Origin of the sequence: Bradyrhizobium sp. CCGUVB14 (genome assembly GCF_024199935.1) — a bacterium.
GTDB lineage: Bacteria > Pseudomonadota > Alphaproteobacteria > Rhizobiales > Xanthobacteraceae > Bradyrhizobium.
Window position 1 is genome coordinate 504054 of the sequence record NZ_JANADS010000001.1, and the last position, 56321, is coordinate 560374.

The 56321-nt window shown below is 64.8% G+C and carries 52 protein-coding genes (2 of these 52 cut by a window edge); 28 read left to right on the forward strand and 24 right to left on the reverse strand.

Going from position 1 to position 56321, the window contains the following annotated elements; translation table 11 throughout:
- A protein-coding gene (locus tag NLM32_RS02465) for an ABC transporter ATP-binding protein (RefSeq protein ID WP_254135188.1) crosses the window boundary here: on the forward strand, nucleotides 1–69 show its 3' portion. It extends 750 nt beyond the left edge of the window; 69 of the gene's 819 nt are visible here — the last part of the coding sequence; its start codon lies beyond the left edge, outside the window; its stop codon occupies nucleotides 67–69.
- Complete coding sequence (locus NLM32_RS02470; RefSeq protein WP_254127702.1) at nucleotides 66–941, forward strand: ABC transporter permease; 876 nt, start codon at nucleotides 66–68, stop codon at nucleotides 939–941. The genes NLM32_RS02465 and NLM32_RS02470 overlap by 4 nt, the downstream gene beginning before the upstream one ends.
- Nucleotides 942–944: 3 nt before the next feature.
- On the opposite strand, the gene NLM32_RS02475 is transcribed toward NLM32_RS02470, so the two are convergent.
- Nucleotides 945–1844 (reverse strand): LysR family transcriptional regulator, encoded by a 900-nt coding sequence (locus NLM32_RS02475; protein ID WP_254127703.1) that lies wholly within the window; start codon nucleotides 1842–1844, stop codon nucleotides 945–947.
- Between the two features lie 112 nt (nucleotides 1845–1956).
- On the opposite strand from NLM32_RS02475, the gene NLM32_RS02480 reads away from it, so the two are divergent.
- From NLM32_RS02480 to NLM32_RS02500, 5 genes are all read left to right on the forward strand, one after another.
- The gene (locus NLM32_RS02480) at nucleotides 1957–3597 is read left to right on the forward strand and encodes an FAD-dependent oxidoreductase (RefSeq protein ID WP_254127704.1); all 1641 of its coding nucleotides are present in this window, start codon (nucleotides 1957–1959) and stop codon (nucleotides 3595–3597) included.
- 31 nt (nucleotides 3598–3628) lie between these two features.
- Entirely contained in the window at nucleotides 3629–4609 is a 981-nt protein-coding gene (locus tag NLM32_RS02485; RefSeq protein WP_254127705.1) for a tripartite tricarboxylate transporter substrate binding protein, read from the forward strand.
- A 159-nt stretch (nucleotides 4610–4768) separates the two neighbouring features.
- Complete coding sequence (locus NLM32_RS02490) at nucleotides 4769–6040, forward strand: DUF2157 domain-containing protein (protein ID WP_254127706.1); 1272 nt, start codon at nucleotides 4769–4771, stop codon at nucleotides 6038–6040.
- A complete protein-coding gene (locus tag NLM32_RS02495) occupies nucleotides 6037–6630 on the forward strand; it encodes a GDYXXLXY domain-containing protein (protein ID WP_254127707.1) in 594 nt (197 codons plus the stop codon). Before NLM32_RS02490 ends, NLM32_RS02495 begins: the two co-directional genes overlap by 4 nt.
- Nucleotides 6631–7054: 424 nt before the next feature.
- The gene (locus NLM32_RS02500; RefSeq protein WP_254127708.1) at nucleotides 7055–7363 is read left to right on the forward strand and encodes a hypothetical protein; all 309 of its coding nucleotides are present in this window, start codon (nucleotides 7055–7057) and stop codon (nucleotides 7361–7363) included.
- Nucleotides 7364–7381: 18 nt separating this feature from the next.
- Here the strand turns inward: NLM32_RS02500 and NLM32_RS02505 are convergent, their stop codons facing one another.
- On the reverse strand, nucleotides 7382–8800 hold the full coding sequence (locus tag NLM32_RS02505; RefSeq protein ID WP_254135189.1) for a PLP-dependent aminotransferase family protein: 1419 nt from the start codon (nucleotides 8798–8800) through the stop codon (nucleotides 7382–7384).
- Between the two features lie 126 nt (nucleotides 8801–8926).
- Here NLM32_RS02505 and NLM32_RS02510 point away from each other — a divergent pair, with 126 nt between their 5' ends.
- Entirely contained in the window at nucleotides 8927–9787 is an 861-nt protein-coding gene (locus NLM32_RS02510; protein ID WP_254127709.1) for a DMT family transporter, read from the forward strand.
- A 12-nt stretch (nucleotides 9788–9799) separates the two neighbouring features.
- Here NLM32_RS02510 and NLM32_RS02515 read toward each other — a convergent pair whose 3' ends face one another.
- From NLM32_RS02515 to NLM32_RS02525, 3 genes are all read right to left on the reverse strand, one after another.
- Nucleotides 9800–11014, reverse strand: coding sequence for an EAL domain-containing protein (locus NLM32_RS02515; RefSeq protein WP_254127710.1), 1215 nt, complete (start codon nucleotides 11012–11014; stop codon nucleotides 9800–9802).
- A 282-nt stretch (nucleotides 11015–11296) separates the two neighbouring features.
- Entirely contained in the window at nucleotides 11297–11722 is a 426-nt protein-coding gene (locus NLM32_RS02520) for a hypothetical protein (RefSeq protein WP_254127711.1), read from the reverse strand.
- A 347-nt stretch (nucleotides 11723–12069) separates the two neighbouring features.
- Nucleotides 12070–13233, reverse strand: coding sequence for a hypothetical protein (locus NLM32_RS02525; RefSeq protein ID WP_254127712.1), 1164 nt, complete (start codon nucleotides 13231–13233; stop codon nucleotides 12070–12072).
- Nucleotides 13234–13573: 340 nt separating this feature from the next.
- Between NLM32_RS02525 and NLM32_RS02530 the strand changes: the two genes are divergently transcribed.
- Nucleotides 13574–14194, forward strand: coding sequence for a helix-turn-helix transcriptional regulator (locus NLM32_RS02530; protein ID WP_254127713.1), 621 nt, complete (start codon nucleotides 13574–13576; stop codon nucleotides 14192–14194).
- A 42-nt stretch (nucleotides 14195–14236) separates the two neighbouring features.
- On the opposite strand, the gene NLM32_RS02535 is transcribed toward NLM32_RS02530, so the two are convergent.
- From NLM32_RS02535 to NLM32_RS02550, 4 genes are all read right to left on the reverse strand, one after another.
- Nucleotides 14237–14485: a hypothetical protein gene (locus NLM32_RS02535; RefSeq protein ID WP_200471243.1), complete on the reverse strand. Its 249-nt coding sequence runs from the start codon at nucleotides 14483–14485 to the stop codon at nucleotides 14237–14239.
- Between the two features lie 93 nt (nucleotides 14486–14578).
- Nucleotides 14579–15028: an Hpt domain-containing protein gene (locus NLM32_RS02540; RefSeq protein ID WP_254127714.1), complete on the reverse strand. Its 450-nt coding sequence runs from the start codon at nucleotides 15026–15028 to the stop codon at nucleotides 14579–14581.
- A 137-nt stretch (nucleotides 15029–15165) separates the two neighbouring features.
- Nucleotides 15166–15861: a Crp/Fnr family transcriptional regulator gene (locus NLM32_RS02545; protein WP_254127715.1), complete on the reverse strand. Its 696-nt coding sequence runs from the start codon at nucleotides 15859–15861 to the stop codon at nucleotides 15166–15168.
- A gap of 198 nt (nucleotides 15862–16059) precedes the next feature.
- Nucleotides 16060–16770 (reverse strand): Crp/Fnr family transcriptional regulator, encoded by a 711-nt coding sequence (locus NLM32_RS02550; RefSeq protein WP_254127716.1) that lies wholly within the window; start codon nucleotides 16768–16770, stop codon nucleotides 16060–16062.
- Between the two features lie 928 nt (nucleotides 16771–17698).
- On the opposite strand from NLM32_RS02550, the gene NLM32_RS02555 reads away from it, so the two are divergent.
- From NLM32_RS02555 to NLM32_RS02580, 6 genes are all read left to right on the forward strand, one after another.
- Nucleotides 17699–20482 carry a hybrid sensor histidine kinase/response regulator gene (locus tag NLM32_RS02555; protein ID WP_254127717.1) on the forward strand — a complete coding sequence of 928 codons (2784 nt, stop codon included), beginning with the start codon at nucleotides 17699–17701 and terminating at the stop codon, nucleotides 20480–20482.
- Nucleotides 20483–20506: 24 nt separating this feature from the next.
- Nucleotides 20507–20980: a chemotaxis protein CheW gene (locus tag NLM32_RS02560; protein WP_254127718.1), complete on the forward strand. Its 474-nt coding sequence runs from the start codon at nucleotides 20507–20509 to the stop codon at nucleotides 20978–20980.
- 36 nt (nucleotides 20981–21016) lie between these two features.
- On the forward strand, nucleotides 21017–21406 hold the full coding sequence (locus NLM32_RS02565) for a PleD family two-component system response regulator (RefSeq protein WP_188106496.1): 390 nt from the start codon (nucleotides 21017–21019) through the stop codon (nucleotides 21404–21406).
- 34 nt (nucleotides 21407–21440) lie between these two features.
- Nucleotides 21441–22313, forward strand: a complete 873-nt coding sequence (locus NLM32_RS02570) for a protein-glutamate O-methyltransferase CheR (protein ID WP_254127719.1) — start codon at nucleotides 21441–21443, stop codon at nucleotides 22311–22313.
- A 2-nt stretch (nucleotides 22314–22315) separates the two neighbouring features.
- A complete protein-coding gene (locus tag NLM32_RS02575) occupies nucleotides 22316–22630 on the forward strand; it encodes a PilZ domain-containing protein (RefSeq protein ID WP_254127720.1) in 315 nt (104 codons plus the stop codon).
- 142 nt (nucleotides 22631–22772) lie between these two features.
- On the forward strand, nucleotides 22773–23276 hold the full coding sequence (locus NLM32_RS02580; RefSeq protein WP_254127721.1) for a response regulator: 504 nt from the start codon (nucleotides 22773–22775) through the stop codon (nucleotides 23274–23276).
- Nucleotides 23277–23330: 54 nt separating this feature from the next.
- On the opposite strand, the gene NLM32_RS02585 is transcribed toward NLM32_RS02580, so the two are convergent.
- Nucleotides 23331–23621, reverse strand: coding sequence for a hypothetical protein (locus NLM32_RS02585; protein ID WP_254127722.1), 291 nt, complete (start codon nucleotides 23619–23621; stop codon nucleotides 23331–23333).
- A 163-nt stretch (nucleotides 23622–23784) separates the two neighbouring features.
- Between NLM32_RS02585 and NLM32_RS02590 the strand changes: the two genes are divergently transcribed.
- A complete protein-coding gene (locus NLM32_RS02590; protein ID WP_254127723.1) occupies nucleotides 23785–24420 on the forward strand; it encodes a response regulator transcription factor in 636 nt (211 codons plus the stop codon).
- Nucleotides 24421–24577: 157 nt separating this feature from the next.
- Here the strand turns inward: NLM32_RS02590 and NLM32_RS02595 are convergent, their stop codons facing one another.
- The 3 genes from NLM32_RS02595 to NLM32_RS02605 all read right to left on the reverse strand — a co-directional run bounded on the left by NLM32_RS02595 (nucleotide 24578) and on the right by NLM32_RS02605 (nucleotide 29458).
- Complete coding sequence (locus tag NLM32_RS02595; RefSeq protein WP_254127724.1) at nucleotides 24578–28078, reverse strand: PAS domain S-box protein; 3501 nt, start codon at nucleotides 28076–28078, stop codon at nucleotides 24578–24580.
- Nucleotides 28079–28139: 61 nt separating this feature from the next.
- Nucleotides 28140–28565: a response regulator gene (locus tag NLM32_RS02600; RefSeq protein ID WP_254127725.1), complete on the reverse strand. Its 426-nt coding sequence runs from the start codon at nucleotides 28563–28565 to the stop codon at nucleotides 28140–28142.
- Nucleotides 28566–28753: 188 nt separating this feature from the next.
- Complete coding sequence (locus NLM32_RS02605; protein WP_254127726.1) at nucleotides 28754–29458, reverse strand: GntR family transcriptional regulator; 705 nt, start codon at nucleotides 29456–29458, stop codon at nucleotides 28754–28756.
- Between the two features lie 95 nt (nucleotides 29459–29553).
- On the opposite strand from NLM32_RS02605, the gene NLM32_RS02610 reads away from it, so the two are divergent.
- The 6 genes from NLM32_RS02610 to NLM32_RS02635 all read left to right on the forward strand — a co-directional run bounded on the left by NLM32_RS02610 (nucleotide 29554) and on the right by NLM32_RS02635 (nucleotide 35843).
- Nucleotides 29554–30573 carry an ABC transporter substrate-binding protein gene (locus NLM32_RS02610; RefSeq protein ID WP_254127727.1) on the forward strand — a complete coding sequence of 340 codons (1020 nt, stop codon included), beginning with the start codon at nucleotides 29554–29556 and terminating at the stop codon, nucleotides 30571–30573.
- Nucleotides 30573–31334 carry an ABC transporter ATP-binding protein gene (locus NLM32_RS02615; RefSeq protein ID WP_254127728.1) on the forward strand — a complete coding sequence of 254 codons (762 nt, stop codon included), beginning with the start codon at nucleotides 30573–30575 and terminating at the stop codon, nucleotides 31332–31334. The genes NLM32_RS02610 and NLM32_RS02615 overlap by 1 nt, the downstream gene beginning before the upstream one ends.
- A 12-nt stretch (nucleotides 31335–31346) precedes the next feature.
- Complete coding sequence (locus NLM32_RS02620; protein WP_254127729.1) at nucleotides 31347–32210, forward strand: ABC transporter permease; 864 nt, start codon at nucleotides 31347–31349, stop codon at nucleotides 32208–32210.
- A complete protein-coding gene (araD, locus tag NLM32_RS02625) occupies nucleotides 32207–33943 on the forward strand; it encodes an L-arabinonate dehydratase (RefSeq protein ID WP_254127730.1) in 1737 nt (578 codons plus the stop codon). Before NLM32_RS02620 ends, araD begins: the two co-directional genes overlap by 4 nt.
- Nucleotides 33944–33953: 10 nt before the next feature.
- Nucleotides 33954–34673: a ribonuclease activity regulator RraA gene (locus NLM32_RS02630; protein WP_254127731.1), complete on the forward strand. Its 720-nt coding sequence runs from the start codon at nucleotides 33954–33956 to the stop codon at nucleotides 34671–34673.
- A 78-nt stretch (nucleotides 34674–34751) separates the two neighbouring features.
- Entirely contained in the window at nucleotides 34752–35843 is a 1092-nt protein-coding gene (locus NLM32_RS02635) for an SMP-30/gluconolactonase/LRE family protein (protein ID WP_254127732.1), read from the forward strand.
- 194 nt (nucleotides 35844–36037) lie between these two features.
- On the opposite strand, the gene NLM32_RS02640 is transcribed toward NLM32_RS02635, so the two are convergent.
- The 4 genes from NLM32_RS02640 to NLM32_RS02655 all read right to left on the reverse strand — a co-directional run bounded on the left by NLM32_RS02640 (nucleotide 36038) and on the right by NLM32_RS02655 (nucleotide 42520).
- Nucleotides 36038–38146 carry a S9 family peptidase gene (locus NLM32_RS02640; protein WP_254127733.1) on the reverse strand — a complete coding sequence of 703 codons (2109 nt, stop codon included), beginning with the start codon at nucleotides 38144–38146 and terminating at the stop codon, nucleotides 36038–36040.
- A gap of 278 nt (nucleotides 38147–38424) precedes the next feature.
- Nucleotides 38425–39612, reverse strand: coding sequence for an alanine--glyoxylate aminotransferase family protein (locus NLM32_RS02645; RefSeq protein WP_254127734.1), 1188 nt, complete (start codon nucleotides 39610–39612; stop codon nucleotides 38425–38427).
- A 105-nt stretch (nucleotides 39613–39717) separates the two neighbouring features.
- A complete protein-coding gene (locus tag NLM32_RS02650; RefSeq protein WP_254127735.1) occupies nucleotides 39718–40443 on the reverse strand; it encodes a thermonuclease family protein in 726 nt (241 codons plus the stop codon).
- Between the two features lie 349 nt (nucleotides 40444–40792).
- Entirely contained in the window at nucleotides 40793–42520 is a 1728-nt protein-coding gene (locus NLM32_RS02655) for a hypothetical protein (RefSeq protein ID WP_254127736.1), read from the reverse strand.
- Between the two features lie 413 nt (nucleotides 42521–42933).
- On the opposite strand from NLM32_RS02655, the gene NLM32_RS02660 reads away from it, so the two are divergent.
- On the forward strand, nucleotides 42934–43782 hold the full coding sequence (locus tag NLM32_RS02660) for a caspase family protein (RefSeq protein WP_254127737.1): 849 nt from the start codon (nucleotides 42934–42936) through the stop codon (nucleotides 43780–43782).
- A gap of 245 nt (nucleotides 43783–44027) precedes the next feature.
- Here NLM32_RS02660 and NLM32_RS02665 read toward each other — a convergent pair whose 3' ends face one another.
- The 3 genes from NLM32_RS02665 to NLM32_RS02675 form a co-directional block, all read right to left on the reverse strand.
- Nucleotides 44028–44915 carry an efflux RND transporter periplasmic adaptor subunit gene (locus NLM32_RS02665; protein WP_254127738.1) on the reverse strand — a complete coding sequence of 296 codons (888 nt, stop codon included), beginning with the start codon at nucleotides 44913–44915 and terminating at the stop codon, nucleotides 44028–44030.
- A 201-nt stretch (nucleotides 44916–45116) separates the two neighbouring features.
- Nucleotides 45117–46388, reverse strand: a complete 1272-nt coding sequence (locus NLM32_RS02670; protein ID WP_254135190.1) for a Spy/CpxP family protein refolding chaperone — start codon at nucleotides 46386–46388, stop codon at nucleotides 45117–45119.
- Between the two features lie 331 nt (nucleotides 46389–46719).
- Nucleotides 46720–47778, reverse strand: a complete 1059-nt coding sequence (locus NLM32_RS02675) for a LysM peptidoglycan-binding domain-containing protein (RefSeq protein WP_254127739.1) — start codon at nucleotides 47776–47778, stop codon at nucleotides 46720–46722.
- A 150-nt stretch (nucleotides 47779–47928) separates the two neighbouring features.
- Here NLM32_RS02675 and NLM32_RS02680 point away from each other — a divergent pair, with 150 nt between their 5' ends.
- Nucleotides 47929–48621, forward strand: a complete 693-nt coding sequence (locus NLM32_RS02680; protein WP_254127740.1) for a hypothetical protein — start codon at nucleotides 47929–47931, stop codon at nucleotides 48619–48621.
- A 138-nt stretch (nucleotides 48622–48759) separates the two neighbouring features.
- Nucleotides 48760–51423: an EAL domain-containing protein gene (locus tag NLM32_RS02685; RefSeq protein ID WP_254127741.1), complete on the forward strand. Its 2664-nt coding sequence runs from the start codon at nucleotides 48760–48762 to the stop codon at nucleotides 51421–51423.
- A 13-nt stretch (nucleotides 51424–51436) separates the two neighbouring features.
- On the opposite strand, the gene NLM32_RS02690 is transcribed toward NLM32_RS02685, so the two are convergent.
- The 3 genes from NLM32_RS02690 to NLM32_RS02700 all read right to left on the reverse strand — a co-directional run bounded on the left by NLM32_RS02690 (nucleotide 51437) and on the right by NLM32_RS02700 (nucleotide 52984).
- Nucleotides 51437–52123 (reverse strand): ATP-dependent Clp protease proteolytic subunit, encoded by a 687-nt coding sequence (locus NLM32_RS02690; protein ID WP_254127742.1) that lies wholly within the window; start codon nucleotides 52121–52123, stop codon nucleotides 51437–51439.
- Between the two features lie 14 nt (nucleotides 52124–52137).
- On the reverse strand, nucleotides 52138–52689 hold the full coding sequence (locus tag NLM32_RS02695) for a hypothetical protein (RefSeq protein ID WP_254127743.1): 552 nt from the start codon (nucleotides 52687–52689) through the stop codon (nucleotides 52138–52140).
- A 109-nt stretch (nucleotides 52690–52798) separates the two neighbouring features.
- Nucleotides 52799–52984 carry a hypothetical protein gene (locus tag NLM32_RS02700; RefSeq protein ID WP_254127744.1) on the reverse strand — a complete coding sequence of 62 codons (186 nt, stop codon included), beginning with the start codon at nucleotides 52982–52984 and terminating at the stop codon, nucleotides 52799–52801.
- A 327-nt stretch (nucleotides 52985–53311) separates the two neighbouring features.
- Between NLM32_RS02700 and NLM32_RS02705 the strand changes: the two genes are divergently transcribed.
- The 3 genes from NLM32_RS02705 (at nucleotide 53312) to NLM32_RS02715 (ending at nucleotide 55760) form a co-directional block, all read left to right on the forward strand.
- Nucleotides 53312–53557: a hypothetical protein gene (locus NLM32_RS02705; protein WP_254127745.1), complete on the forward strand. Its 246-nt coding sequence runs from the start codon at nucleotides 53312–53314 to the stop codon at nucleotides 53555–53557.
- A 146-nt stretch (nucleotides 53558–53703) separates the two neighbouring features.
- A complete protein-coding gene (locus tag NLM32_RS02710) occupies nucleotides 53704–53964 on the forward strand; it encodes a hypothetical protein (protein WP_254127746.1) in 261 nt (86 codons plus the stop codon).
- Nucleotides 53965–54062: 98 nt separating this feature from the next.
- Nucleotides 54063–55760, forward strand: a complete 1698-nt coding sequence (locus NLM32_RS02715; protein WP_254127747.1) for a GMC family oxidoreductase — start codon at nucleotides 54063–54065, stop codon at nucleotides 55758–55760.
- A 141-nt stretch (nucleotides 55761–55901) separates the two neighbouring features.
- Here NLM32_RS02715 and NLM32_RS02720 read toward each other — a convergent pair whose 3' ends face one another.
- Nucleotides 55902–56321, reverse strand: partial view of a methyl-accepting chemotaxis protein gene (locus NLM32_RS02720; RefSeq protein ID WP_254127748.1) — the 3' end only. It continues 1680 nt past the right edge of the window; the window shows 420 of its 2100 coding nt (coding positions 1681–2100); the start codon falls outside the window, past its right edge; the stop codon is at nucleotides 55902–55904.

Genomic DNA, 56321 nt, shown 5'->3' on the forward strand with positions numbered 1-56321 from the left:
TATGCCGAGCTGTTTCAGTTGATCTGGCACTCGCTTGGGGAAGAATTCATCAAGGGCCGCAAGCCATGAGACGCGCGCGTCATCCCGGCAGAACATTGGCATGGCAGGCGCTGATCTGCCTCGGCCTGCTGTCGATCTGGCAGTGGGGCTACGATCTGCACGGCCGTCTTCCTTGGCTGGTGCCGGATCTGCTCGATCCCTATTTCATATCCAAGCCATCGGACATCTTCGAGCACTTCCTGATCCTGAGCTGCCTCAAGTCGAAGCTCGGCGTGTTCAACGGCTGGTTCAATGGCGAATTCGGCCGCTGCATGGCGCGATCCGAAAACAATCTCTGGATCGCGACCGCCGTCACCCTGAAGAACACGTTTTTCGGTTTCGTCACCGGCGTCAGCAGCGGCTTTGCCGCCGGCCTCGTGCTCGGCCGTTCGGATCGGCTGAGCGCCATCTTCCAGCCGTTCATCACGGCGGTGAATTCGATTCCCCGCATCGCGCTGGCGCCGATCATCGTGCTGGCTTTCGGCATCGGCGATACCTCGAAGATCGTCACGTCGTGGATCGTGGTGGTGTTTCTCGTCTTCTTCAACACGTTCGAGGGTGCGCGCTCGATCGACGAGGGCTTTGTCAATGCTGCGCGGCTGCTCGGCGCCAGCGAGTGGCAGATCACCCGCACGGTGGTCATCCCCTCGACCATGGCCTGGGTCTTCGCCTCGCTGACGCCTGCGATTTCCTTCGCGCTGATCGGGGTGATCGTCGGCGAGTTCATCGGCGCGGAGCGGGGGATCGGGCGCCTGATCATCGAGTCCGAGGCGCGCGCGGAAGCCTCGGGAATGATGGTCGCCGTCATCGTTCTGATGCTGGTGGGCGTCGCGCTGTCCGCGTTGATCTGGCGATTGCAGGCCTATTTGCTGCGCTGGCAGCAGCACAATCTCGCGGAGTAGCGCTCACCCGGATCGCTGCGCCAACACCGTTCGTGCCGTCGCCACAAAGGCCTGCGCTGCCGGCGACAGCGATCGGCCCTGACGCTGAAGCAGCGACACCGGCCGCGTGATGGCCGGCCGCACCAGAGGCCTCGCGATCAGGGTCGGAAACTGATCGGCCGGCAGCACCGTGGCGGGAAGGATGGCAAGTCCCAGTCCCTGCGCCGTCATGGCGAGTGCGGTGTTGATGAGCGTCACTTCATGGGTGGGCGTGAGGCGCTTGCCCTGCGCGCTCAGCGCTTGATCGATCTGCATGCGGATGCGGGTCTCGCGCCGCATCGCGATCGTCGGCCATTCCGCCAGCTCGTCCCATGTCAGGGAGCGCCGCGCGGCGAAGTCCGCCGTGCGCCGGCCGATTGCGCTCAGGCGCCCGCGGGTCAGGGTCTCGATCGTCATCTCGGGGAATTCGCCCTCGACACTACCGATCGCGAATTCCGCGTCCGTCGACATCATGCGTGGCACGAGATCGTCGGCCGCCATGTCGCGCATGTCGATTTCGATGTCGGGATGAGCGGTGCGGAACGTTGCGAGCACCCGCGGCAGCAGCGACGATGCGGCGCCGGCCGAGGCCAGAAACGCGACGCGGCCGGCGCGCGCCTGGGCGAGATCGCGCATGCGGCGTGACAGGCCGAGCGCGTCGCCCAGCATCCGTTCGGCGGAATGATAGGCCTCGTCGGCCGCGGGCGTCGGCTGCACGGAGCGCGTCGAGCGGTCAAACAGCCTGACGCCGAGCTGGACCTCGAGCTGCTGGATCAGGAGGCTTGCGGCGGATTGCGTGATTCCGAGCTCGCGTGCCGCCCGCGTGATGCTGCGCGTGCGGTACACGCCGGTGAAAGCCCGCAGCTGCCGCAGAGTGACATTCATAGGTCAAGCTCATGAATTGATGAGTTCTTTCCGGCTTATCTTATAAGCTGGCCTGCAATAAAATGCATGCTGCGCCAGCGGCAAAGTCCGCGGCTCTGGGATGGAGACGAGCATGAGGACACAGGTCCTGATCGTGGGTGCCGGCCCGGTCGGATTGACCGCGGCCATGGATCTGGCCTCGCGCGGCATCGACGTCGTCGTCGCCGAGATCCGTCATGCCGGCGATCCGCCCAACGTCAAATGCAATCACGTCTCGGCGCGCTCGATGGAAGTGTTCCGAAGGCTCGGCGTGGCGGCAAAGCTGCGCGATGCAGGCCTGCCCGCGGACTTCCCGAATGATTGCTCCTACCGGACCACGGCGACCGGCATCGAGCTCTGCCGCATCGACATTCCGTCCCGCGCGCGCCGCTACAGCGCCACCGGCGGCCCCGACACCTGGTGGCCGACGCCGGAGCCGCCGCACCGGATCAATCAGGTCTATCTCGAGCCGATCCTGTTCGCGCACGCCGCCGCCCAGTCGCGCATCACCATTCTGGCGCGCACGGAAATCACCGAGATCGAGCAGGACGATGACCACGTGGTCGCGCATGGGCGCAATCTCGACAGCGGAGAGACGCTCCGAATCGAAGCCGGTTTTGTCATCGGGTGCGACGGCAGCCGCTCGCTGGTTCGCAAGTCGATCGGCGCGAGCCTGTCCGGAACGCCGGTGATCCAGCGTGTGCAATCGACCTTTATCGAAGCGCCGCAATTGAAGGCGTTGATGGGCGCGCACAAGCCGGCCTGGATGGTGCTGTCGCTCAACCCGCGGCGCTCGGGCACCACGGTGGCGATCGACGGCCACGACCGCTGGCTGATTCACAACCATCTCAAGCCCGACGAGCCCGAGTTCGATTCGGTCGATCGTGACTGGTCGATCCGGGCGATCCTCGGCGTTGACGAGCGTTTCGAGTACAAGATCCTGAGCAAGGAAGACTGGGTCGGGCGCCGCCTGGTGGCCGATCGCTTCCGCGACCGCAGGGTGTTCATCTGCGGCGACGCCGCGCATCTCTGGATGCCCTATGCCGGCTACGGCATGAATGCCGGCATCGCGGATGCCGTCGATCTCTGCTGGCAATTGGCCGCGCATCTGAGCGGCTGGGCGCAGGCCTCGATCCTCGATGCCTACGAGGCGGAACGTCAGCCCATCACCGACCAGGTGTCGCGCTTCGCGATGGACCACGCGATGAAGATGATGGCGCAACGCGGCGGCGTGTCCGCGGAGATCGAGGACGACACCCCGCGTGGCCACGCGGCACGCGCGGCGCTCGCGAGAGCCGCCTATGATCTCAACGTGCAGCAATATTGCTGCGCCGGATTGAATTTCGGCTATTACTACGACGCCTCGCCGATCATCGCCTATGACGGCGAGACGCCGCCTCCTTACGCGATGGGAAGCTTTACGCCCTCCACCGTGCCGGGCGCCCGCGCGCCGCACGTTTTCCTGCGCGACGGGCGATCGCTCTATGACGCCTTCGGCACCGGCTACAATCTGCTGCGGTTCGATCCGGCGATCGATGTGGCGCGTTTGCAGTCCGCCGCGGAAGCGTGGGGTGTTCCGCTCGCATTGATCGACGTCGCGCCGGACGAGGCCAACGGCGCCTATGCCGAGAAGCTCGTGCTGGTGCGGCCCGACCAGCACATCGCCTGGCGCGGGCAGGCAGCGCCGGAAGATCCACAAACCTTGCTGGCGCGTCTCACCGGCGCGGCGTCGTAAGCAACCCATAAAGAGTACCAGGGAGGAGAGCGTGTTCCACGTTGCAAGGCGCCGCATTCTGGCCGGGCTGTCGGCTGCGGTTCTCGCCGCGCTGCCGTTGCAGGCAGTCGACGCGGCCTATCCGGAGCAGTTGATCAAGATCATCGTGACCTTCCCGCCCGGCGGCAGCGCCGACACCGTCATCCGCGCGCTCGAGCCGCTCGTCACCGCCGAGCTCAAGCAGAGCCTGGTGATCGAGAACCGTGCGGGGGCAGGGGGCAATATCGGCATGGCGGCCGTCGCGCAGGCCAAGCCCGATGGCTACACGCTCGGCGTCGCGCCGGCGGGCGCGCTGACAGTGAACCCGCATCTCAATTCGTCGATGCCGTTCGATCCGAAGGATCTCGCGCCGATCACGCTGCTTGCGGAAATCCCCTTCGTGCTGGTCTCGTCGGCCGACATTCCCGCGCACAATGTTGCGGAGGCGATCGCGCTTGCCAAGGCGAAGCCTGGCGCGCTGTCGATCGGCCATGGCGGCAATTCGACGGCGATGCATTTGACGGCCGCGTTGTTCACGCAGAAGGCCGGGATCGAGATGGAGCTGGTCCCGTATCGGGGCACGGCACCGGCGGCGGTCGACGTTCTCGCGGGCCATGTGCCCTTCGCAGTGCTGGATATTCCCGCGTCGATGCAATTGATCCTCGACGGCAAGCTCAACGCGATCGGTGTGTCGTCGGCGCGTCGCGTTCCATCCCTGTCCGAGGTGCCGACGCTGGCCGAGAGCGGCATTGCGGGTTTCGAATCCGTCGGCTGGTTCGGGCTGGTCGCGCCCGCAGGCACGCCTCCCGACATTGTCGCCAGGCTGAACGCGGCTTTCGTGAAAGCCCTGAAGGACCCGTCGGTGGCTGAGAAGATCCGAACCCTCGGCGCAGAGCCTGCACCAACGTCTCCGGAAGAGTTCGGCCGCTTCATTCAGAGCGAGAGCACGAAATGGGGCAAGCTCATCAGCGAGGCCGGCATCAAGGCGAACTAGCCGCGGCGGACGTCACTCCGGCTTCTCCAGGTCTGCCCGGAGATTGGCAGCAGAATCCCGATATTGCGGATATGTACCGGAGCGGTGATAGGTTGAACCTGTCACCGGCGCGGTCCGACCAACATTCCGCGGCCGGCAGGGAGCCTGTGATCCACGACCATGTTCGACAAGACCTACCGGCAACGCCTAGAGGCTGATCTTGCGCAATGGGAAGCCGATGGCGTGATTGCGCCGGCGGCCGCCGCCTCCATTCGCAATGCGCTGCCGCCGCTTTCGCCGGGCATCAACATCGCGGTCGTCGTGGCCATCGTCGGCGGCCTGCTGATTGCAGCCGCATTCCTCGCCTTCGTCGCGGCGCACTGGACCGAGATCGCGCGGCTGTTGCGGTTCGCGATCCTGCTTGCCGGTATGGTCGTCGCCGGCGGCCTCGGGGCGTGGTTCGCCGCGACCGGGCGCATCGTTCTCGCCGACCTCTGCGCCAGCATCGGCGCGATCGTCTTCGGCGCCGGTATCGCGCTGGTCGGCCAGATGTATCATCTCGGCGACGATTTTGCCGGCGGCATGCTGTTGTGGTCGATCGGCGCATTTGCCGCGGCACTGCTGACCGGCTCGCGCGGCGCGCTTGCGGTCGGACTCGCGGCCGGCTGCATCTGGACCTGCATGCGCGTCTATGATGCGCCGGACGCCCTCCATCTTCAGTTTGTGGTGGTCTGGCTCATCGCCGCCGCCGTCGCGCTCGCGTGGAATTCGCGCGTGGCTGCCCATCTCGTCGCGATTGCGGTGCTTCCGTGGTGGGTCGCCACGTCGCTTCGCTTCGACTTCGACGGTGCCCAGCCGTCCTTCTTGCTGGCGAACGGCGCGGCCCTGCTGTTCGGCGCGGGGCTCGCGATCGCCGCGGCGCCGTCGCCGCGGGCGCGCCAGCTTGGATCTGTTCTGTCGATCTATGGCGCATTTTCGCTGGCTATCGTCGCCTTCCTGGAGGTGACGACGGTCGACGATCTCTTCCGCCTTCGGACGGCCACGATGGCGGCCCAGGCGCCGTGGGCGATTGTGTGCGGCGTCGCAGGTGTGATCCTTGCGCTCGCGTCCGCCGCGATCACGAAGCGCGTTGGCGAAGTCCTCGCAGCCTGTGCGATTGGCCTTGTGCTGGTCGCGGCCCCGATCTGGCCGGCATCCGCCGCCGGCGAGCCATGGTTCGCCTATGCCGCACTGCTCTGCGCTATGCTCTGTCTCGTCGTCTCCGGCGTGCTCGACGACGTGCGTCCGCGCATCGTCGCGGGTTGGCTCGGCATCGCCGGCGTCATCGCTGCGATCACCTGGGCGGTGAAGGGCTCGCTGCTGCGCCGCTCGGCCTTCCTGGCGGTGGCGGGAATCATCGCCGTCGTGTTCGCAACCGCGCTCAATCGCGCGCTGCCGAGGGCTGAACGATGATCAAGTTCGCCGCGCTGTGGCAACGTATCCCGAAGGCCGTGCTGTTCGGTGCCGCCATCCTGCTTCAATGCGCGCTGCTGGTTCTGATGGTTGTCGACCGCGTGCGGATCCTGCGCGAAGGCCGTGAGGTGACCTTGCAGACCCGGCCGGTCGATCCGCGCGATCTCCTGCGCGGCGACTATGTCGTGCTCGGCTACGATATCTCGCAACTGCCGGCGGGTGCGCTCGCCGGCCAGCCGACCGCCGAACGCAATCCCGTCGTGTTCGTCAAGCTCGCGCCTGATGCCAACGGCCTCTACCAGGCCGTTTCCGTGCATGCCGAGCCTGTGACGGTCGCGGCGCCCGAAGTGCTGATCCGGGGCCGCGTCAGCTATTCCTGCGGTTCGACCAGCCGCATCTTCTGCGACAAGCTCACGATCAGGTACGGCCTCGAAAGCTATTTCGTGCCGGAAGGCGAGGGCAGGAAGCTCGAGCAGGCCCGTAACCAGCAGAAGCTGCGTGTCGTCGCCGCCGTGCTGCCCTCGGGCCGCGCGGCCATCAAGCGGCTGCTGCTCGACGGCGAGCCGGTCTATGAGGAGCCGTGGTACTAGCTGCCGGCTATCTGGAGCCCGCCCTCAACGCCCGCCGCAGCACGTCCCACATCTGCGGATGGATGATCGAGCCACGTTGAATCCCCGAGTGCATTCTAGCTGCCCTCAGGCGAGCCAAGACTTCGCCTAAGAGGCGCGTGGGGTTGATTTTCAAGGGGGTACATCGTTAGATTGCAGAGAGCGATTGCAAAAATACAACTTTAAATATATGTTTGTAAGCGTTTTTGTTGGGGGATAATATGAATGCTGCCAAGTGGAACTTGGCCGCTGCTATCTTGGCGACCTTAGGTGCGGCGCTTTGCACTGCGGCGCTAGCACTTTCAGAGCCGACTTTCGTCAATATATTAGCGGCAGTAGGTACGGGTATCGGCGTTCTCGCGGGCGTCGCTTGGATCGTTTCTGCGGTGATCGGGATTATGCGGCCATGACTACCCACGACTATCTCGTGCTCGCGGTTGCGTCGTTTTGGATGATTACGAATATCGCCGGCGCGACCTTGACGATCGTAGGACTCCGCAACAGGCGGTCATCTCTTGGCGAGAGCGCTCAAGCTCCGTTCGTCGACACCCGGCTCTACTTTGCCAAGGCGTTTTCGTTTGGCCTCAATGATTGGCTGCAACGACAAAAGGCGCGACCGGCACAGTATCGCTACGTGACCTGGGCTGTCGAGGCCGGCGCCGTTGCCGCTGCATTTGGAGTCTTGTTTCAGCTAGTGAGGCTGCTGATCCGTTAGCTGGCTCTTTGCTTCTGTCTAAGTCGGATTATTTCGCGCGGCAGAGCCCGCTTTCAACGCCCGCCGCAGCACGTCCCACATCTGCGGATCGCTCATATGCGCCACGTTGAACCGCATGGACTTCGACGCTGATTGCGACACGCTGAACACGTTGCCGGGTGCGAGCACGACGTCTTCCTCGAGCGCGGCACGCGCAACGGCTGTGGCATCCTTTCCATCGGCGAGGCGGCACCACAGGAAGAAGCCGCCGCGCGGCATCAGCCAGGGCTCGATGCCCAGTGCCCCAAGCTTTCGCGCGACGTCACGACGCGTCCGCGTGAGCTTTTGCCTGAGCTCGTCCATGTGCTTGCGATAGCTGCCGCCGGCCAGCACTCTTGCGATGATGTCGGTCGCCACCGGGCTCGGGCCGCCAAAGCTGGTCGCAACCTGGAGGTCGACGAGATGCTCGATCCAGTCAGCCCGCGCGGCGATGTAGCCGCAGCGCACCGAGGCCGACAGCGTCTTGGAGAAGCTGCCGATCCGGATCACCCGGTTCAAGCCATCCAGCGCGGCAAGGCGCGGCGATCGCTCCGGCTCGAAGTCGCCAAAGATGTCGTCTTCGATAATGGTGAGGTCGTGCGCGGCCGCCGCGGTCAAAAGCCGATGTGCGGTCTGCAGCGAAAGTGTCGCGCCGGTCGGATTATGCAGCGCTGAATTGGTGATGTAGAGCCGTGGCCGTTCGCTGCCAAGGATCTGCTCGAAGCGCGCGACGTCGGGGCCCAATGGCGTGTAGGGCACGCTGACGATCTTCGCCTGATGCGCGCGCAGCAGCGCACGGAAATTGAAGTAGCAGGGATCGTCGACCAGCACGGTGTCGCCGGGGCGGAGCAGGAAGCGGCAGATCAGGTCGGTTGCCTGCGTGCCCGAGCCCGTGAGCATCAGCTGGCTGAGCGAGGCCTCGATCTCGTCTTCGGCGAGGCGGGCGAGCAGCAGCCGGCGCAGCGCAAGCAAGCCGGATGTCGAGCCGTAATTGGTCAGCACGCTCGCGTCGGTGCGGGCAATCGCGCGGGCGGCGCGCCGCAGTGCCGCTTCCGGCATCCACTCCGGCGGCAGCCAGCCGCAGCCGGGTTTTGGCACGGCGGCGTCGGTGTCGAGCGATTGCCGGGAGACCCAGAACGGATCGACCGCCCGATCGCGGCGCGGCTCGACCTCGGTCAATGCGAGTGGCGGCGTGACCGTCGGCGACACATAGAAGCCCGAGCCGCGGCGTGCGCGGATCAGGCTTTCGGCGGCGAGACGATCATAGGCTTCCACCACCGTGGACGGCGCGACACCCATCGTGGCGGCAAGGCTGCGGATCGACGGCAGCCGGTCGCCGGCGCTGAGTGCGCGTCCGGCGATCTTGGCGCGGATCGCGCTCATCACGTCGATGGTCCGCGTGCCGCCGCGACCCTTCATGCGGGCTTCGATGCTCAAGGTGTACTGCCTTCCACACCAATACAGTTTGACGAGATTGTACTGGATTGTGACTGGTCTCGCCACTGCCGAAGGCCGATGATGCCAACTCAAGACAGCGGGACGGACATGCAATCTGCGGGCAGCGGCTGGGGCAACGGACTTCTCGGCGTCATCATCTTCAGCGGCTCGCTGCCGGCGACGCGCGTCGCGGTCGGCGGCTTCTCGGCGCTGTTCCTGACGTCGGCGCGCGCGATCATCGCGGCGCTGATCGGTGCGGCCGTGCTCGGCCTGCTGCGCCAGACGTGGCCGGAGCGCAGGGATCTCGCCTCGCTCGTCATCGTCTCCATCGGCGTCGTGGTCGGCTTCCCCCTGCTGACGGCGCTGGCGCTGCAGCACATCACCTCGGCGCATTCGATCGTCTTCATCGGCTTGTTGCCGCTGTCGACCGCGATCTTCGCCGTGCTGCGCGGCGGCGAGCGGCCGCAGCCGCTGTTCTGGCTGTTCGCGATTCTCGGCAGCGCCACGGTGGCAGGCTTCGCCCTTTCGAATGGCGGCACCGCATCGGTCGCCGGCGATCTCCTGATGGTGGCCGCGATCGTGCTGTGCGGGCTCGGCTATGCCGAGGGTGCCGCGCTGTCGCGCCGGATCGGCGGCTGGCAGGTGATCTCCTGGGCATTGCTGCTGGCGCTACCGTTGATGCTGCCCGTCATGATCTGGACCTGGCCACAGGCATGGAGCGGCGTCAGCCTGCCTGCCTGGATCGGGCTCGCTTACGTCTCGATCTTCAGCATGTTCGTCGGCTTCATCTTCTGGTATCGCGGGCTCGCGATCGGCGGCATCGCGCGCATCGGCCAGTTGCAGCAGCTGCAGCCCTTCTTCGGTCTCGCGCTGGCCGGCTTCCTGCTGCACGAGCCGGTCGCATGGAGCATGATCGCCGCGACCGCGCTCGTGGTCGTCTGCGTGTTCTTCGCACGGCGATATGCGTGAGGCCTTCGCGCCTCACTCCTGTGCCATCACCGTTCGCGTCTGCGTGTTTCTGGCAAACTTCTTCAGCGGCATCGGCTTGCCAAACAGATAGCCCTGCACCATGTCGAAACCGAGCTCGTTGACCGCCATCAGGTCGCCGCGGCTCTCGACACCCTCGGCGACGGCGCGCGCGCCATAGCCCTGCGCGAGCTCGACGATGTGGCGGCACACCGTTCGCTTCAGGCGGTCGTTGCCGCAGCCGGTGACGAATTGCCGGTCGGCCTTCAGCTTGATGAAGGGGATCCTGTCCCGCCCCATCAGCGCCGGCCAGTTGGCGCCGAGATTGTCGATCGACAGACCGATATTGTGGAAGCGCATCTCGCGCGCGATCTCGGTGAGGAAGGCGAGATCGTCGAGCGCCTCCGCGCTGGCGATCTCGATCGTCAGCCCGCCGAAGGCCGGATGCGTCGGCACCCGGCGGCAGAGGTCGCGCACCGCCTGCGGCTCTTTCAGATAAGGCGCGGGCAGATTGATCGAGAGATCGACCGCGCTCTGCCGCTCCAGAAGATAATGCCAGTCCTGCAGCGCGCGCTCGATCACGAACTCCGACAGGTCGCGGAAATGCGGATCGTCCTCCTCCGGGATGAAATAGGCCGGCGGCACCACGCCCCAGGTCGGATGCCGCATCCGCACCAGCGCCTCGGCGCCGCAGCGGACCAGCGAGCGCGCGTCGATTTTCGACTGGTACCAGAGCTCGAGCCAGCCCGCATGCAGGGCCTCGCCGACATGCACGGCCGGGCTCGGCGCCGGCTCCTCCGGCAGCAGCATCGCGACGCGCTCGCGCAACGTCTCCGCGGCAAAGGGCGTGGTGAGCGGCGGCAGCATCGCAAGCCCGTATTCCTCGCCGACCTGCTGCACGGCCTTCACGATGATCGACTCGCGGGCGCCGACGGTCAGAACCTTGCCGTCGAAGGCCTCGCGCACCAGGGTCTCCAGGAATTGGCCGGGCTCGATGCCGTCGGCGGCGATGCCGAGCAGGATCAGGTCCGGCAGGTCGGTGGCGAGCATGGTCTGCAGCTCGCTTGCGCTGCTGCATTCGCTCGTGACGAAGCCGAGGTCCTCGAGCACTTCGCTCATGAAGGCGCGCAGATGGCGCTTGCTGTCGGCCACGCATGCGCGCGGCATCATTTTCCGCCGTCCGAAGGTCTTCAGCCTTCGTCCGGCGAGCTCACTGATCCTGTCGTCCATCTCAAACCACTCCCGTTCCGCGGCCGGTGTTAGCGACGGGAGCAGTTTCAAATAAGGAGGGCTTCAGCCGATTGTTGAATTATCTGGGTAACGTTAAAGCCCCCATCATTCCTAAAATTGTTCGGACCTCTTTCGGGAAGTGTTTACGTCTGTCCGTGCGTTGCGCTCGTGCGTGCGACAATCATGCAGGATTTTCCCGGTGCTCTGTTCGGTGGCGCGTGGGGCCGTGTCCTGTAATTGGACGAAGCTGCGCGTGCTTCGCCCAATTGAATAATGGACGCCTCAATTGGCTGCCGCTTTGTCGTGTTCGGCGATGCCGACCGCCTTGTAGTCATAGGTCGGATAGAACTCGGTGCGGTACGGACCCCACGCGGTGTCCTCGATGATGCGGTTGACCTCGCGCAGCCGCGAAGCCGGCAGCCGCAGCGTGATCACCTGGCCTACGCCCATCATCACGTACCAGCTCACGACCTCTACGCCCGCCGGTGGAAAGGCTTTGCGGAAGCCTTGCTTGTCGAGTTGCGCATTCAGCTCACTGAGCGGGCGCGACTGGTCGTGCTTGAAGAAGACGGTGAGCAGAACGGCATTGTCGGCCGTCGGCGCGGCGTTGCCCGGGGGCGGTGCCGTCTGCGCCATCGTCGTTGACGCGAGCGCGCATGCACCAGCCAGCCAGATCATGAGGGTCAACGTCAGTCGGATCGATCTCATCGCGAATGTCCTTCCATCGCAGCATGCGATGCGGCGCAGGATAGAAGCGATACACTCCGTCCACGAATTCATTTTCGCGCGATGCGCGCATCTTTGCCCGTCGCGCGTGACGGTTATGCGACAACTCGCGCAGGCGCCGAGCCGACAAGTGTGAAGCAGCTCACATGCGTATTGCGACAGCTGCGCTATTGGTTCCATCAGCCGGTGGTGGGCTGTCAAGGATTGCAGCTATGACGACGCGGCGGTTGATCTATTGGTGGTTCAGATTCGTGATGTCAGGGCGATTTCTCGATCGCTTCCTGTGCCTGCCGCACGCGCCCGAATAGCCTAGAGGGAATGCCGGGGAACTAGGTCGCCCCGATCAATTTGCGAAATGCCGCCGCGCCGTCCTGCATGGCGTCGCGGCCCTTCCAGGCCAGATAGCTCAGCTTGCCGCCCAGCGTATCCTGGCTGCGTAGCCGGCGCGATCCCAGGATGTGACCGACATTGGCGGGGAAGCGGCTGACCTCGGCCGACACCAGCGCCGCGATCGCGTCCATCAATTGCTGCAGCCGGACGCCCCATTCGCTCTGTTCGATGCCGTCGATGCGAAGCTTGAGCGAATGTTCGGCGTCGTAAATTTCGGTGAGCAGATCGCGTGCGACGAGGAAACGGTTGTGGCGGAGTGCGATCCGCAGGGCGAGGCGCTTGTCGTCGAGCCGGTCGAGCACCATGGGGACGACGCAAGCATAGGGCGCCGCGGCAACCTCGGCAGCGCTCTTGCTCGCGGCCGCCCTGGTCGCAAGGTATGTGAGCTGCCAGAATGTCTTCAGGCGCCTCGCCACCAGCGCCAGCGCAAAGGGCAGCGCATCGGGATTGGCCTTCTTGAACGCGTCGAGCTGCGCAGTGATCTGGGCGACCTGGCCGTCGTCGAATTTGGTGATGGTCTCGGGCAGCTTCTCGTTGAACTTCGCCAATGCGCCGCCGGCGCGCAGCACTTGCTGCATCTTCTTCACGTCGTCGAAGGCAGTGCGCGAAGCGGTGTATTGCGCGAGCTTGCCGCGCGCGAACTCGGTGCTCTCGGCTGAGGCGAGCGTGTTCTCGAGCACTTTGACGACCTTGCCCTGGAAGGTCGTCGCGATCTTCTGCACTTCCTTGGGATTGTTGGCGGTGACCTGGTCGTTGATCGCCTTGACGTAGTCGCGCGCCATGGTCGGCAGCAGGTCGCGGCAGATCCACTCCCAGATCGGCGTGAGCGTGTTGCGCGAGATCCGTCCCGCATTAGCGTGCTCGGGCGCACCGTCGATCAGCAACAGCTCGAGCGGCGCGAAGAAATAGCGCGAAGGATTGGTGGCGCGCGCCTGGGTCGATCCGTCCTTGCGGAATTCGGCGCGCAGCTTCGCCTGGATCTCGGTCGAGCCCGGCATGTCGATGCCGCACAGTTCGAGCCGTTCGAGTTCGCTCAGCAGACAGCTGCGCGACAACGGCGTCAGCTTCTGCAGGAACTCCGAAAGCTGGTCGATCTCGTCCATGGCACGCAATCTCTCGCAACGATTCCAGCAGGCCGACCGGCCCAATGCATGGAGGCATTTGCGCGCTCTCAATTGTGACAAAGAGAAGCAGGCCGCCGTTAATTTATCCGTAAAATCCGGGGGCGCCGCGGGCGCGCCGGGTCACGATCGTTAAGACGGCTTCAGGCGGTATGCCTATGTTTTAGGCAGATTTATCAACCCTGACATAGTCAACGATGCGCCAATGCAAGCATAAATTGTGCCTGCGTCGTCATTTCAGCACAGAACTGACATATTCACCGTAGTCTTACGGAGCAGAAAGTTAACCACAGATCGCCCCGGGTTCCGCTAAACGGGTCACATGGGGTCACAGAACGATACGGTTGCTGATTCGCGACCGTCGGAATGGTTCGAAAGCAGCACTGCTCCGGCCGAAGAGGCTGATTTCGTTCGCCTGAACGCTGCCCGTGCCAAGGCGGCCGACGAGATGGCCGCGGCCATCGCCCGCGAGCTCAACGGCCCCCTGACTGCACTCCTGCTCTACATGGGCGAGATCAAGCACCACAGCGACCAGCTCGCGCCGGTCTCGGCAGATCGCGCCTATTTGCAGCAGGTGGTGGAGAATGCATTGGCGCAGACGGAGCGCGTCTGCGGCGTGGTCAAGCAGCTCGCCGGCCCCCACAAGGGCGCGTTGCCCGCGCCGTCCACGACCGAAGATGCCGAGTTGAAGGCCGGCCGCGTGCTGCCGGCGCCGCGCGAGACCGGCTCCGAACTGTCGAGCCTGTCGGGCAAGCGGCTGACCAAGCGTGAGCGCGAAGTGCTGCGGCTGATCAGCGAGGGTTTTTCGAACAAGCAGGGGGCGCTGCGCATGCAGATCAGCCCGCGCACCTTCGAGAGCCATCGGGCCGAGGCGATGCGCAAGCTCGGCGCGCGCAACACCGCGGACCTCGTCCGCGCCGCGCTGCTGCATTCGATCGATTGAAGCCGTGATCTTGCGCCGCCGTGGCGGCAGCGCGGTCCGTGCCTAGAAGTAATCTTCGGCGAAGGGGCGCACGCGCGAATTGGGCCGCAGCGCCTTCGGCTCTTCCTTCGGCGCATTCGGGATGATGGTGATGGTCCAGCGCGGCGGGATCGTCGAATCCTGCTCCAGCACCGAGCGGACAAAACCCGTCACCGTGGACTCGCCCGCCTTCACCGTAGCCATCCGGCCGTTGAACTGTGCGATGCGGAAGCGACGGACCTCTTTCTGGTCCGCAGTCTCATAGGTGAACATGGAAACCCTCCTGGTTTCCGGCGACTATCGCCACCTATGATTAGTCATCTGTGAAAATTGCAAACCGTATAAGTACGGCGGGGTGCAGGCGGGTCAGCCCTGCGGCTCCTGCGCCTTCGCGGCGGCGAAGGCCACATCCATCCGCTCAAGCAGATCGCTGAATTCGGCGTCGTCGATTGTGTCGGCGGTGCTCTCGAGCCGCAACGCCAGCGCCGCGAGCCGAAGATAGCCGAACGTCCTGGCCGTGCTCTTCAGCGAATGGGCCTCGCGCGCGATCCGGCCGCGATGCTGGCCAAGCGGGAGTGCATGAAACAGCTCGAGCCGCGCACGCGTCTCGCTCCAGAACACCGCGCGCACTTCACTGGCGCCGTCCTCGCCGATCTCGCATACCAGCACGTCGAACGCGCCAGGCTCGCGCAGCGGTTCAGGCTCGCGCAGCGGTTCAGGCTCGCGCAGCGGTTCAGGCTCGCGCAGCGGTTCAAGCTCGCGCAGGGGGGCGGTGTCGTGCGCGCCCTGCGTGGGCGCGAGAGCGGCGTCGAACATGGTGTCCCGGTCCCCGTGATGCGCGTCGGGTGCGACGCGTCCGGGAGATCTACGCCATTCCGATTTCGGTTCTGGTCACCAGATATGCGGTGTTTGCAGGTGCGGTTAAGCACTTGCTTTACCATGTGCCACACCCGTCAGGGCCCGAGCAGCCGGTCGTATTGGGCCTTGACCGTGGCGTAGCATTCGCACGCCGTCTGGCGCAGCCCGTCCAGATTGAGGATCTGGATGTGTCCGCGGCTGTAGTGGATGAAATTGGCCTGCTGCAAGGTATTGGCGACCAGCGATACGCTGTTGCGCCGCGCCCCGATCATCTGCGCCATGGCTTCCTGGGTCAGCAGCAACCGGAAGTCGCCGGACAGATCATGGGTGTGCAGCAGGCAGCGCGACAGCCGCGACTCCACCGGATGCGCCGCGTTGCAGCCCGCAGTCTGCTGCACCTGCGCGTAGACAGCGAGACCGTGGCGCGTCAGCAGCGTCCGCAGGGTGGGACTCTGTTCGGCCGCGATGCGCAGCCGGTCGAGGTCGATCACCGAGCCGACGCCGGGAACCAGCACGATCGCCGTGTTCAGCGCGCAGGCATCGCCCATGGTCGAGAGTGTCCCGAGCAGGCTGTCGCGGCCGATCATGGCCACCTGGACATGCTCGCCCTTGCCAAGTTTCACGACCAGCGAGATCACGCCACGGTGCGGGAAATAGGCGCGCTTGAGCGTTTCGCCGGCTTCCACCAGCACGGCGTCATGCGGCAGATCGACCGTGCGCAGATGTGCACGGATCAGTTCATAATCGTCTGCCGACAGTGCCGACAGGAAACCGTTGGATGGGCGTACCATCGTCTCCAAATCTGCCTCCCGTCTCATCCGCCGGTGAAACGCCCGCCACCGAAACCGCCGTCCCCTGCACGGTAAGTTCCATCATGTTCACGGCGGGATATATTGGCAATTGGTGCATTGTTCACAGCTGTGCCCCCCAATCGGCCGATACCGCTCGGTGTGCACAGCGGCATGCAGTCGGAGATGGTAGCGCTCACATCATCGCGGTCTCGCCAGCAGACGCGCGTCGTAAGCCTTCATCACGGCATAGCAATCGCATGAGGTCGCCTCCAGCGCCCGCTGATCGGTGATCACGATCTGGCCGCGGCTGTAGCGAATGATGCCGGCGCGCTGCAGCGCGTGAGCGACCAGTGAAATGGCATTGCGCCGGACGCCCATCATCTGAGCCAGCGTCTCCTGCGTCAGCGGCAGGGTTTCGCTGTCGGACAGATCCTGGGCCCGCAGCAACCAGCGCGCCAGTCGCGCCTCGACCGGGTGCAGCGTATTGCAGAGCAGGGATTGCTGTGCACGCGCGAGCAGCGCCTGCTCATGCCGGATCATCAGGCTGCGGAACGGCGCGCTGGTCGCGGCGATGGTTCGAAAGGCCCCAATTTCAAGCATGGACGCGGTCCCGGGGAAGAGCACGACGGCGTCCGACGCTGCGATCCCATCGGCGAGTGCCGCACCGCCACCGACGACGCTGTCGCGGCCGAGCATCGCCACCTCGATCGTCTGCCCTTCGGAGAGACCCACCGTGATTGAAACGGTTCCATCGTGCGGAAAGTAGACGTGTCGCAGCACCGCGCCTGCTTCACCCAAGACAGTCTCTCTGACCAATTCAATCGTGATGAGATGCGGGCGCAACAGATCCATGTCCGTAGCATCGAGCATTTGCAGCAATCGGTTCGGCGGTGGTCCGCTCGCGATCATGCAGAATCATCCAGCGCGTTCGATGAGACGTCTGGGTCGCGCATTCGACACCTGGTTGCGTGTCAAAATAAACTATCTTACTGGTTGTGTCACTGCCGATATACCCGTTGGGGGGCAGGCAGCTTGTCGCATTTGCAGCCGAAATGAGAACTGCGCGCGATTCGTGCACGCACCGGCGAGCCCGTCTTGCGTCATCAACCGGGAAGGAGTGGCAAGGGGGCGTTCATGAGCCGGAAACGGGCCATCGACGGCAGACGTCGCATCCGCACGTCCATCGATCGTCCGCCAGTCTGCGCCACCTTTCTCCTTCGGCGATGCTTTTCAGCCGTCGGCAATTGCCTCGCGCCATTGCGTGGTCTGGCCGCGGATCTCGCGTCCATCCCGTTTGCGTGCTGCACAAGGCCGGCGCCGCGTGCTGCCTGCGCAAGCCGTTCAAGCCGGATGCGCTGCTGGACGCCATCAAGGACTGTCTTGCCGAGTCTCGCGCCGCTGCTGCGCGGCTGGGTTAGCGCGTTATTGTCCGTGACGCGCACGAGGTAAGAGTCCGTTTACCGCGAGCGCAGTCCTTGCGGATTTCAGCACGGCATCGAGAGACGGTCGCATGCGCGATTCCAATCGCGCGTGATTTGAGTCAATTCGCGCAAGCCGTGCATATCTCCCGATTCCGCCGGGATTTTTTTGGGCATGTCGCGGCGCCGTTATCGGCGCGTTTACTTGTTGCGTTTCAGGCCCGATGCCGCGTGCAGGATCTGCTGAAAATCGCAGCCTCGCGCGGTCGAACGGCAAACTTCGCTTCAATATCCGTATTAGCACGGAGGATGAAATTAACGGGACCGTGAAATGGGTTGTCTAACGATTTAAGAGCGGACTTCCGCCGATTCCAAGCGCGGCGCAGGCGTCGAGGTCCAGCTCAGTCAAGGCGTAGCTCATGGATGATCTGTTGCGGGAGTTTCTGACGGAGACCAGCGAGAGCCTGGACACCGTCGACAATCAGCTGGTGAAGTTCGAGCAGGAGCCGAACAACGCCAAGATCCTCGATAACATCTTCCGCCTGGTCCATACCATCAAGGGTACGTGCGGCTTCCTCGGACTGCCGCGGCTCGAAGCGCTGGCACATGCCGGCGAGACGCTGATGAGCAAATTCCGCGACGGCATGCCGGTGACCGGACAGGCCGTGACGCTGATCCTGTCCTCGATCGACCGCATCAAGGAGATCCTCGCAGGCCTCGAGGCAACCGAAGCCGAGCCCGAGGGCAACGACCGCGATCTCATCGACAAGCTGGAAGCGATGGTCGAGCAGGGCATGGCCGCGATGGCCGCCGGCGCCGCTGCGCCTGTCGCTGAAGCCCCGCCGCTGGTGCCGGAAGCGCCCGTTGCGGCTGCGCCCGCTCCCGCAAAGGAGATGACCACGGGCACGCTGATCGACCAGACCCTGGAGCGTCCGCTGCGTCCCGGCGAAGTCTCGCTCGACGATCTCGAGCGTGCCTTCCGCGAGACCGCGATCGAAGCGCCGGCGCCTGTTGCAAAGGCCGAACCCGTTGCCGAGGCTCCGGCACCTGTTGCCAAGGAAGCTAACAAGGACGCCAAGGTGCCCCGGGAAAAAGCGGCCAAGAAGTCGGCCGCCGACGAGACGGGCGCCGAAGGCGACCGCGTTGCCAACCAGTCGATCCGCGTCAACGTGGATACGCTGGAGCACCTGATGACCATGGTCTCCGAGCTGGTGCTGACCCGCAACCAGCTCTTGGAGATCTCCCGCCGCAACGAGGACACCGAGTTCAAGGTGCCGTTGCAACGCCTCTCCAACGTCACTGCCGAGCTGCAGGAAGGCGTCATGAAGACGCGCATGCAGCCGATCGGCAATGCCTGGCAGAAGCTGCCCCGCATCGTCCGCGATCTCTCGTCCGAACTCGGCAAGCAGATCGACCTGGAGATGCACGGCGCCGACACCGAGCTCGACCGCCAGGTGCTTGATCTGATCAAGGACCCGCTCACCCACATGGTGCGCAACTCCGCCGATCATGGCCTGGAGACCCCCGCCGAGCGCCTCGCCTCCGGCAAGGGCGAGCAGGGCACCATCCGGCTGTCCGCCTATCACGAGGGCGGCCACATCATCATCTGCATCGCCGACAACGGCCGCGGCCTCAACACCGAGAAGATCAAGGCCAAGGCGCTCTCCTCAGGTCTCGTCACCGAGGCTGAGCTGGAGAAGATGTCGGAAGCCCAGATCCACAAGTTCATCTTCGCGCCCGGCTTCTCCACCGCGGCCGCCATCACCTCGGTCTCCGGCCGTGGCGTCGGCATGGACGTGGTCCGCACCAATATCGACCAGATCGGCGGCACCATCGACATCAAGTCGGTCGCAGGCGAAGGCTCCTCCGTCACCATCAAGATCCCGCTGACTTTGGCCATCGTCTCGGCGCTGATCGTCGAGGCCGCCGGCGATCGCTTCGCGATCCCGCAGCTCTCGGTGGTCGAGCTGGTCCGTGCCCGCGCCAACTCGGAGCACCGCATCGAGCGCATCAAGGACACCGCGGTCCTGCGCCTGCGCAACAAGCTCTTGCCGCTGATCCATCTGAAGAAGCTGCTCAAGATCGACGACGGCGCGGCTTCCGATCCCGAGAACGGCTTTATCGTGGTGACGCAGGTCGGCAGCCAGACGTTCGGCATCGTCGTCGACGGCGTGTTCCACACCGAAGAAATCGTGGTCAAGCCGATGTCGACAAAACTGCGTCACATCGACATGTTCTCCGGCAACACCATCCTGGGCGATGGCGCTGTGATCATGATCATCGACCCCAACGGCATTGCCAAGGCGCTCGGCGCCGCCGGCTCCTCGGCCCATGACATGGCCGACGACAATGGCGCGCACCACATCGGCTCCGGTGAGCAGACCACCTCGCTGCTGGTGTTCCGCGCCGGCTCCAGCCAGCCCAAGGCGGTCCCGCTCGGGCTCGTCACCCGCCTGGAAGAGCTCCCCGCCGACAAGATCGAGTTCTCCAACGGCCGCTACATGGTGCAGTACCGCGAGCAGCTGATGCCGCTGGTGGCCATGGACGGCGTCACCATCGCCAGCCAGGGCGCGCAGCCGATCCTGGTGTTCGCCGATGACGGCCGCTCCATGGGGCTCGTCGTCGACGAGATCATCGACATCGTCGAAGAGCGCCTCAACATCGAGGTCGGCGGCTCCGCTAGCGGCATCCTCGGCTCGGCCGTGATCAAGGGCCAGGCCACCGAGGTGATCGACGTCGGCCACTTCCTGCCGATGGCGTTCTCCGACTGGTTCACCCGCAAGGAGATGAAGCCGTCGATGCACTCGCAGTCGGTGCTGCTGGTCGACGACTCCGCATTCTTCCGCAACATGCTGGCGCCGGTGCTGAAGGCCGCCGGCTACCGCGTCCGCACCGCGCCGACCGCGCAGGAGGGCCTGGCCGCGCTCCGTGCCCAGACCTTCGACGTGGTGCTGACCGACATCGAGATGCCCGACATGAACGGGTTCGAGTTTGCCGAGACCATCCGCTCCGACAGCAATCTGGGCGCGATGCCGATCATCGGCCTCTCCGCGCTGGTGTCGCCGGCCGCGATCGAGCGCGGCCGTCAGGCCGGCTTCCACGACTATGTCGCCAAGTTCGACCGTCCCGGTCTGATCGCGGCGCTGAAGGAACAGACCGCGGGCGCCGCCGGCGCCTCCGAGCTGAACCGGGCAGCGGCGTAACGACAGGGATCAGGAGATATCGAGATGACCAAGAAGACCCAGTCCGGCGAAGGCGCCATGGTCGAGTACGTCACCGCGATGATCGGCGGCCAGCTGTTCGGCCTGCCGATCTCCCGCGTCCAGGACGTGTTCATGCCCGAGCGCGTCACCCGCGTTCCCTTGTCCTCGCGCGAGATCGCGGGCGTCTTGAACCTGCGCGGCCGCATCGTCACCGTGGTCGACATGCGCGCCCGCCTCGGCTTGCCCAAGCCCGAGGACGGCAAGACCCCAATGGCTGTCGGCGTCGACCTGCGCGGTGAATCCTATGGCCTCCTGATCGACCAGATCGGCGAGGTGCTGCGCCTGTCCGAGAACGGCATGGAAGAGAACCCGGTCAATCTCGACCCCCGCATGGCCAAGCTCGCCGGCGGCGTCCACCGTCTCGACGGCCAGCTCATGGTCGTCCTCGATGTCGATCGCGTCCTCGAGCTCAAGACCGACGTGCAATTGGCTGCCTGAACTTTCACGAAAGACATTTAAAGCCGGAGATCCAAGATGAAGACCTGTTTGGTGGTTGACGATTCCAGCATCGTTCGCAAGGTCGCCCGTCGCATCGTCGAAGCGCTGGGCTTTCAAGTCATTGAAGCGGAAGACGGTGTCGAGGCGCTGGTTCATTGCAAGAAGGCGATGCCGGAAGCCATCCTGCTCGACTGGAACATGCCTGTCATGGACGGCTTCCAGTTCCTGGGAACGCTGCGCCGCATGCCCGGCGGCGATGAGCCCAAGGTCGTGTTCTGCACCACCGAGAACGGCATCGACCACATCACCAAGGCGATGGGCGGCGGCGCCAACGAGTACATCATGAAGCCGTTCGACAAGGAAATCGTGTTGGCGAAGTTCCAGGAAGTCGGGTTGGTCGCGCGCGAAGAAGAGACTGCTGCCTGAAAATACACCTGTTCGTAGCGTCAAGAGGTATCCTGTGAACGCGCCCGATTACGAGTATCTGCGTAAGTTGCTGAAAGAGCGCTCCGGTCTCGACCTGTCCGCCGACAAGCAATATCTGATCGAAAGCCGCCTGCTGCCGCTGGCGCGCAAGGCCGGGCTCTCCGGCATTCCCGAGCTGGTGCAGAAGCTGCAGGGCGGCTCGAGCGCGCTGATGACCAACGTGGTCGAAGCCATGACCACGAACGAAACCTTCTTCTTCCGCGACAAGGTGCCGTTCGACCATTTTCGCGACACCATCATGCCTGAGGTCCTCAAGGCCCGTGCCGGCCGCCGCAGCGTGCGGATCTGGTGCGCCGCCGGCTCGACCGGACAGGAGCCCTATTCGCTGGCGATGACCCTGAAGGAGATGAGCGCGGCACTGACCGGATGGCGTGTCGAGATCATTGCGACCGACCTCTCGCAGGAAGTGCTCGAGAAGGCCAAGGCCGGCGTCTACAGCCAGTTCGAAGTGCAGCGCGGCCTGCCGATCCAGATGCTGATGAAATATTTCAAGCAGACCGGCGAAACCTGGCAGGTCAATCCCGAGCTGCGCGCGATGATCCAGCACCGGCAGCTCAATCTGCTGCAGGATTTCTCCAACCTCGGCACGTTCGACGTCATCTTCTGCCGCAACGTGTTGATCTATTTCGACCAGGAAACCAAGATCAACATCTTCAACCGCCTGGCCCGTCAGATCGAGCCCGACGGCTTCCTGGTGCTCGGCGCTGCGGAAACCGTGGTCGGACTGACCGATACGTTCAAGCCGCTTGCCGATCGCCGCGGCCTCTACAGGCCGAACGATCCGCGTGCGGCAGCGGCGCCGGTCGGTGCCGGGGCGCCGCGCATGGCGGCGATGGCAGGACGATAAGAATGGCCGAGGAAGGCAAGGGCGCAGAGCGCGTCACGTTCAGTCGAGGTTATGATGTCTGCATCATGGCCATCGACGGCACGTGGCGGCGCGACTGCACCCTCAATGCGATTTCCGACACCGATGCCATCCTCACGGTGGAGGGCTCGATCCAGGGGTTGAACCTCAAGGAGTTCTTCCTGCTGCTGTCGTCCACCGGCCTTGCCTATCGCCGCTGCGAGCTGGTGCGCGTCAACGGCGCCGAGATGGACATCCAGTTCCTGCGCGGCAAGAACCGCAAGAAGCGCGGCGCGGCCAGCCATGATGCGGTGGCGTGATCGCCACGCGCCCTGTGCCGCCCCTTGCCGACGCGTTGCTTCACATTTTCTGAAAACATCCGAACGAATTGGCAGAGGCGGCTTTACGTCGCCTAAGCGCGTGCCGTGTATCAACTGACGGTCGCAATTTCAGGGTCCGGCCATGCCAAGAAGCTCTCTCTCCCCCATCCCCTCAAACCTGCCCGACGTCGCCGAGCGGCGCGCGCTTCAGCTCCTGGTGGTCGATGACGACGCCACGCAGCGCAGCCTGATCACGGTCGCCGCCAAGCAGGCCGGCCACGAAGTCGCCGTTGCGCCGTCGGTTGCGGAGGCCATCGAGAAGCTGCGCGCGGCGCGCTTCGACTGCGTGACGCTCGATCTCGTGCTGGAGGATGGCGACGGCATCGATGTGCTGCGCGAGATGGCGGCAGCGAAGTTCACGGGCTCCGTGATCGTCATCAGCGGCATGGACGGCAAGCGCCGCAGCGCCGCTCGCAGCTTTGCCCGCTCCGTCGGGATCGAGCTTCAGAGCCTGCCGAAGCCGCTGGACCTCGCGGCGCTGCGCATCAGCCTCGCCAATCTCGGCAAGACGGCGATGGGGCTGCCGACCATACACACCTGGGGTGGCGTCGCCACCGACGCGATCGTGGAGCGGCACCGCGCCTGAGGCGCGGAACTGCCATGCAATCGGCTGCGGCAAATCAGCCGCGCCGATTGCGGCCTACGCGGGATTGCCGGATTCCGACAGATTCTGCAGGGCGTTGCCGAGCTCAGCCCGGCAGGCATTGAGGGCGGCGCCCACCGTTGCGTAACGGGGCGTCACGTCGTCGAGCACGACAATCTCGGTGGAACCCGAGATAGCGCTATCGTCTTCAGGCTCCATCGCAGCGTCGATCAGACGCACGCTGATCTCGATGCGCGCGATCAGGGAGCGAAGCTCGGCCGCGATCAACTGACGGCTGTCGGTTTCAGCCATCGCGGCGAGCGGGGGTGTGCCTGCGTAATTTAGCATGGATATTCTCCGTCCCCCGCAATAAGGCACCTCGGCGCTACTTGTGCGTTAAGTTCATGTCCCGTACAAATGCGGGTGGGCCGAATCCGCGCCAAAAGCCATAGCGTTAGGCGCGGACGCGAGTCCTTGAATGCCGACGTGGCTTGGCGAATGGACATGGCACATGGTCGAACAAACCTCCCGTGGTGAGATCTTCGTGGTCGATGATGACCCGGCTGTTCGCGACACCCTGTCGATGGTGTTGAAGGCGGCGGGTTATGAGGTGATCTGCTTCGCGGACGGCGCAGCCCTGCTCTCGGTCGCGCGAAGCCGCACACCGGCTGCGGTCCTGCTCGACGTGCACATTCCCGGAAAGTCGGGCCTCGACATCCTCAAGGAGCTGCACGGCGAAGACTATCCCGCACCGATCTTCATGATCTCCGGCCAGGGCGACATCGCGATGGCGGTGGGGGCGATCAAGAGCGGCGCGCTCGACTTCATCGAGAAGCCGTTCCGCGGCAGCGAGATCGTCGGCCGGCTGGACGAAGCGATCGGCGCTTATGCACGCCGGCAGACAGAGAGTGTGTCGCCGAAATTCGGCTCGCTGCATTTCCCCGGGCGCGAGCCGCTGACCCGCCGGGAACGTGAGGTGCTCGAGCAGTTCGCTGCCGGTGCCTCCAACAAGGAAGCCGGTCGCACCCTCGGCATCAGCCCGCGCACCATCGAGGATCACCGCGCCAACATCATGAAGAAGCTCGGCGCCCGCAATGCCGCCGATCTGATCCGCATCGTGATGACCGCGGCCCAGCGCGCGTCGTAAGCGGCAAGCTCTTTCTCTCGTGCCCCGGACGCGGTGCATCATGAAATGATGCGCCGCTGAGCCGGGGCCCATCTCCCCTCACAATCGCAGAAAGTTTCTGGGTCCCGGCTCTGCGCAGCAGCGTTTCACGCTGCAGCGCGTCCGGGACACGAGACCGTCATCCCTGCAGCGCCTTGCGGATGATCCGCGCCAGGTCGGACTTGCGATAGGGTTTTGCCAGCAGCAGCACGCCTGAATCCAGCCGGCCGTGGTGGATGATCGCGTTCTCGGTATAGCCTGAGGTGTAGACCACCCTGAGGTCGGGGCGTGACTTCAACACCTCGTCGGCGAGCTGCCGTCCGTTCATCTTGCCGGGCATGATCACATCGGTGAACAGCAGGTCGAACGGCTTGCCGCTCGCGACGATGGTGAGCGCCTCCGCGGCATTGGCGGCCTGCAGGGTGACGTAGCCGAGCGAATGCAGCTGGGCCAGCACGTAGTCGCGCACCAGCCGGTCGTCCTCGACCACGAGGATGGTCTCGTGTCCGCCCTCGATCGAGGCCGGCATCACGCCATCGGCGACGGCGGTCGGCGTCTTGCCCGGCGGCAGGTACATCTTGATCGTGGTGCCGTGGCCTTCCTCGCTGTAGATCTTGATGTGGCCCGCGGACTGCTTGATGAAGCCGTAGACCATGGAGAGCCCGAGCCCGGTGCCCTTGCCCGGACCCTTCGAGGTGAAGAAGGGGTCGAACACGCGCGCCAGCATGTTGGCTGGAATGCCGGTGCCGGTGTCGCTCACCGCGATCAGCACGTAGTGCCCCGGCCGGACGTCGTTGACGCTGGCATAGACCTCGTCGAGATAGGCGGCGCCCGTCTCCACGATCAGCTTGCCGCCGCCGGGCATGGCGTCGCGGGCGTTGAGCGCGAGGTTGAGGAGCGCCGTGGTGAGCTGGTTCGGGTCGACCACCGCGACGCAGCTCTCGTCCTCGAACACGGATTCGATCTGGATCTGCTCACCCAGCGTCGGCCGCAGCAGCTTTGCGGTGTCGATGATCAGTGAATTGATGTCGATCTCGCGCGGCTGCAGCGGCTGCTTGCGCGCGAAGGCGAGCAGATGCTGGGTCAGCTCGGCGCCGCGGCCGGCGGCCTCGTCGATCATCTTCGTGATCGCGGCAAGCCCCGGATCCTTGGCCACGGCCTCGGCGAGGATCTCGATCGTCCCGGTGATGACGGTGAGGATGTTGTTGAAATCATGCGCCACGCCGCCGGTGAGCTGGCCCACCGCCTCCATCTTCTCGGCGTGGCGGATGCGCTCCTCGGAGGCGATCTTGTCGGTGAGGTCGCGGTAGAACACGTTGAACAGGATGCCCTCGCGGCGCCGCAGCGCCGTGACGCTGAGCTCCGCCTTGAACTCCTTGCCGTCGCGGCGGCGGACCATGAGCTCGCGGCGGCGGTTGAGGGTCTGGCCGTCGGCCGACTCGAGGAAGCGGGCGAGGCCGTCCTTGACCCTGTCGCGCTCGCTTTCGGCGACGATCAGGTCGACCGCGTTCCTGCCCAGCGCCTCGTCGCGCCGCCAGCCAAACAGCTCCTCGGCCCGCGAGCTCCAGTTCAGGATGGTGCTGCGATCGTCGGTCTGGACGAAGGCGTCGAGCGCGGTCTCGACGATGTTGCGCGCAAGCTGCTCGCTGTCGCGCAGGGATTCGGCGGCGCGCCTCGCCTCGGTCATGTCGCGCCCGACGAAGAAGAAGCGCTTGGCCTGGTCGGACCAGTTGCCGAGCCAGGACAGCCAGACCTCGTGCCCGTCCTTGTGAATGCAGCGCGTGTCGGCGAGCTTCGGATGTTCGCCGCGCCGGAGCGCGCGCATCTCCTCGCGGGATTGATCGAGATGGGCGGGGTGGATGAAATCGGCGCCGCTGCGGCCGATCATCTCCTCGGGCTTGTAGCCGAGCACGGCCTCGCTGCTGGGGCTGATCTGAACGAGATGGCCGCGCGAGTTCATGATCATGATCAGATCCTCGGAAGCGTCGAACAGTTGCCGCCGCTCCTCGATCTGCTGCCGCAGCGCGCGTTCAGTCCGCCGCGCATCGGTCAGAACGCGTGCCGCGCCGGACGCGCCGATGATCTCGCCCGCGGTGCCCCGGATCGGCGACAGGCTCACCGAAATCTCGACCGGAGTGCCGTCCCTGCGGATCCGGACGGTTTCGAAATGGTCGATCCGTTCACCCCGCGCGATCCGCGCGAGATAATCGCTGCGCTCATCGTTACGGTCGGTTGGAAGGATGATCGACGTCGATTGCCCGACGGCTTCCTCGGCCGAATAGCCGTAGAGGCGTTCGGCCGCCGCGTTCCACCCGATGATGGTGCCGTTGAGCGTCTGCATCACGATCGAATCGTCGGAGGATTCGACCGCGGCGCTGAACAGGCGCTCGCGCACGGCGAGCTGGTCGCGGGCCGCTTCAGTGCGCCGCCGCTCCTCGATCTCGTGCTCCAGCGCCGAGGTCTTGGCCTTGGTCTCCTCGACCATGTGGGCAAAGGTCCGCGCCAGCATGCCGGTCTCGCCGCCGGCGTCGACCGGAATCGTGGCCGGCTTGCCGCGCCCGATCGCCTCGACGGCCTTGGTGAGCCGTCCGATCGGCCGGGTCAGCGATCGCGCCAGCAGCAGGGCGAGCGCGGCTGCGACCAGCACCGCGATGATGCCGATCATCAGGCTCGTCTGCTCGATGATGACGGCGGGCGCCATGAACACGGCATAGGGGACCACGCGGATGATGCCGACCCATTGGCCCTCGGCCAGGATCGCCGGCGCAATCGCGGTGCCGCTCGGCTTGCCGTCGCTTTCGGGCACGACATGGGTTTCCCCTTGCGTCGATCCGGTGACGTCGGCGAAATAGGGGAAGTCGTCCTGCCAGCGCGTCGGTGTGCCCAGTTGCGAGCCGAACTCGCGGGTCCGGTCCGGGTGCACGATGTAGTCGCCGTTGCGGCCGACGACGTAGACCATTTCGCCCCGGCGGCCGGTGATCCTGATGCGGTCGAGCACCTGGCGCATGTCGACATTGATGACGACGATGCCGAACAGCCGGTGATCGGATCCGTACAGCGGCGCTGCGACGCGCAATGTCGGGACGTAAGGCAGCTGAATCGTGCCGTTGTCGACGTTCAGATCGACCGGAGAGACATAGATCTGGTCTTCGGCGAGCTTGATCGCGTCCTGGAAGAAGGAGCGATCGTCCTTGGTTTGCAGCGCTTCGTCGGGAACGATGCGGACCGTTCCGTTCGATCCCGAGCGGTCGACGCGCAGATATTCGGTGCCGTCAGCGCTGATGACGCGAAATTTTGCGTAGGTCGGGTTGGCTTCGACGTCGGCGACAAGGCGCGTCAGCAGCCGATCTCGCCAGGTCTTTTCGGTCAGATGATCAACCGGATCGATGCCGTTGTTGAAATGCGCATCGATCACGCCGCGCACGGCCGCGTTGGCGCGGAACGTCACGATATCGGCATGTGCGCCGTTGGTCTGGGCTTCGAGCTGGGAGGCGAGCAGCCCCGACTGGGTCTCGATGCGGTCGATCACGCGCGGCAGGAACGCCCGTTCCAGGCTGTAATGGCTCAGCCACCCGACCGCGGAGACCGCAACCGCGACCAGCAGAATCATCGCGATGGCCAGCCGGGTTGCGAGCGTCATGTCGGTCGTCGCCCGGCGTCAAGAATGGACCCGAATGTTTGATGCGACATCGATGGCCCCGTCATCGGCTGCCGGCGCCGGCATCGCGTTGCGGCAGGGATGATGGTGCCGATATCAGGCAACGGTCGACCGCTGCCAGCAGTGCGTCCGACCGGAACGGCTTCTGCAGGCTGGCGACGGCGCCGAGCTTGGTCGCCATCTTCAGGAAGTCCGGCTCGGCGTAGGCGTCCGGCGTGATCGAGCGGCCGGAAATGACGATGATCGGGACCTTCGGCTGCAGCGCCCGGACGTGGCGCATCGTTTCCAGCCCGTCCATGCCGGGCATGAAGATGTCGAGGAACAGCAGGTCGAACCGGCTGCCCTCGAACAGGGCGAGCCCCTTGCGGCCGTCGCCGGCGACCGTCACCTGGTGACCGGCCCGCTCCAGGAGCAGCCGGATCGTCAATTGAACGGCCGGGTCGTCATCCACGATCAGGATGTTGGCCACGTCAAAAACCTCCGGGTCGGGCAGGGAGGTTCCCTGCGACCCAAATCAAAGCATCAAATGCGAAATTGTTGCGCGGATCGTGCCTGGCCTGCAAGCACTTCGCGGCTGTTGCGAAGTGTGGTCGCCCGGCCATTAATTGGGTACGGATCATATGCATGTTTACGTGCAGATGACCACGGCGACCGCGCCTAGTCGGAGAGATATTCCGGATAGCGCTCGCGGATCCGATCCAGCTCGCTCAGCGTGCCTGAGAGATGTTTCCGCAGATGTTGCTGCGCAGCATCGGCATCTTTCGCCTCGATCGCGCGCGTGATCAGCTTGTGGTGGCGTACGATGTTCTGGGCCTTGCCGGGCGAGGGCAGGTGCAGCCGGCGCAGCCGGTCGATATGTCCGCTGCGGCTTCGCACCAGCATCCAGAGATCCTGCTTGCCGGCGGCGGCGTAGAGCTGGGCGTGGAAATCATTGTCGGCGATCATGAAGGCCTGGAAGTCGCCGGCCTTGGTGAATTGCTGTTGCAGCGTAATGGCGTGATCCAGGCGGATGATCAGCGTCGGATCAGGGTGCTCCGCGAGGAGCCGGACGATCTCCAGCTCCAGCGCCTGGCGCAGGAAATGCGCCTGTTGCGCGCGGTCGACGTCGATCTGGCTGACCACGGTCGCGTGCTGCGGAAACACGTCGACCAGGCCCTCTTCCTCGAGCCGCATCAACGCGTCGCGCACCGGCGTCGAGCTGACGCCGAATTGCCCGGCGAGCTCAGCCCGCGACAGCGGCGCGCCCGGCGGCAATTCGAGCGCAATGATCGCATTGCGCAACCGCTCGAACACCTGCGGCGCGGCCTGCCGGGCTCGGTCGAGCCGGGCGGCCCCGCGCGGGGCTTGATGAGCTGGTTCCATGGCGGGCTGCTCCGGCGGACTTGCCTTTGATGCACTAATGCATTAGTGCATCAGCTCGGCCGCGCGTCAATGCCGACCGGAGGAAACGAACAACAATGATCAAGCAATTCCAGTTTGGCTGCGCAGCCCTCGCCCTGATCGCCGCGGCAGTCCTGTCGGCATCGTCCGCGCACGCACAGCAGAAATCCGAGATCTCCCTGTCGCGGCAGCCCGGCATTTTCTACATGCCGAGCCACATCATGGAGAAGCAGAAGCTGATCGAGAAGCACGCAGGCTTGCTTGGCGTGCCCGGCGTCACCACCAAATGGGTCACCTTCTCGGGCGGCGGCGCGCAGACCGATGCGCTGCTCGCCGGCGGCGTCGATATCCTCAACACCGGCACCGGCAATCTCCTGCTGCTGTGGGATCGCACCCGCGGCGGCGTCAAGGGCATCGTCGCGACGTCCGCGCAGCCGATGACGCTGATCAGCCGCGACGCCAACATCAAGTCGATCAAGGATTTTGGCCCGAGCGACAAGATCGCGGTGCCGACCGTCAAGGTGTCGACGCAGGCCATCGTGCTGCAGATCGCGGCGGCAGAGGCCTTCGGCGCCGACCAATGGTCGAAGCTCGATGCCAACACGGTGCAGCTCGGTCATCCCGACGCCTATGCTGCGCTGTCGAACCCCAAGCATGAGGTGCATACGCACTTCTCGATCCCGCCCTTCACCTTCCTGGAGCTGAAGAACGTGCCGGGCGCGCATGTCGTGCTGAATTCGCCTGACGTGATGGGCGGCCCGCTCAGCCAGGCGCAGTTCTTCACCACGACCAAATTCGCCGATGCCAATCCAAAAATCATCCAGGCCGTGCGCGATGCGACCAAGGAAGCGCAGGACCTGATCCGCAGCGACACCAGGCAGGCGGTCGAGATCTACAAGGAGATCACCGGGGACAAGACCTCGGTCGAGGAGCTGCTCGATCTTCTGAAAGAGCCCGGCATGATGGAATGGAATCTCGAGCCGCAGGGCACGATGAAGTTCGCCGCCCATCTCTACAAGACCGGCACGTTGAAGACCCAGCCCAAGGCCTGGACCGACTATTATCTCCCCGTCGCGCACGACCTGAAGGGCAACTGATGGCACTGCTCGACGTCAGTGGGGTGACGCTGCGCTACAAGACCTCCAGCGCCGTCGTCACCGCCACGGAGAGGGTGAGCTTCACCGTCGACAAGTCCGACCGCTTCGTGCTGCTCGGACCGTCCGGCTGCGGCAAGTCGACCCTGCTCAAGGCCGTCGGCGGCTACATGTCACCGAGCGAAGGCCGCATGACGATCGGCGATCGCGAGATCCGCGGTCCTGGCGCCGACCGCATGATGATCTTCCAGGAATTCGACCAGCTGCTGCCCTGGAAGAGCGTGCTCGCCAACGTCATGTTTCCGCTGCTGACCGCGCGAAAGCTGTCACGCAAGGACGCCGAGATGCGGGCGCGGGCCTATATCGAGAAGGTCGGCCTCACCCGCGTCGTCGATGCCTATCCGCACACGCTCTCCGGCGGCATGAAGCAGCGCGTCGCGATCGCGCGCGGCATGGCGATGGAGCCGGACATCCTGCTGATGGACGAGCCGTTCGCCGCACTCGACGCGCTGACGCGCCGGACCTGCCAGGACGAGCTGCTCCAGCTCTGGAGCGAAACCAAATTCACCGTGCTGTTCGTGACGCATTCGATCGCGGAAGCGATCCGCATCGGCAACCGCATCCTGCTGCTGTCGCCGCATCCCGGCCGCGTCAAGGCCGAGGTGGTCGACGTCGACAAGGTCAGCAATGACGACGGCAGCGCCGGCCGGCTGGAGAAGGAGATCCACGATCTCCTGTTCGCTGGCGAAGCCACGGCGCATTAGGGGGAGCCGCTCATGGGCGAAGCGAGAATCTTGCTGCGTGATGCCCCGGTCGCTGCTGTCAGCGGTGCGGGTGAGGTCGAGCGCAAGCTGAGCGTAGCCGAGCTGCTGTGGAACGATGGCTTTGTCCGCAAGACCGTCATCATCCTGTTCCTCGGCGCGGTCTGGGAGGCCTACGGCGTTTATCTCGACAATCCCCTGCTGTTTCCGACGCTGCACGACACGATCATGACGCTGTTCGATCGCGTGAAGGACGGCACCATCCCGATGCGGGCCTGGACCTCGCTGAAGGTCCTGTTCATGGGCTATTCGGCCGGCATCGTGCTGGCCGCTGTTTTCACGGTGCTCGCGATCTCCACGCGCATCGGCACCGACTTCCTGGAAACGGTGACGGCGATGTTCAACCCGTTGCCGGCGATCGCGCTGCTGCCGCTGGCGCTGATCTGGTTCGGGCTCGGCAATGGCAGTCTCGTTTTCGTGCTGATCCATTCGGTGCTGTGGCCGGTCGCACTCAACACCCATTCCGGCTTCAAGAGCGTGTCCAACACGCTGCGCATGGTCGGCCGCAATTACGGTCTGCGCGGGCTGCCCTATGTGGCCAGGATCCTGATCCCGGCGGCCTTCGGCTCGATCCTGACCGGCCTCAAGATCGGCTGGGCCTTCGCCTGGCGCACGCTGATCGCGGCCGAGCTGGTGTTCGGTGTGTCCTCCGGGCAAGGCGGGCTCGGCTGGTTCATCTTTGAGAACCGCAACCTCCTCGACATACCTGCGGTCTTCGCAGGCCTCTTGACGGTGATTATCATCGGGCTCTTTGTCGAGAACCTGATCTTCCGCGCGATCGAGCGGAACACCGTGCAAAAATGGGGCACCCAATCATGACCAAGAAGAAAACACCCGACCAGCTCCGCAGCGCCCGCTGGTTCGCACCCGATGATCTCCGCTCGTTCGGCCACCGCTCCCGCGCCATGCAGATGGGCTACGCCCCCGAGGAGTGGAAGGACCGGCCGTGCATCGCGATCATCAACACCTGGTCGGACGCGCAGCCCTGCCACATGCACTTCAAGTCGCGTGTCGACGACGTCAAGCGCGGCATCCTGATGGCCGGCGGCCTGCCGGTGGAATTGCCGGCGCTGTCGCTCTCGGAATCGCTGCTGAAGCCGACCACCATGCTCTATCGCAATCTGCTGGCGATGGAAGCCGAGGAGCTGCTGCGCAGCCATCCCGTTGACGGCGTGGTGCTGATGGGCGGTTGCGACAAGACCACGCCCGCGTTGCTGCTGGGCGCGACCTCGATGAACATCCCGGCAATCTATCTGCCGGCGGGCCCGATGCTGCGCGGCAATTGGAAGGGCAAGACGCTCGGCTCCGGCTCCGACGGCTGGAAATATTGGGACGAGCGGCGCGCCGGAAAGATCTCCGACAAGGACTGGCTCGACATCGAAGCCGGCATCGCCCGCAGCTACGGCACCTGCATGACCATGGGCACGGCCTCGACCATGACCGCGATCGCGGAAGCGATCGGCATGACGCTGCCGGGTGCCTCCTCGATTCCCGCGGCGGATGCCAACCACATCCGCATGGCCTCCGAATGCGGTCGCCGCATAGTCGAGATGGTGTGGGAGGACCTGACGCCGAAGACGATCCAGACCCGAAAAGCCTTCGAGAATGCCATTGCGGTCGCGATGGCGATGGGTTGCTCGACCAATGCGATCATCCATCTGATCGCGCAGGCCCGCCGTGCCGGCCAGGACATCGGGCTAGACGATTTCGAGATCGCGAGCCGCAAGGTCCCTGTTATCGCCAATGTTCGTCCGAGCGGCGATGCCTACCTCATGGAAGACTTCTTTTATGCCGGTGGCCTGCCGGCCTTGATGGGCCAGATCAAGGACCATCTGCATCTCGACTGCATCACGGTGAGCGGCAAGACTCTCGGCGAAAGCATCGACGGCGCCGAGGTGCACAATGCCGATGTCATCCGCGGCGTCGACAATCCCATCTACAAGGAAGGCGCGCTCGCCGTGCTCAAGGGCAATCTCGCCCCCGATGGCTGCGTCATCAAGCCGTCCGCCTGCGCGCCGCGTTTCCTCAAGCACACCGGGCCGGCGCTGGTGTTCGACGATTATCCGTCGATGAAGAAGGCGGTCGACGATCCCAATCTGGACGTCACCGAGGACCACATCCTCATCCTGCGCAATGCGGGCCCGCAGGGCGGCCCGGGCATGCCGGAATGGGGCATGCTGCCGATCCCGACAAAACTCGTGAAGCAGGGCGTGCGCGACATGGTGCGCATCTCGGATGCGCGCATGAGCGGCACCAGCTACGGCGCCTGCATCCTGCACGTCTCGCCGGAGTCCTACATCGGCGGCCCGCTGGCGCTGGTGCAGAACGGCGATCGCATCACGCTCGACGTCGCCGCGCGCACCATCAATCTTGATGTATCAGAGGCCGAGCTCGACAAGCGCCGCGCCGCCTGGAAGCAGCCGGAGCGCCGCTTCGAGCGCGGCTACGGCTGGATGTTCACAAAACACATCAAGCAGGCCAATGACGGCTGCGACTTCGACTTCCTCGAGACCGATTTCGGCGCGCCGATCGGCGAGCCGTCGATTTACTAGAGAGAACGATATGTCCAAACTCAGCGAAGCCACCCGCAACAAGCTCAAATCCGTCTCCACCGCGACCGTCGCCACCGCGCTGTTCAAGCGCGGCCTGCGCATCCAGATGATCCAGGATGTGCATCCGCTCGGGGCCGACCAGCCGACCATGGTCGGCGAGGCCTTCACGCTGCGTTACATGCCGGCGCGCGAGGATCTCAACACCATCGACGTCTTTAGGGATCACTCGCATCCGCAGCGCAAGGCGGTCGAGGATTGCCCGCCGGGCGCGGTGCTGGTGATGGACAGCCGCAAGGACGCGCGCGCGGCTTCGGCCGGCGCGATCCTGGTGACGCGGTTGATGAAGCGCGGCGTCGCCGGCGTCGTCACCGACGGCGGCTTTCGCGACTCCGCGGAGATCGCCAAGCTCGGCATCCCCGCCTATCATCACCGCCCCTCGGCGCCGACGAACCTCACGCTGCACCAGGCGATCGAGATCAACGTCCCCATCGGTTGCGGCGATGCGCCGGTGTTTCCCGGTGACGTCATCCTCGGTGATGCCGACGGCGTCATCGTCATCCCCGCGCATCTTGCCGATGAGATCGCCAACGAAACCTTCGAGATGACCGCGTTCGAGGATTTCGTCACCGAGGAGGTCGGCAAAGGCCGCGGCATTTTCGGTCTCTATCCCGCGACCGATCCGCAGACGCTCACCGACTTCGCGGAATGGCGGAAGAAGAACGGCCGGTAAAGCCACGCATCACGACACTTCAAGAAACAGGCCGGCCACATCAACGTGCCGGCCTTTTATCAAGCAGGGAGGACTTTTATGACTTTCACGCGACGCAATGTCTTGACCGGTGCGGGTAGCGCGGCGGCTTCGATGCTTCTCGCCCGCGCGGCCGGTGCGCAATCGTTTCCGTTCACGCCGGCCCAGCGCTATCCGGACCCGGCTGTCCAGATCCTCGATCCCAGCTTCGCAAAGTATCGGCTCTATTCCTCGACGCTGGAGCAGGTTGCGACCGGCCTGCGCTGGGCCGAAGGTCCGGTCTATTTTCCGGAAGGCGGCTATCTGCTGTTCTCCGACATTCCCAACAACCGGATCATGAAGTTCGACGAGAAGACCGGGCAGACCAGCGTGTTCCGCGCCAACGCCAATTACGCCAACGGCAATGCGCGCGACCGCCAGGGTCGCCTCGTCACCTGCGAGCACTCCGTCACGCGCCGCATCACCCGCACCGAGAAGGACGGCAAGATCACCGTGCTGGCCGACAAGTTCGACGGCAAGCGGCTGAACGCGCCGAACGACATCGTGGTGAAGTCCGACGACAGCATCTGGTTCACCGATCCCACCTTCGGCATCGGCGGCGAGTGGGAGGGCAAGAAGGAGAAGCCGGAGCAGGCCACCACCAACGTCTACCGCATCGCCAAGGACGGCAAGCTCTCCGCCGTGCTCACCGATCTCGTCAATCCCAACGGCATCGCCTTCTCGCCGGACGAGAAGAAGCTCTATGTCGTCGAGTGGAAGGGCACGCCCAATCGCAGCATCTGGAGCTACAATGTCGGCGACGATGGTTCGCTGAGCGGCAAGACCAAGCTGATCGATGCCGCCGATCAAGGCTCGCTCGACGGCTTCCGCGTCGACCGCGACGGCAATCTCTGGTGCGGCTGGGGCTCGAACGGCGCCTTGCAGTCCGAGCCGAGCGACGTCGGCGGCCGCAAGGTCTATCAGCTCAAGGGCAAGTCGGAAGACCTCGACGGCGTGATGGTGTTCAACCCCGAAGGCAAGCCGCTCGCCTTCATCAAGCTGCCGGAACGCTGCGAAAATCTCTGCTTCGGTGGCCCGAAGAACAACCGCCTCTATATGGCGAGCTGTCATTCCATCTACGCGCTCTACGTGGAGGCGCAGGGCGCGGTTTGAGGACGGCTGTGGGGCGGTAACTCGCCCCACACTCTCCGCCGTCGTCCCGGCGAAGGCCGAGACCCATAATCACAGGAAGTGGTTTGGCGAAGACTCGCAGTTAAAGAATCTTCGACGGTACTGCTTCCGCACTTCACCGATAAATCACGCGGTATGGGTCCCGGCGTTCGCCGGGACGACGGCTGTGGGTGTCGCTACACCCCGGCCTCCGCCATCCCCGTCGCCCACAGCGCAAACGCATACACGATCGCGACCTCGTCGAGCCGGTCGAAGCGTCCCGAGGCGCCGCCGTGGCCGGCGCCCATGTTGGTGCGGAGCAGGACAGGGCCGCCGCCGCTCATGGTGGCGCGAAGACGCGCGATCCATTTGGCCGGCTCCCAATAGGTGACGCGCGGATCGGTCAAGCCGCCCATCGCCAGGATGGCCGGATAATCCTTGGCCGCGACATTGTCGTAGGGCGAGTAGGACAGGATGGTGCGGAAATCCTTTTCGCTCTCGATCGGGTTGCCCCATTCCGGCCATTCCGGCGGCGTCAGCGGCAGCGTGTCGTCGAGCATGGTGTTGAGCACGTCGACGAACGGCACTTCGGCGACGATGCCGGCGAACAATTCACCGGCGCGGTTCGCGACCGCGCCCATCAGCATGCCGCCGGCCGATCCGCCATGGCCGACGATACGCTTGGCGCTCGTGTATTTCGCATCGATCAGCGCGCGGGCACTGGCGGCGAAATCGTCGAACGAATTGGTCTTCTTCTCGCGCTTGCCGTCGAGATACCAGCCCCAGCCTTTGTCGGCGCCGCCGCGGATATGGGCGATGGCGTAGACGAAGCCGCGGTCGACCAGCGACAAACGGTTGGCGTTGAACGAGGCCGGCATCGCCATGCCGTAGGAGCCGTAGCCATAGAGCAGCAGCGGCGCCGCGCCGTCGAGCTTGAGCCCGCGACGATAGAGGATCGAGACCGGCACCTCGGCGGCGTCCTGCGCTTTCGCCATGATGCGCGTGGTGACGTAGTCGGCCGCATCGTGGCCGGACGGAATCTCCTGGCGCTTGCGCAAGGTGCGCGTGCGCCTGGCCATGTCGTAGTCGTAGACCTCCGACGGCGTCGTCATCGACGAATAGGCAAAGCGCAAAGTCGTCGTGTCGAATTCGTAGGAGCCCATCGTGTCCAGCGAATAGGCGGCCTCGTCGAAGGCAATGGCGTGCTCTTCTCCGCCGGCGAGCTCGCGGATCACGATCGCCGGCAGCGCGTTGGCGCGCTCCAGCCGCACCAGATGGCCGGCATAGAGATCGAGGTCGATGATGTAGATGCCGGGACGATAGGGGATCAGGTCGCGCCAGTTCTTCCGCTCGGGTTGGCTGAGCGGCGCGGTGACGATCTTGAAGTCGATGGCGTCGTCGGCATTGGTGAGGATGAACAGCTCGTCGCCGCGATCGGCGAGCGAATATTGCACGCCCTCTTCGCGCGCCGCGACGAGACGCGGCGGCGCGTCCGGATGGGTGAGATCGATCAGCCGCTGCTCGCTGGTCTCGTGGTCGCCACCGGCGATCACGCAGAAGCGGCCGCTGGTGCTCTCATGCAGATGGGTGAACCAGCCGGAATCCTGTTCCTCATAGACCAGCGTATCGTCGGCCTGCCTGGTGCCGAGCCTGTGCCGCCACACCTGCATCGGACGGTGATTGTCGTCGAGCTTCACATAGAAGAAGGATTTCGCATCCTTGCTCCAGACCACGCCGCCGTCGGTCTCCTCGACGACGTCGTCGAGGTCGTTGCCATCGGCCCAGTCGCGCACGCGGATCGTAAAATATTCCGAACCCTTGGTGTCGGCGCTCCAGGCCTGTAGCTTGTGATCGTCCGAGTGGCGGCTGCCGCCGAACTTGAAGTATTTGTGGTCCTTGGCGAGCGCATCGCCGTCGAGCACGATATGGCTCTCGCCGCCGTCACGCGGCATGCGGCCGAACAATTCATGCTGGCCGCCCTCGCGAAACTTGCGGAAATAGGCGAACGGTCCATCCGGCGACGGCACGCTGGAATCATCTTCCTTGATACGCCCGCGCATCTCGCGCACCAGCGTCTTCTGCAGGCCTGCCGTGTGGCCGAGCAGGCTCTCGGTGTAGCCGTTCTCCTCATCCAGATATTTGCGGATGTCGGGATCGAGCACTTTGGGATCGCGCAGCACCTCCTGCCATTTCGCGTCCTTCAGCCAGGCATAGTCGTCGGTGACGGTGATGCCGTGGTGGGTGAAGGAATGCGGCCGGCGCGGGGCGACGGGAGCGGTCTGGGTCGTGCTGGCGGATTTGGGCAAATCGATCCTCGATACAGGCGGAGTGTCTGGCCTCTATATCAGATCGAATGTGGGGGATTTAAAGAAGCTCCAAAGCCGATGTGACGCGCCGAAGCCACCTCAAACTCCGCCGTCGTCCCGGCGAACGCCGGGACCCATAACCCCAGGGAGGAGTTTGGAGACGACTCGCAGTTAAGAGGTCCTCCCGCGGTACATTCACCGCGGGCAACCGATAGATCACGCGGTATGGGTCCCGGCTTTCGCCGGGACGACACCGAGTGTGTGGCGTGCGCCTGCGCCTACACCGCGACCTGCTCGCCCAGATACGCCACCGCCGCCTCGAGCCCGCCCTTGCCGTGCGGGATCTTCAGCGCGTTGAGGCCGACCTCGATCACGCCCAGCGTGCCGAGCAGCATCGGTGCGTTGACATGGCCCATATGGGCGATGCGGAAGGCTTGTCCGGAGAGATCGCCGATGCCGGTGCCGAGCACGACGCCGCATTTCTCCTTGCAATAGCGCTGCAGCACCGCGGGATCATGGCCGGTGGTCATGGTCACCGTGGTCACGGTGTTGGAGCGCTCGTGAGGTTCAGCGACGTTGAAGCCGAGCACCTGGCCCTCCGTCCACGCACCGACGGCGCGTCGCGTGGCCTCTCCGAGCAGGGCGTGGCGGCGGAATGCGTTCTCCAGCCCTTCCTCGTGAATGAGGTCGATGGCCTGGCGCAGCGCGAACAGCAGATGCACCGGCGCGGTGCCGGCATATTTGCGGTAATTCTCCGTGCCCTCGCGCTCGCTCCAGCTCCAATAGGGCGTCGCCATGTTGGCGCGTCTGTGGACCTCCTGCGCGCGTGCGCTGGCGGCCACGAAGCCAAGGCCGGGCGGTGTCATCAGGCCCTTTTGCGAGCCGGACATCGCGACGTCGACGCCCCATTTGTCCATCTCGAACGGCATGCAGCCGAGCGAGGCGACGGTGTCGACCATGTACAGCGCGGGATGGCCGGCCGCCTTGATGGCCTTGCCGATCGCCTCGATGTCGTTCTGCACGCCCGAGGCGGTGTCGATCTGGACGACGACGACGGCCTTGATCTTGTGCTCGGTGTCGCGGCGCAGCCGCTCCTCGACCTCGTGCGGCCGCACCGCGCGGCGCCAGTCGCCCTTGAGCACCTCGACCTCGGCGCCCATCAAGGCTGCCGCATTGCCCCAGCCGATCGCAAACCGTCCGCTCTCCAGCACCAGCACCTTGTCGCCGCGCGACAGCACGTTGCTCAGCGCGGCTTCCCAGGCCCCGTGGCCGTTGGCGATGTAGATGTAGGACTTGCCCTTGGTCGCGAACAGACCAGAGATGTCGCGCAGCAGGCTCTCGGTCAGGTCGAGCATCTCCCGGGAATAGATGTCGATCGCCGGACGATGCATCGCCTGCAGCACCGCGTCGGGCATCGTGGTGGGCCCGGGGATGGCCAGAAATTCCCGGCCCGCGCGAACGGTCATTGCTATCTTCCTTGTGTCGTGAAGACTGTCTGGAGGGTTGCTTCGTTACGCTTTTACGCGCCGGCGGCCTGCAAGAAAAGCGCGCAAAACGCAGGTCTGGGGCTCTTATCTCTTGGTTTCCCGGCAGCCGGCGGCCTCGGCCTCCTCGACCGAACAGAACCAGCGGGTGCCCTTGCTGATCTTCATCTTGATCTGGGTGTACCAGCGGCTGGTCGGGGTGTGGTAGATGCACTCGCCGGCGGTGTTGACGTTGCCCTTGATGGTGCAGTCCGGCGAGGGCGCAACCGGCCCCGAGGCCGATGCGAGCAGCACCGAATGGGCGCCTTCGGGCGGCTTGGTGGCGCCCAGAATCGTCGTCTTCTTGTTGCGCACGCGCCAGTCCCAGGGAGCGATGAAGGCGCCCTGCCACATCCCGGCCTTTGCCTCACGCGCGGCAGCTTCGTCGGCCTCGTAGTCCTTGGAGATGCGGACATAGGCCAGCGCCCAGCCACTGCGCACCAGCCATTTCTGGATGTCTTCGCCGCCGACCTCGCAGCGCGCCACCGTGCGGCCGCGCCGGTCGATCGAACGGGCATGGCAGACCCAGTTCTTGCCCTCGGTGTATTTGGCGAGTTCGTCGCGTGCGGCGACGCCGCAGGTCCAGCGCTCGGATTTGTTGTTGAGGCAGAGCTGGTCGGCCGACGGCGCGTCGATGCCGCCAAGCCGGATCCGCGTGCTGCCGATCAGGACGGAATCGCCATCGCGGACCTTGGCGGTGCCGGTGATGTCAGCCGCTTGCGCCAGTGAAGGCAGGCTGAGCAGAGACAGCGCAATCAGTAATTTTCGCAACATGCCGGTTCGCATTGTCGTCCGCATCGTCTTGGGAACTTGATAAGCCGCGCAATTGTGGTCGGCTTTGGGCCACGCGACCAGCATATGCCTAACGGAGAGGCTTTCAACTTCCCGTCATTGCGGACTTGCTTACCCTCCCCTGGAGGGGTCCGAGACGAGCGTAGCTCGCTCGTGGGTCGATCGCGCGAAGCGCGAGCGGGGTGGGGTGACAGTCTCTCCGCGATCAACAGTGCCCGAGTGGAGAGATCACCCCACCCCGTCACGCAATCTCGCTTCGCTCGTCACGTGCCGACCCTCGAGCGAGCTACGCTCGTCTCGGACCCCTCCAGGGGAGCGTAAGAGCACGACCTCACCGTCCCGCCATCGCCCGCTTCGCCACCGCCAGTCCCATCAACACGAACGCCGACGTCACCTCGGGCCCGCCGACCAGGATCCGCGTCGGGGTCTTCATCTTGTTCCATTCATAGGCGCGGAACGGGCCGCGGCGGCCGCCTTCACCGAGGGCATCGACGATCACGTTCAGAGCGGGGGCAAAGGCTCGCGGGTCGGCGCCGAGATGGCCGAGCGCGATCAGCGCCAGTGCCGCGTCGAACACGTTCATTTCCGCCGCCATCAGCTCGCCCTTGACGTAGGACAGCACGCGATGGCGGATGAAATCGAAATCGCCGTCGGGATCGATCGCGGCCTGCGCGGCCAGCGGCAGCGCCAGGAAGGCGGCATAGCAGCGGCCGAAATAGGCGCTGTAGAGCTCCGGCAGATAATAGATGTGCGAGCGCGGATTGGCGAAGGCACCGCTCGCCGCCAGTCGCTTCTGGAAGCCGATGATGCGATGCACGGTCGCGAGCCGCGCCGGCGTCTCCAGAATCTTCCAGCGTGCCAGGTTGCGAAAGCTCACCTCGAGAATGTCGAGATTGAGCGTCGGATCGAGATCGTTGCCGTAGGGGCGCTCGCCCTTGAGGTTGTCGATCCAGGTCGCAACGCCGCCCTCGTAATCGATATTGTCGTTGAGCGGCACCGTCACGCGCGGCTCGTTGACACCCGCATGCACCTGGTAGCCCGAATAGAAATCCAGCAGCGGCTGGTCGATGATCGCATCGGTGCAGCCGGCCTGCGTCGCCGCGGAGATCGAGCACGCCGTAGTGTCGCAATCCGGCACATAGACGCCGAAGCCGAGGTCCTGCTTGATCTGGGCAAAATAGCGCGAAAAGCGCGGATGCGGCGCCGGCGCGAGCGCGGTGATGACGTTGAAGCGCTGGCCGTCGATACCTTCGACTTCTTCGCGGCTGATGTTGACGCAGAAATCGACCATGTCGGCGATCGCGCGCTCGGCCGCGGTCTTGTCGGCTGGCGTGGCGAGCCCGGTTTCGACGTAGCTGAGCAATGCTTCGATGAAGAACGCGTCGTAATAGGCCGAGCGGTGGCGGATCTGCACCGGCTCCCACATCGGTTCGGCAATGCCGCGCCAGGGCGGATTGACCACGGCGGCGGCCTTCGAGCGCGCGATGAAGACGCGGGCGAGGTTGAACAGCAGCGACGAATTCTTGTAGCCGCGCGCGTTCAGCCCGGTGAGCGCCATGATCAGCTCGCGCCCGCGGAAGTCGGGATCGCCGATCAGGTTGAACGCGGCATAGGTCGGCAGGAAACCGTTCTTGCGGTACGAGCCGAGCAGATGCTGCGCGCAATCGCGGATCACGCCATCGATTTGCGATTGCGCCGGCATCGCGCCGACGAAATTGACCGGCGGCGGTTTGGGATGGTCGAGCGCGATGGTGTCGACGAGGTCGGCAATGGGCTGGCCGACCGCAGCCCAGTCGGGCTCGGTCTCGTCGCGGGCGCGGACCAAAGCCGCGCGCAGCCGGGTCAGCCTGGCCTCGTCGCGCAGTTCGCTCAGGCCGGCGCGGCGCAGCAACACCCGCAGCGCGGGATTGCCGAGCGCGGTCTTGTAGAATTTTGCCAGATGCGGATCGCCGCTGGCTTGGCCCGACAATACGGGATCGCAGACGTCATAAAGGGAGGGGCCGTCTTTGCGCGCCGTCAGCGCCCGGCACGCGGCTCCTGCGAAATAATGAAAGCTCATGAAATACCTGGTCGCGGGGGACTTGTCCGGGGGAGCGGGTCGATGACCCACCCCCTGCAAGTCTTTGAAAAAGCTACCCGGATTCGCAGGAAATTCAAATGTGACTGACGTCACAGAAAAACCCGGCACGGGAGCTGCATGATCAACCTCCGGAAGGCTACGGGGAGGCCCAGAATGGAGAAATTCGGATCGCGTAATTAACCAACATATTCAGCGGCTTAGATCAAATTTTGGGCGATCTATTGCCGTGCTGGTTATATCCGGTTAAGGGTTTGTTTGGTGCGGCGCCGCAAATTGCGCGCAATTCGGGGACACATCCCCGGCCAATCCCTCAAACCTGAAGACGCCATCGCGCTACTCAAACAGTGTGCGCGCGCTAGGCCGGTCTTTGGCACTGACAGGAATGAAGCGAGATGAATGTAAGGCAGCTCGACATTTCCCGACGTTCGATTGCCCTGGCCGCAGCCCTCATCGGCACGGTGTCGCTGGCGATCGGCGCCCATGCTGCCCTCAACATGCGCTCGCTCGACGCCGCCAAGGCCGTCTCGACCGATCAGGTCACGGGTTCGGTGGGCCAGAGCTCGCGTCTCGCGCTGGTCATCGGCAATGGCCATTATCCCGACGCCACCGCGCCGCTGACGCAGTCGATCAACGACGCGCGGGCGCTGTCCTCGTCGCTGCGCAAGAGCGGTTTTGACGTCGACATGGTGGAAGACGCGAGCAAGGACGACATGGTCCGCGCCGTCAACCGCCTCAAGTCCCGCATCAAGCACGACACCACCGTCATGCTGTTCTTCGGCGGCTACGGCGTGCAGGCCGGCCGCGAGAGCTACATGCTGCCGGTCGATGCCGTGATCTGGAAGGAAAGCGACGTCCGCCGCCAGGGCGTCTCCATCGAGGGCGTGCTCAACATGATGAAGGAGCAGGGCGCCAAGGCCAAGCTCGTCGTCGTCGATGCGTCCCGCCGCAATCCCTATGAGCGCCGCTTCCGCTCTTACTCGCACGGCCTCGCGCCGATCGGCACGCCCGACAATGCGCTGATCCTCTCCTCGGCCTCGCCCGGCAAGGTCGTCGACGACGGCAAGGGCGAGCACTCGACGCTGGTCAGCGAGCTCCTCGCCAATCTCGATGCGCAGGGCAGCGCCGAAAGCGTCTTCAACAAGACCCGCGTCGCCATCTCCCGCGCCTCCGAAGGCGACCAGGTCCCGGCGGTTTCGTCCTCGCTGCTCGAGGACGTGCATTTCGATCAGGCCGGCGGCTAGTTCTTTCTCGTAGAGCTTGCGAGCTCGAAGGGTGGATTAGCGAAGGCGTAATCCATCGCTTCTCTCTCATTGGCGAGCTCTCGTAGGGTGGGCAAAGGCGCAACGCGCCGTGCCCACGATCTCTCCATGGCTTAATTCGATAGAGGACGTGGGCAAAGCGAAGCGTGCCCACGTCTTCTATCGATATGTAGGAAAGATGGTGGGCACGGCGCATTGCGCCTTTGCCCGCTCTAGGAGACCGTCTGCTACTTCGCCGCCTCCGCGGCCATCACCGGGCGCACGGGATCGCCTTCGCGCAGCAGCGCGCCGGCACGAGCGACGACGATATCGCCTTCGTTGAGGCCGTCGCGGACTTCGATATTGCCGCCCGACATCAATCCGGTCTCGACGCGCTTGGTCTCGACGCGATTGCGGCGGATCACCTGCACCACGGTGCCGGCGGATGAATATTGCACCGCTGTCAGCGGCACCGCGACGTTGCAGCTCTGCCCGGTCTTGATCAGCGCGCGCCCGCTCGCATTCAGCAGCAGCCGCTTCTGCGAGGAGATACCGATATAGACCATGCCTTGCTGGATGTTCGGCTCGACCGTCGGGCCGATGCGGCGCACCTTGCCGTCGATATCGCCGGCGCCGGCGATGCGCACGGTGACTGGCTGATTGACCGCGAGCTTCCTGACATCGTTGGTCGCGACCAGGGCGACGAGATCATATTCGCTGCGCGCCACGATGGTGAACAGCGCCTCGCCCTTGGCCGAGGCGAGGTTGCCGATCTGCGCGGTCGAGGTGGCGATGACGCCGGCGACGGGGGCGGTGACCTGCAGCGTGCCGCCTTCGGGCAGTGCCAGCCGCGCCAGCACCTGACCGGCCGTCGTGGTATCGCCGGCTTCGGCCAGAACTTCGGTCACCTTCAGCCCCGGGCGCTCGGGCCGCACCGAGGTCTCCTCGCGCGCGATGATCGTGCCGGTGGCCTCGACGATATCGGAGAAACAGGATTTTGCCGCCTTCAGCACCGTGACCGCCGGCCCCTTGGGCGCGTCGTCATCGGCCGCGCGCACCGGCTGGGTGGAGACCAGCACCAGTCCGGCAAGGGCAACGAAGGTCTGGGGAAAGGAACGCGCAGGCAATGAACGCATCGGTCAGTCCGGTTGGCGGCAAGAAGGCTTCAATCGATAGCAGAAGCGGCAGCACTGGGCCATGGGCTGACCGGATGAGAAATGCCGCAGCAGCGCAGGCGGCGAGGTGCCGCCCGTTGAATTAGTCACTGCACAAGCCAAGAGGTTCGCCGCCCTTGCCCTCTCCCGCAAGGGGGAGAGAACAGAGAGAGTGCCGACCGCTCACATCGCGCGCTTCGGTCCGATCGCCTCGAAGCCGGCCTTCTGCCCGTCGCTCAGGTCCGCTTCGAAATCATCGAGCGCATCGACGACGCCGCCGATCGCCTGCCGCATCTTCTCGAGCCGTGCCTTCACGGCGGCGAGGCGGGCCTGTGGTGTCGCGGCCGCTTTGATCGTGCAAGGACTGAGCGTCTCCATCGTGCGCAGCGTGGTGTCCTGGAGCACGTCGAGCCGGGCGCGCGCGGTGTCGTCGAGCTTGAGCGCGCCGGCGATATCGGTTGCGGGCCATTGCTGTTGCACGAGCTGCTCGTATTGGCGCTGGGCCTGCACATCGTAGCGGGGGTCGTAGTTCGGATCGCAGGCCGAGGCGGCCTGCGCGTCCTTGTGCTGGGCGGAGGCAAGCGCAGCGCGGCGTTCGTTGGCCAGCGACTCGAGCTTTGCTTTCTGGCTGTCATCGAGAAGGTCGACGAATTTGACCAGCGGTGCCGTCAGTGCATCCGTTGCCTTGATCATGGCATCAAGCCTTGTCTGCATCACGCCAAGGCGTTCCGCCGCGATCATTGGCGCCTGCGCCGGGCACGAGGCGCGGATGGTATCGCGCGCCGAGGCCCAGGCGGCGCTGAGATCGTCGAGCGCTGTGCGCTGCATCTCGTTCGGCTGCACCGCGGCGGCGATGCGGTCGACGGGCAAGCCGCCGGTGTCGCTGCCATCACAGACCGCCTCCACCGACGGGACTCTTCGCGCACGACGTCCTTGTGGGGCGGTGTAGGCGGCGAGCTCCGGGGCCGCATAGGGCGCGAAGATCGCCGCATAGATATCGCCATAGCCGTAAAGCGAGAGGCTGGTCGTGTCGCCGAAGACCACCGCGGTGGTGAGATCGTCATGCGCGAACGGCCAGAACACGGGACCGATCCAGCCATAGCTGCCGTCGGGGTGACGCCACCAGCCCTGCGGACGGCGGCCGCCGTGCCAGCCTGACAGGGCGGCACCCGCGGTGAGCGCGGCACGCAAAACGTAGGGGTTGGCGGGCTGGCCGCGCTCGGCACCACGTGGGTCCTGCGATCTCAACGCGGCGTCGCGGGTCCGGCCGCTTCGCACGCCCATCCGCGCGTGGCGCAATCGCGACAGGCCGATGACGTGACCGACGGCGAAGCGCGCAACGCCGAGCGGCCCGCCGCGCAATCCGAACTGCGCTTCCGCGCGATTCGGCAACAGCATTGCCAGAATCGCGAAGACCGCGCCGACGAACGGCAGTCCCAAGCGCGATCGCGACATGACCGTTGAGTTGACCACCGAGATGATCACTTCTTGGCCCTCCTCCAGCGCCAAGCGCGCACCACGTCTCATCAAGAAGACGCGCCGGGGAACCAAAGGTTCCGCGCCGAGACGGTCAAAGCGTCGCAGAGTGTGACGATGCGGTGCCCTTACCTCGCCCCGCTTGCGGGGAGAGGTCGGAACGCATCGTCAGATGCGTTCCGGGTGAGGGGGTAAAGATCTATCGAGGGACGACGCTCGCGGAGAGAGCCTCTCGCCCCGCGCGCTCAGCGCGAGCGCAGCTCGTCGCGGCCCCGTAAGAACGGGGCGAGGGAGAAGGACAAGCCGCGCCTCACGGTGCCCTTTGCGGCATCACAAAGGTCTGGCCGGGATAGATCAGATTGGGATTGTGGATCTTGTCACGGTTGGCGTTGACGATCAGCGCGTAGCGGTTGCCGTCGCCGTAAGCGAGACGGCTGAGCGCCCAGAGGCTGTCGCCGCGGGACACCACCCGGCTGCCGCCGGCTTCCGCCGGCGCGGTGCTGAGGGCGTCCGCGGCCGAGGCGGATGCGACCGTCGCACCCGCCGCAGGCACCCGTGCCATGGACCTGGGCTTGGGCGTGCCCATCATGCGCGGCCGAGACGCGGACCGGTCGGGTATCGCGGCCAGGCGCGGCGCCGGCAGCGACGCGACCACGTCCGATTTGTCTTCTTGCGGCTTGGCGTCCTGCTTCGCAACCGGCGTGACGCGCGCGGGTGGCGGTGCGACTTCGGCAACAACCACCGGCATTGTGCGGCTGGATTGCGTGACGGTGCCATCGGGCGCCTTGGCGCGCAGCGTCAGCTCATAGCTGCCGGCGGGAAGCTTCGGCGGGGTCATCACGAACTGGCCCGACGCATCGGCCACCACACTGTCGAGCGGCTGGCCATCACGCAGCAGCTCGACCTTCGAACCCGGCGCGGCCTGGCCCGCGATCACCGCGGCCTCGCCATGATCGTCGACGCGGGCGACGTCGAAACGGGGGCCGGTGTCCTTGACGGCCGGCTGCGGCTTGGTCGGCGCGATGTCGGCCAGCGCCGCGACCTGCTTCTGGGTCTCGGCCAGCGCGCCCGCTTTCGGCGCGTCGACGGGTGCCGGCGAGGCGGATGGCGCAACCCCGGCGAGCTTGGGTTCTTCAGCGTTCTGCTCTGTCTTGGGCTCGGCCTTGGAGTCGGTCTTGGGTTCGGCCTTGGCTTGTGCGCTGGCCTCCGCCTTCACCTCAGGCTTGGGATCAGGTTTGGCGACGACCGCGACTTCGGTGCCCGTCCCGCCCGGCAGCAGACGGCGCAGCTCGGTCGGGCCGATCACCAGGACGGTGCCGCCCACCGCGAGCAGACAGAATGCAATGAAGGCCTTGGATGCGGTGATCATCAGTCGTCAAACCTCAGGTCGCAAATCAACTCCGGCAAATTGCGCCGTTTTGGCTACGGCAGCAAGACGTTCAATGGGATGAACCGAGCTACCCCCATCCGCGTCAAATGGGCGAGGCCGCACTGCGGCATTTTATTAAGGATTTTTCTCATGACCGTATTTTATCGCGCCGCGCCATGGCTGGCGCTTGCGCTGATGCTCGCCGCCGCCCCCGCGCGCGCTGCCTCCGGCCCGCCGTCCGGTTTCGTCCTCACCGACGATGCCGATCTCGCCTTCACCTCGCCCGACGGCGCCACCAAGCTCGAGCAGTATATGAAGGACGGCGGTAATTGGGACGTCAAATGGCAGGTCTGGGCGCGGCACGGCGACCAGATGACCGAGCTGAAGCCGGAGCAGGGCTACGGCGCCGGCTTCCGCTTCACCAGCGACTCGCAATGGTTGGTGCGGATGCAGAAGACCGGCTCGGGCGAGCAGGATCTGTTTCTTTACCATGTCGAGAACGGCGCCTTCGTCAGCGCCACCCGGAAGTCGCTCAGCGATCTCGCCTGGGACTATTTTCACAGCCGGCCCGATACGAAGACCATGAAGCTCGACTACCACATCTCGGCCAATCTCATGAAAGGCACCGAGGATGCCTATCGTTGGCTCGGCGTCGACTGGCCCAACAACCGCTACCTCCTGATCTCGCTGTCGGGCGAGATGGACAAGCATCCGAAGAACGTCGCCGTGAAGGGACTGGCCGACTGGAAGTGTCGCTATGATCTCAAGACCGGCAAGTTCGACGTGCCGGCGATGTTCGCCAAGACCAACGCGGAAGCGCTGAACTGGGAGATCAAGCGGTGACGTTTCATCGCCTGCCTCATCGCTTGCCGCGCGGGGGTATCAACTCCCTGATTTTGTTCCAATTCACATTTTCCTAACCCTGACTGGTAACGGGGTCTTGTCGGTTTTGCTGCATCTTGCATCCCACGGGAGGACGGGATGGGCGCATCAATCCGATGGACCGCGCGCTTGCGCGTGCTGCTTCGCCAATGGCGGGGCGCGCCGCTGACGTGGCTGATCGTCGGCGGCTTCGTGCTGATGGCGGCGATGGCCATCGGCACCGGGCTCACCGTGGACCGCTTCCGCCAGAACGCCATCGAGAGCGGCCGCGACAGCCTGGAAAGCTCCGTCCGCCTGCTCGCCCGCCATTTCGACCGCGAGTTCGAGGACTTTGCGGTACTCCAGAAGAGCATCATCGCCGAACTCGAAGGCCATGGCATCGATTCCGCCGACGTGTTCCGCAGCGAGATGGCGACGCTCGCCATGCATGAGGTGCTGCGCACCAAGGCCAGCGGCTGGTCCGACGTCGCCGGCGCCAACGTGTTCGATTCCCGGGGCACGCTGATCAACTCGTCGAAGCGGTGGCCGGTCGCCGATATCTCGATCGCCGATCGCGGCTTCTTTCAACGTCTCGCGAACGATCCGGCTTCGCAGGAAGAGATCGAGGTCGTGCCCGGCCGGTTCGGCAATGGTCCGGCGATCGTGATCGCGCGGCGCGTGTCGGGCCCGCATGGCGAATTCCTCGGCCTGGTGTCGCGGGCGATTACGCCGGAGCAGCTCGAATCCTTCTTTGCCTCGACCGGTCTCGGCGAGGAATCCTCGATCGCGATGCATCACCAGAACGGTCAGTTGCTGGCGCGCGTTCCGCATGTCGACGCCATGATCGGGCAGAACTACCGCACCGGCTCGCCGGAGCAGATGGCCGTGTTCGAGCGCACCTTCGTCACGACGCAGCTCACGAGCCCGATCGACGGCAAGGACCGTATCGTCGCCTCGCGCATGCTGACCGGCGAACCGCTGGTCGTGGTCGCCACCAAATCGCTGGACGCGACGCTCACCACCTGGCGCACCCAGACCAAATTCTTCGTTGCCGTCGCCGTGCTGTCGATCGGCCTGCTCGTGCTCACGCTGTTCCTGATCTTCCGCCAAGTGACGCGGCGCGTCTCGCTGGAGAAGCAGCGGCTCGACACCGCCATGAACACGATGACGCAGGGCCTATTGATGTTCGACCAGGACGAGCGGCTGATCGTCTGCAATCGCCGCTACATCGACATGTACGGGCTCTCGACCGCGGTGGTGAAACCCGGCGCCTATTTCCGCGACGTGATCCAGCATCGCGCCGACACCGGCTCGTTCGACGGCGACGTCGATTCCTATTGCGACGACATCCTGAACAGCGTCGGACGGATCCAGAGCAACATCGTCGAGACCTCCGACGGCCGCCTGATCGAGATCAAGAACCAGCCCGGCGCGGCCGGCGGCTGGCTCGCCACCCATGACGACGTCACCGAGCGCATCCGCGCCGACGAGCGCATCGCGCATATGGCGCATTACGACGCGCTGACCGACCTGCCCAACCGCGTGCTGATGCGCGGGCATCTGGAACGACGCGTGGCGGAGCTCGCCCAAGGCAATCCGTTTGCGATCCTCTACATCGACGTCGACGAGTTCAAGGGCGTCAACGATTCGCTCGGCCACGAGGTCGGCGACGAATTGCTGCGCCAGGTCGCCGGCCGCCTGCGCGCCTGCGTCAGCGGCAACGATCTGGTGGCGCGTCTCGGCGGCGACGAGTTCGCGATCGTCAAGGCCGGCACCTGCGACCAGGCCGCACTGAGTGCGCTCGCCGAACAGATCCTGACGTCGCTGCGCATGCCGGTGGACTGCAAGGGCCAGGAGATCACGACCGATGCCAGCATCGGCATCGCGATCGCGCCCGACCACGGCGACAATCTCGAAGACCTGCTCAAGCGCGCCGATCTCGCGATGTACGCCGCGAAGTCGGAAGGACGCGGCACCTTCCGCATCTTCGTGAGCGAATACGACGCCAAGGCGCGGCAGCGCCGCCAGCTCGAGCTCGATCTGCGCCAGGCGCTCGCGCGCGGCGAGTTCGAGGTGCACTACCAGCCGCTGGTCGATCTCTCCGCCAATGTCGTCAACGGCTGCGAGGCGCTGCTGCGCTGGCGCCATCCGGAGCGCGGTATGGTCTCGCCCGCGGACTTCATTCCGGTCGCGGAAGACACCGGCCTGATCGGCGAGATCGGCGAATGGGTGCTGAAGCAGGCCTGCACGGAAGCCGCCTCGTGGCCCGGCGACATCCACATCGCGGTCAACGTTTCGCCGGTGCAGTTCCGATCCAAGACGCTGGCGCTGAAGGTCGCCGCCGCACTCGCCGAGTCAGGCCTCGCGCCGGGACGGCTCGAGCTGGAGATCACCGAGACCGTGCTGATCCGCGACGACGAGGAGGCGCTGACCATCCTGCAGCAGCTGCGCGAGCTCGGCGTGCGCATCGCGCTCGACGATTTCGGCACCGGCTATTCGTCGCTGAGCTATCTGCACCGTTTCCCCTTCGACAAGATCAAGATCGACCGCAGTTTCATCAGCGACATCGGCCAATCCGAGGATTCCTCGCCGATCGTCCAGGCCGTGGTGCACATGGCCGCCGCCCGCCACATGGCGACGACGGCGGAAGGCGTCGAGACCGAGGCGCAGCGCGAAGTGCTGCGGCAGCTCGGCTGCAGCCAGATGCAGGGCTGGCTGTTCAGCCCGGCGGTGCCGGCGGCGAAGCTGAAATTGTTGCTGTCGAAGCAGGCGGCCGCGGCTTAAAGCGCGCGTACCGCTAGCGGGCAGGCGTGCGGACCAGGCTGTCGACGACGCCCGAGCCCTCGGCGACCAGATCCTGGCCGCTCATCCAGACATCGCCGCTCGCGATCTTCCGCCGCATCATGGCAAGCCAGGCCGGGTTGACGCCGCGGATGTCGAAATCGGTGTGGAAGAAATCGTCAGTGATCGCGGTCTCGAGGGTCTTGACCATTTGCGAGAGGGCAGCTCGGTCGGAGTCACTGAACTCTTTCCGCTTCAGATTTTCCTTGGCGCTCCGATCCAGGCTGACCTGGTGAAACATGAAATAGGCTTCGGGGTCGGCGTTGCGCTCGCGGCCTGTGAGAAAGATCGGAACGCACATGGAGGCGCAGACGCCGGCCTTCTCGACCAGGGTGTCGATCGCCCGGTCGCGTGTGCGGATCGCGGCGACGACCTTGCGCCCGTGCTCGACCGAGCCGCCCGGCGAATTGAGAATGAGGACGAGGTTGCGTTGATCCGTCTTGTAACGATCGAGCGCCGCCGCGACACGTTCGCTCATCGGCTCCTGCACGGGCCCGCTCCAGCCCAGCAGGATGCGATCCGGCTCCTCGCGCACGGACAGGGTTTGCCGAGATGCCATATCGCCGGAGCCCGAGGGCAATTGGAAGTAGCCCCAGACGAGCAGGATGCCGCCGATCCAGACCAGGGTCTTGAGCAGTGTCACGGCGCAGGACGCTTTTATGGGTTGAATGAATTGAGTGCGCGCCAGAATAGGAGCAGCGCAGTGAAATCAAACAGGGCCAGCATGCCCGCCAGGACTACAAACGACAGCGTACGATTCCAGAGCTTGGTCTCCGCGGCGTAGAAGATCGAGACCGCCGAGCGGTCGGTCGTCGAGCGCACCGGCACCAGGGCTTCGCCGCCACCGCTCGAAAAAAGCATCATGAAGCTGTGAGGGATCGGCGCCTGATCAGGCCTGGCGACCGATTTGATCTTGGCGTTGCAGGTGGTGATCACGAAGTTGAATCGTTCGCACTTCCCATCCGTGACCTGCAGATCGTACGCCGGCTGCCAGGTCCCGGCCAGCCGATGGTCGCGCCAGAGGTCCGGACCATAGCTGACCAGGTGGAAGTAAAGCCCCGCGCTGCAAGCCACCAGGATGATGAACCAGCGAAGCGGGCTGACACCGCCGGCCATCTCATTGGCCACCGGGCTTGAAGTGACGGTCGCGCCGGCATTGACTGCCTGTGCAGCCGCACCAACTCCGGATTGACGCTTGCCGAACGCCATTGCGGTAACTCCCGACATGCAGATCGGCTGCAATCTAGGGATGCAACCCATAAGATTGGCCTAAAACGTATCGGCAAATTCTCAGGATACGGACGTCGATGGCGCGCGATCAGGGCTCGTCGGGGTCGCCGACCAGTCCACGCAGCTGCTCGATGTCGATGATCGAACCTTCGAAGGTCGAAACCACCGGCTCCAGCGATTGATCGTCGCCGAGCAGCCTGTCGACCGTGCTCACTACGTCCGAGGCACTGCGCGCGACGACCGTCAGCGATCCAACTTTGACGAGGAAGGGCAAGCGCTACTCCGGCATCCGCAGGCCAGGCGAGACCGGCCGTTCGCTCGTGGGCGCACGGTCGAGACCGAGCGGCCCGGCCTCTGCGGCCAGGCGCTGTTGCAAGGATCGGCCTTGTCCGAACCGTCGTCGCGTCTGCATCGGGAGCATCCCAAACTCCCTGCCCGGCTCGAACTATACCCGGCGATGCGAGTCTCGCAACCCATTGTTTTAAAAAGAGTATTCTGCTCATAAGCCGATTTTCAGGGAGTTTGAGGAACTTTAGGCAAATGAGTGAATTGAGTAATTTACTAACCCAACAGTGCCCAACCCACTGCAGCGAGAAAGGCCATGCAGGATCTCCGCGGAGAACGTCTTCAAATCATGCTCACCCCGGAAGAGCTTTCGCTCATTGATGATTTCAGGTTTGCCCACCGCATGCCGACCCGGGCGGCGGCGATTCGGGAGTTGCTCAAGCTGGGGCTCGCCGCCAAGCCGGTGCAGGCCGATGGCAGCCGCTCCAGCCATTACGGTCTGTTCGACCGCGGACCCGATGGACACAAGCCGAGCGGCGAGGGCAACCAGGAGCCGGGCTAGTCCAGCCAGGTTAGTCCAGCCAAGTTAATCCAGTCGGGCGTGCTCATGCCGGCACGCGCGTTCAGCGTTCGCTCAGACAGGTGCGGTTACATCAGTCTCGATCTTCCGCACCTTGTATTCGCGCGGCGTTTCCATATCTCACTGGCATGATGCAGCTCACTCTCGTTCAGGACCAGGCGATACAGGCGTTGATGGCAGGCGCCGTCGGCGCCGACACATTCGATCGCCTCTTTGCAGGCATCCGTTTCGACAGGCTCGACGGTACGATGCTCTATGCCTTCGCCAAGGACGAGGAGATCGCATCCGACATCGAGGACGGTTATTCGATCTACATTGCCGCTGTCGCATCGCGTGTGCTGAAGCGCCAGGTCGATGTCGTCGTCGTGATGCCGAAGGTCCTGCAGTAGATAACCCCGACAGTGCACGCAGACCGACCGGCGCAGGCGTGACCTCCGCCTGAAACCACGCTACCCTCTTGGGACAAGAACAAGAGGAAACGCCAATCGTGTACGACTACATTATCGTGGGCGGCGGCTCGGCGGGGTCCGTGCTGGCCCACCGGCTCTCCGCCAGGAGCGCCAACAAGGTCCTGCTGTGCGAAGCCGGACAGGACACACCACCCGGCAATGAACCCGCCGAAATCCGCGACAGCTATCCCGGCACCGCCTATTTCGATCCGCGCTTCCACTGGACGGAATTGAAGGTCACGACGCAGGTCGTCAGCCACAACAATCCGAACGAAGCGCGTCCGCCGTTGCGCAAATACGAGCAGGCGCGCGTGCTCGGCGGCGGCTCCTCGATCAACGGCCAGATGGCCAATCGCGGCGCACCGACCGACTACGACGAATGGGACGCGCGCGGGGCCTCCGGCTGGACCTGGAACGACGTGCTGCCGTTCTTCAAGAAGGTCGAGCGCGACCTCGATTTCGACGGCCCGTATCACGGCAAGGACGGCCGCATTCCCGTGCGCCGCATTCCGCGCGAGCACTGGACCCGGCATTCGCAGGCCTTCGCCGATGCCTTCGATCAGGCCGGCCATCGATATCTGCCGGATCAGAACGGCGAATTCGTCGACGGTTATTTCCCGGTGACGCATTCCAACCAGGCCGAGCAGCGCGTCTCGGCCGCGATGGGCTATCTCGATCGCGACACGCGCAAGCGTTCGAACCTGACGGTCTCCACCCACACGCAGGTGAGAGAGCTGATCTTCGACGGCACGCAATGCGTCGGCGTGAAGGCCGTCGTCGACGGTCGCGCGCAGGAATTCCGCGGACGCGAGATCATTCTCTCCTCTGGTGCCATCCATTCGCCGGCGCATCTGTTGCGCGCCGGCATCGGCCCGGTCGGCCACCTCAAGGATATGGGCATCCCGGTGCGGATGGGGCTCGCCGGCGTCGGCCAGCGCCTGATGGATCATCCTTCGATCTCGCTGTCGTCCTTCGTCCGCCGCGGCGCGCGCATGAACGAGCACACGCGGCGCCACATGCAGCTTGGCCTGCGTTATTCGTCGGGCCTCGCGGGCGTGCCGAAGGGCGACATGTTCGTCGTCCTGCTCAGCAAGTCCGCCTGGCATGCGGTCGGGGAGCAGATCGGCTCGCTGCTGACCTTCGTCAACAAGACCTATTCGGAGACCGGACAGGTCAAGCTCGCCTCGCGCGATCCGTCGGCCGAGCCGATCGTCGAGTTCAATCTCCTGTCCGACCGGCGCGATCTCGAGCGCCTGATGAGCGGCTTCCGCAAGATGGCGGCCATCCAGATGAGCGACATCGTGAAGAAGGTGACGGACAAGCCGTTTCCGGCCGCCTATACCGACAAGGTCCGCAAGATCGGCGTGGTCAACACCAGGAACAGGATCTTGACCAGGATCGCCGCGACGCTGATGGACGGGCCGGCGGCGCTGCGCCACTACATGATCGATAATTTCGTCGTCGAAGGCTTCACCTTCGACCAGGTGATCAACGACGACGAGGCGCTGGAAGCCTTCGTGCGCAAGGCGACCATCGGCGTGTGGCACGCCTCGTGCTCATGCCGCATGGGCCGGGCCGACGATCCGATGGCGGTGGTCGACGCCCAGGGCCGCGTCAAGGGCATCCAGGGCCTGCGCGTCGTCGACGCCTCGATCTTCCCGGTGGTGCCGTGCGCCAACACCAATTTTCCGGTGCTGATGTCGGCGGAGAAGATCGCGGCCGGGATGATGCAGTGATCGGCTTCCGTGTCCCGGGCGCAGCGCAGCGTGCAACGTTGCGCTGCTGAACCGGGACCCAGGATGCCTCGGCATGGGCCCCGGCTCTGCAGCGCATCACTTCGTGCTGCGCAGCGTCCGGGGCACGAGATCGTAACTAGCTCACGCCGCCCGGAGATCGCCGACGAAGCGGTCGACGTCGCGCTTGAGATCGTCCGACAGGCGCGCCAGCATCTTGGCGGAATCCAGCACTTCGCCGGCGGCTGCCCCCGTCTGCCCTGCGGCCTGCGAGACGCCGGAGATGTGCCGCGAGACTTCGTTGGTGCCTTGGGAAGCCTGCTGCACGTTGCGCGCGATCTCGCGCGTTGCGGCGCCCTGCTCCTCGACCGCGGCGGCGATCGCAGCCGCGATCTCGTTGACGCGCTGGATGGTGGTGCCGATCGACTGGATCGCGGTCACCGACGACTTGGTCGCGCCCTGGATCGCGGCGACCTGCCCGGTGATCTCCTCGGTCGCTTTCGCCGTTTGGGTCGCGAGGTTCTTCACCTCGGATGCGACCACCGCAAAACCACGGCCGGCTTC

What these genes read in the sequence shown, in the direction of transcription:
- NLM32_RS02660 (WP_254127737.1), top strand. Translation starts at nt 42,934, where the DNA reads ATGAATGTAAGGCAGCTCGACATTTCCCGACGTTCGATTGCCCTGGCC.
- NLM32_RS02535 (WP_200471243.1), bottom strand. Translation starts at nt 14,485, where the DNA reads ATGTTCACCTATGAGACTGCGGACCAGAAAGAGGTCCGTCGCTTCCGC.
- NLM32_RS02505 (WP_254135189.1), bottom strand. Translation starts at nt 8,800, where the DNA reads ATGAAGGGTCGCGGCGGCACGCGGACCATCGACGTGATGAGCGCGATC.
- NLM32_RS02540 (WP_254127714.1), bottom strand. Translation starts at nt 15,028, where the DNA reads ATGTTCGACGCCGCTCTCGCGCCCACGCAGGGCGCGCACGACACCGCC.
- NLM32_RS02495 (WP_254127707.1), top strand. Translation starts at nt 6,037, where the DNA reads ATGATCAAGTTCGCCGCGCTGTGGCAACGTATCCCGAAGGCCGTGCTG.
- NLM32_RS02670 (WP_254135190.1), bottom strand. Translation starts at nt 46,388, where the DNA reads ATGTCGCGATCGCGCTTGGGACTGCCGTTCGTCGGCGCGGTCTTCGCG.
- NLM32_RS02685 (WP_254127741.1), top strand. Translation starts at nt 48,760, where the DNA reads ATGGGCGCATCAATCCGATGGACCGCGCGCTTGCGCGTGCTGCTTCGC.
- NLM32_RS02655 (WP_254127736.1), bottom strand. Translation starts at nt 42,520, where the DNA reads ATGAGCTTTCATTATTTCGCAGGAGCCGCGTGCCGGGCGCTGACGGCG.
- NLM32_RS02550 (WP_254127716.1), bottom strand. Translation starts at nt 16,770, where the DNA reads ATGATCGCGAGCGGACCACCGCCGAACCGATTGCTGCAAATGCTCGAT.
- NLM32_RS02710 (WP_254127746.1), top strand. Translation starts at nt 53,704, where the DNA reads ATGATGCAGCTCACTCTCGTTCAGGACCAGGCGATACAGGCGTTGATG.
- NLM32_RS02515 (WP_254127710.1), bottom strand. Translation starts at nt 11,014, where the DNA reads ATGGACGACAGGATCAGTGAGCTCGCCGGACGAAGGCTGAAGACCTTC.
- NLM32_RS02575 (WP_254127720.1), top strand. Translation starts at nt 22,316, where the DNA reads ATGGCCGAGGAAGGCAAGGGCGCAGAGCGCGTCACGTTCAGTCGAGGT.
- NLM32_RS02565 (WP_188106496.1), top strand. Translation starts at nt 21,017, where the DNA reads ATGAAGACCTGTTTGGTGGTTGACGATTCCAGCATCGTTCGCAAGGTC.
- NLM32_RS02615 (WP_254127728.1), top strand. Translation starts at nt 30,573, where the DNA reads ATGGCACTGCTCGACGTCAGTGGGGTGACGCTGCGCTACAAGACCTCC.
- NLM32_RS02520 (WP_254127711.1), bottom strand. Translation starts at nt 11,722, where the DNA reads ATGAGATCGATCCGACTGACGTTGACCCTCATGATCTGGCTGGCTGGT.
- NLM32_RS02545 (WP_254127715.1), bottom strand. Translation starts at nt 15,861, where the DNA reads ATGGTACGCCCATCCAACGGTTTCCTGTCGGCACTGTCGGCAGACGAT.
- NLM32_RS02650 (WP_254127735.1), bottom strand. Translation starts at nt 40,443, where the DNA reads ATGTTGCGAAAATTACTGATTGCGCTGTCTCTGCTCAGCCTGCCTTCA.
- NLM32_RS02530 (WP_254127713.1), top strand. Translation starts at nt 13,574, where the DNA reads ATGGGGTCACAGAACGATACGGTTGCTGATTCGCGACCGTCGGAATGG.
- NLM32_RS02510 (WP_254127709.1), top strand. Translation starts at nt 8,927, where the DNA reads ATGCAATCTGCGGGCAGCGGCTGGGGCAACGGACTTCTCGGCGTCATC.
- NLM32_RS02620 (WP_254127729.1), top strand. Translation starts at nt 31,347, where the DNA reads ATGGGCGAAGCGAGAATCTTGCTGCGTGATGCCCCGGTCGCTGCTGTC.
- NLM32_RS02635 (WP_254127732.1), top strand. Translation starts at nt 34,752, where the DNA reads ATGACTTTCACGCGACGCAATGTCTTGACCGGTGCGGGTAGCGCGGCG.
- NLM32_RS02605 (WP_254127726.1), bottom strand. Translation starts at nt 29,458, where the DNA reads ATGGAACCAGCTCATCAAGCCCCGCGCGGGGCCGCCCGGCTCGACCGA.
- NLM32_RS02560 (WP_254127718.1), top strand. Translation starts at nt 20,507, where the DNA reads ATGACCAAGAAGACCCAGTCCGGCGAAGGCGCCATGGTCGAGTACGTC.
- NLM32_RS02590 (WP_254127723.1), top strand. Translation starts at nt 23,785, where the DNA reads ATGGTCGAACAAACCTCCCGTGGTGAGATCTTCGTGGTCGATGATGAC.
- NLM32_RS02525 (WP_254127712.1), bottom strand. Translation starts at nt 13,233, where the DNA reads ATGGACGAGATCGACCAGCTTTCGGAGTTCCTGCAGAAGCTGACGCCG.
- NLM32_RS02675 (WP_254127739.1), bottom strand. Translation starts at nt 47,778, where the DNA reads ATGATCACCGCATCCAAGGCCTTCATTGCATTCTGTCTGCTCGCGGTG.
- NLM32_RS02705 (WP_254127745.1), top strand. Translation starts at nt 53,312, where the DNA reads ATGCAGGATCTCCGCGGAGAACGTCTTCAAATCATGCTCACCCCGGAA.
- NLM32_RS02480 (WP_254127704.1), top strand. Translation starts at nt 1,957, where the DNA reads ATGAGGACACAGGTCCTGATCGTGGGTGCCGGCCCGGTCGGATTGACC.
- NLM32_RS02490 (WP_254127706.1), top strand. Translation starts at nt 4,769, where the DNA reads ATGTTCGACAAGACCTACCGGCAACGCCTAGAGGCTGATCTTGCGCAA.
- NLM32_RS02695 (WP_254127743.1), bottom strand. Translation starts at nt 52,689, where the DNA reads ATGGCGTTCGGCAAGCGTCAATCCGGAGTTGGTGCGGCTGCACAGGCA.
- NLM32_RS02595 (WP_254127724.1), bottom strand. Translation starts at nt 28,078, where the DNA reads ATGACGCTCGCAACCCGGCTGGCCATCGCGATGATTCTGCTGGTCGCG.
- NLM32_RS02645 (WP_254127734.1), bottom strand. Translation starts at nt 39,612, where the DNA reads ATGACCGTTCGCGCGGGCCGGGAATTTCTGGCCATCCCCGGGCCCACC.
- NLM32_RS02585 (WP_254127722.1), bottom strand. Translation starts at nt 23,621, where the DNA reads ATGCTAAATTACGCAGGCACACCCCCGCTCGCCGCGATGGCTGAAACC.
- NLM32_RS02500 (WP_254127708.1), top strand. Translation starts at nt 7,055, where the DNA reads ATGACTACCCACGACTATCTCGTGCTCGCGGTTGCGTCGTTTTGGATG.
- NLM32_RS02630 (WP_254127731.1), top strand. Translation starts at nt 33,954, where the DNA reads ATGTCCAAACTCAGCGAAGCCACCCGCAACAAGCTCAAATCCGTCTCC.
- NLM32_RS02470 (WP_254127702.1), top strand. Translation starts at nt 66, where the DNA reads ATGAGACGCGCGCGTCATCCCGGCAGAACATTGGCATGGCAGGCGCTG.
- araD (WP_254127730.1), top strand. Translation starts at nt 32,207, where the DNA reads ATGACCAAGAAGAAAACACCCGACCAGCTCCGCAGCGCCCGCTGGTTC.
- NLM32_RS02665 (WP_254127738.1), bottom strand. Translation starts at nt 44,915, where the DNA reads ATGCGTTCATTGCCTGCGCGTTCCTTTCCCCAGACCTTCGTTGCCCTT.
- NLM32_RS02580 (WP_254127721.1), top strand. Translation starts at nt 22,773, where the DNA reads ATGCCAAGAAGCTCTCTCTCCCCCATCCCCTCAAACCTGCCCGACGTC.
- NLM32_RS02610 (WP_254127727.1), top strand. Translation starts at nt 29,554, where the DNA reads ATGATCAAGCAATTCCAGTTTGGCTGCGCAGCCCTCGCCCTGATCGCC.
- NLM32_RS02680 (WP_254127740.1), top strand. Translation starts at nt 47,929, where the DNA reads ATGACCGTATTTTATCGCGCCGCGCCATGGCTGGCGCTTGCGCTGATG.
- NLM32_RS02555 (WP_254127717.1), top strand. Translation starts at nt 17,699, where the DNA reads ATGGATGATCTGTTGCGGGAGTTTCTGACGGAGACCAGCGAGAGCCTG.
- NLM32_RS02475 (WP_254127703.1), bottom strand. Translation starts at nt 1,844, where the DNA reads ATGAATGTCACTCTGCGGCAGCTGCGGGCTTTCACCGGCGTGTACCGC.